The 54651-nt window shown below is 51.9% G+C and carries 70 protein-coding genes, 1 tRNA gene and 1 pseudogene (2 of these 72 only partly in view); 22 read left to right on the forward strand and 50 right to left on the reverse strand.

Annotation, left to right across the window (positions count from 1 at the left end; translation table 11 throughout):
• Together EGM51_10080 and EGM51_10085 are read left to right on the forward strand one after the other, a co-directional pair.
• Window positions 1–178: the 3' end of a hypothetical protein gene (locus EGM51_10080; GenBank protein QBG47722.1), read on the forward strand. 323 nt of this gene lie to the left of the window's left edge; the window shows 178 of its 501 coding nt (coding positions 324–501); its start codon lies beyond the left edge, outside the window; the stop codon is at window positions 176–178.
• A gap of 67 nt (window positions 179–245) precedes the next feature.
• Window positions 246–321: transfer RNA gene (locus EGM51_10085), tRNA-Ala, on the forward strand.
• A 201-nt stretch (window positions 322–522) separates the two neighbouring features.
• On the opposite strand, the gene EGM51_10090 is transcribed toward EGM51_10085, so the two are convergent.
• Window positions 523–1317: a DUF1080 domain-containing protein gene (locus tag EGM51_10090; GenBank protein ID QBG49294.1), complete on the reverse strand. Its 795-nt coding sequence runs from the start codon at window positions 1315–1317 to the stop codon at window positions 523–525.
• A gap of 264 nt (window positions 1318–1581) precedes the next feature.
• On the opposite strand from EGM51_10090, the gene vsr reads away from it, so the two are divergent.
• Window positions 1582–2127, forward strand: a complete 546-nt coding sequence (gene vsr / locus EGM51_10095; GenBank protein QBG47723.1) for a DNA mismatch endonuclease Vsr — start codon at window positions 1582–1584, stop codon at window positions 2125–2127.
• A 704-nt stretch (window positions 2128–2831) separates the two neighbouring features.
• Here the strand turns inward: vsr and EGM51_10100 are convergent.
• The 5 genes from EGM51_10100 to EGM51_10120 all read right to left on the reverse strand — a co-directional run bounded on the left by EGM51_10100 (window position 2832) and on the right by EGM51_10120 (window position 6518).
• Window positions 2832–3332: a TrmH family RNA methyltransferase gene (locus EGM51_10100; protein QBG47724.1), complete on the reverse strand. Its 501-nt coding sequence runs from the start codon at window positions 3330–3332 to the stop codon at window positions 2832–2834.
• A 303-nt stretch (window positions 3333–3635) separates the two neighbouring features.
• Entirely contained in the window at window positions 3636–3863 is a 228-nt protein-coding gene (locus tag EGM51_10105) for a hypothetical protein (GenBank protein ID QBG47725.1), read from the reverse strand.
• 192 nt (window positions 3864–4055) lie between these two features.
• On the reverse strand, window positions 4056–4397 hold the full coding sequence (locus tag EGM51_10110) for an anti-sigma factor antagonist (GenBank protein ID QBG47726.1): 342 nt from the start codon (window positions 4395–4397) through the stop codon (window positions 4056–4058).
• A gap of 371 nt (window positions 4398–4768) precedes the next feature.
• Window positions 4769–5191 (reverse strand): peptidylprolyl isomerase, encoded by a 423-nt coding sequence (locus EGM51_10115; GenBank protein ID QBG47727.1) that lies wholly within the window; start codon window positions 5189–5191, stop codon window positions 4769–4771.
• 199 nt (window positions 5192–5390) lie between these two features.
• On the reverse strand, window positions 5391–6518 hold the full coding sequence (locus EGM51_10120; GenBank protein ID QBG47728.1) for an aminoacetone oxidase family FAD-binding enzyme: 1128 nt from the start codon (window positions 6516–6518) through the stop codon (window positions 5391–5393).
• A gap of 50 nt (window positions 6519–6568) precedes the next feature.
• On the opposite strand from EGM51_10120, the gene EGM51_10125 reads away from it, so the two are divergent.
• From EGM51_10125 to EGM51_10140, 4 genes are all read left to right on the forward strand, one after another.
• A complete protein-coding gene (locus tag EGM51_10125; protein ID QBG47729.1) occupies window positions 6569–7144 on the forward strand; it encodes a DUF4136 domain-containing protein in 576 nt (191 codons plus the stop codon).
• Between the two features lie 120 nt (window positions 7145–7264).
• Window positions 7265–7816, forward strand: coding sequence for an ArsR family transcriptional regulator (locus EGM51_10130; GenBank protein ID QBG47730.1), 552 nt, complete (start codon window positions 7265–7267; stop codon window positions 7814–7816).
• A 3-nt stretch (window positions 7817–7819) separates the two neighbouring features.
• Complete coding sequence (locus tag EGM51_10135) at window positions 7820–8626, forward strand: zinc-dependent peptidase (protein QBG47731.1); 807 nt, start codon at window positions 7820–7822, stop codon at window positions 8624–8626.
• A gap of 121 nt (window positions 8627–8747) precedes the next feature.
• Window positions 8748–9047, forward strand: a complete 300-nt coding sequence (locus EGM51_10140; GenBank protein ID QBG47732.1) for a hypothetical protein — start codon at window positions 8748–8750, stop codon at window positions 9045–9047.
• Between the two features lie 19 nt (window positions 9048–9066).
• On the opposite strand, the gene EGM51_10145 is transcribed toward EGM51_10140, so the two are convergent.
• Complete coding sequence (locus tag EGM51_10145) at window positions 9067–10566, reverse strand: SDR family oxidoreductase (GenBank protein ID QBG47733.1); 1500 nt, start codon at window positions 10564–10566, stop codon at window positions 9067–9069.
• A 149-nt stretch (window positions 10567–10715) separates the two neighbouring features.
• On the opposite strand from EGM51_10145, the gene EGM51_10150 reads away from it, so the two are divergent.
• Both EGM51_10150 and EGM51_10155 read left to right on the forward strand, forming a co-directional pair.
• Entirely contained in the window at window positions 10716–11240 is a 525-nt protein-coding gene (locus EGM51_10150; protein ID QBG47734.1) for a hypothetical protein, read from the forward strand.
• Window positions 11207–12121 carry a DMT family transporter gene (locus EGM51_10155; protein QBG47735.1) on the forward strand — a complete coding sequence of 305 codons (915 nt, stop codon included), beginning with the start codon at window positions 11207–11209 and terminating at the stop codon, window positions 12119–12121. Before EGM51_10150 ends, EGM51_10155 begins: the two co-directional genes overlap by 34 nt.
• A 1-nt stretch (window position 12122) precedes the next feature.
• On the opposite strand, the gene tsaB is transcribed toward EGM51_10155, so the two are convergent.
• Genes tsaB through EGM51_10170 form a run of 3 tightly spaced genes read right to left on the reverse strand, consistent with a single transcriptional unit; the run spans window position 12123 to window position 13776 of the window.
• Window positions 12123–12755: a tRNA (adenosine(37)-N6)-threonylcarbamoyltransferase complex dimerization subunit type 1 TsaB gene (gene tsaB, locus EGM51_10160; protein QBG47736.1), complete on the reverse strand. Its 633-nt coding sequence runs from the start codon at window positions 12753–12755 to the stop codon at window positions 12123–12125.
• On the reverse strand, window positions 12752–13183 hold the full coding sequence (gene tsaE / locus EGM51_10165; protein ID QBG47737.1) for a tRNA (adenosine(37)-N6)-threonylcarbamoyltransferase complex ATPase subunit type 1 TsaE: 432 nt from the start codon (window positions 13181–13183) through the stop codon (window positions 12752–12754). Before tsaE ends, tsaB begins: the two co-directional genes overlap by 4 nt.
• On the reverse strand, window positions 13171–13776 hold the full coding sequence (locus tag EGM51_10170; GenBank protein ID QBG47738.1) for an HAD family hydrolase: 606 nt from the start codon (window positions 13774–13776) through the stop codon (window positions 13171–13173). The genes tsaE and EGM51_10170 overlap by 13 nt, the downstream gene beginning before the upstream one ends.
• Before the next feature lie 236 nt (window positions 13777–14012).
• Here EGM51_10170 and EGM51_10175 point away from each other — a divergent pair, with 236 nt between their 5' ends.
• From EGM51_10175 to EGM51_10210, 8 genes are all read left to right on the forward strand, one after another.
• Window positions 14013–15113: a homocitrate synthase gene (locus EGM51_10175; GenBank protein QBG47739.1), complete on the forward strand. Its 1101-nt coding sequence runs from the start codon at window positions 14013–14015 to the stop codon at window positions 15111–15113.
• Between the two features lie 112 nt (window positions 15114–15225).
• Complete coding sequence (locus EGM51_10180; GenBank protein ID QBG47740.1) at window positions 15226–16821, forward strand: GAF domain-containing protein; 1596 nt, start codon at window positions 15226–15228, stop codon at window positions 16819–16821.
• Complete coding sequence (locus EGM51_10185; protein QBG47741.1) at window positions 16818–17258, forward strand: GNAT family N-acetyltransferase; 441 nt, start codon at window positions 16818–16820, stop codon at window positions 17256–17258. The genes EGM51_10180 and EGM51_10185 overlap by 4 nt, the downstream gene beginning before the upstream one ends.
• A gap of 162 nt (window positions 17259–17420) precedes the next feature.
• Window positions 17421–17804, forward strand: a complete 384-nt coding sequence (locus EGM51_10190) for a DUF4186 family protein (GenBank protein QBG47742.1) — start codon at window positions 17421–17423, stop codon at window positions 17802–17804.
• A 90-nt stretch (window positions 17805–17894) separates the two neighbouring features.
• Window positions 17895–19178, forward strand: coding sequence for a polynucleotide adenylyltransferase PcnB (pcnB, locus tag EGM51_10195; GenBank protein ID QBG47743.1), 1284 nt, complete (start codon window positions 17895–17897; stop codon window positions 19176–19178).
• Window positions 19179–19273: 95 nt separating this feature from the next.
• A complete protein-coding gene (locus EGM51_10200) occupies window positions 19274–20815 on the forward strand; it encodes a GAF domain-containing protein (protein ID QBG47744.1) in 1542 nt (513 codons plus the stop codon).
• Window positions 20816–20876: 61 nt separating this feature from the next.
• Window positions 20877–21740: a peptide chain release factor N(5)-glutamine methyltransferase gene (gene prmC, locus EGM51_10205; GenBank protein QBG47745.1), complete on the forward strand. Its 864-nt coding sequence runs from the start codon at window positions 20877–20879 to the stop codon at window positions 21738–21740.
• Window positions 21740–22366: a transcription elongation protein SprT gene (locus EGM51_10210; protein QBG47746.1), complete on the forward strand. Its 627-nt coding sequence runs from the start codon at window positions 21740–21742 to the stop codon at window positions 22364–22366. Before prmC ends, EGM51_10210 begins: the two co-directional genes overlap by 1 nt.
• Window position 22367: 1 nt before the next feature.
• Here EGM51_10210 and EGM51_10215 read toward each other — a convergent pair whose 3' ends face one another.
• The 4 genes from EGM51_10215 to EGM51_10230 form a co-directional block, all read right to left on the reverse strand.
• The gene (locus EGM51_10215; GenBank protein QBG47747.1) at window positions 22368–24152 is read right to left on the reverse strand and encodes a hypothetical protein; all 1785 of its coding nucleotides are present in this window, start codon (window positions 24150–24152) and stop codon (window positions 22368–22370) included.
• A gap of 15 nt (window positions 24153–24167) precedes the next feature.
• Window positions 24168–25448 (reverse strand): Gfo/Idh/MocA family oxidoreductase, encoded by a 1281-nt coding sequence (locus tag EGM51_10220; protein QBG49295.1) that lies wholly within the window; start codon window positions 25446–25448, stop codon window positions 24168–24170.
• A gap of 89 nt (window positions 25449–25537) precedes the next feature.
• Window positions 25538–26647, reverse strand: coding sequence for a glycerate kinase (locus EGM51_10225; GenBank protein QBG47748.1), 1110 nt, complete (start codon window positions 26645–26647; stop codon window positions 25538–25540).
• Window positions 26644–27588 carry a LacI family transcriptional regulator gene (locus EGM51_10230; GenBank protein QBG47749.1) on the reverse strand — a complete coding sequence of 315 codons (945 nt, stop codon included), beginning with the start codon at window positions 27586–27588 and terminating at the stop codon, window positions 26644–26646. The genes EGM51_10225 and EGM51_10230 overlap by 4 nt, the downstream gene beginning before the upstream one ends.
• A gap of 286 nt (window positions 27589–27874) precedes the next feature.
• Between EGM51_10230 and EGM51_10235 the strand changes: the two genes are divergently transcribed.
• Genes EGM51_10235 through larE form a run of 5 tightly spaced genes read left to right on the forward strand, consistent with a single transcriptional unit; the run spans window position 27875 to window position 32762 of the window.
• Window positions 27875–28720 carry a hypothetical protein gene (locus EGM51_10235; protein QBG47750.1) on the forward strand — a complete coding sequence of 282 codons (846 nt, stop codon included), beginning with the start codon at window positions 27875–27877 and terminating at the stop codon, window positions 28718–28720.
• Window positions 28713–29498 carry an ABC transporter ATP-binding protein gene (locus tag EGM51_10240; protein QBG47751.1) on the forward strand — a complete coding sequence of 262 codons (786 nt, stop codon included), beginning with the start codon at window positions 28713–28715 and terminating at the stop codon, window positions 29496–29498. Before EGM51_10235 ends, EGM51_10240 begins: the two co-directional genes overlap by 8 nt.
• Window positions 29495–30478, forward strand: a complete 984-nt coding sequence (locus EGM51_10245) for an iron ABC transporter permease (protein ID QBG47752.1) — start codon at window positions 29495–29497, stop codon at window positions 30476–30478. Before EGM51_10240 ends, EGM51_10245 begins: the two co-directional genes overlap by 4 nt.
• Window positions 30475–31953: a cobyric acid synthase gene (locus tag EGM51_10250; GenBank protein QBG47753.1), complete on the forward strand. Its 1479-nt coding sequence runs from the start codon at window positions 30475–30477 to the stop codon at window positions 31951–31953. Before EGM51_10245 ends, EGM51_10250 begins: the two co-directional genes overlap by 4 nt.
• A 17-nt stretch (window positions 31954–31970) precedes the next feature.
• Entirely contained in the window at window positions 31971–32762 is a 792-nt protein-coding gene (gene larE, locus EGM51_10255) for an ATP-dependent sacrificial sulfur transferase LarE (protein ID QBG47754.1), read from the forward strand.
• Window positions 32763–32879: 117 nt separating this feature from the next.
• Here the strand turns inward: larE and EGM51_10260 are convergent, their stop codons facing one another.
• The 36 genes and pseudogenes from EGM51_10260 to EGM51_10435 form a co-directional block, all read right to left on the reverse strand.
• Window positions 32880–33491: a hypothetical protein gene (locus EGM51_10260; protein ID QBG47755.1), complete on the reverse strand. Its 612-nt coding sequence runs from the start codon at window positions 33489–33491 to the stop codon at window positions 32880–32882.
• 12 nt (window positions 33492–33503) lie between these two features.
• Window positions 33504–34082 carry a CDP-diacylglycerol--glycerol-3-phosphate 3-phosphatidyltransferase gene (pgsA, locus tag EGM51_10265; GenBank protein ID QBG47756.1) on the reverse strand — a complete coding sequence of 193 codons (579 nt, stop codon included), beginning with the start codon at window positions 34080–34082 and terminating at the stop codon, window positions 33504–33506.
• A gap of 54 nt (window positions 34083–34136) precedes the next feature.
• Window positions 34137–34445, reverse strand: a complete 309-nt coding sequence (locus EGM51_10270; GenBank protein QBG47757.1) for a hypothetical protein — start codon at window positions 34443–34445, stop codon at window positions 34137–34139.
• The gene (locus EGM51_10275) at window positions 34376–34777 is read right to left on the reverse strand and encodes a hypothetical protein (protein QBG47758.1); all 402 of its coding nucleotides are present in this window, start codon (window positions 34775–34777) and stop codon (window positions 34376–34378) included. Before EGM51_10275 ends, EGM51_10270 begins: the two co-directional genes overlap by 70 nt.
• Window positions 34758–37175, reverse strand: coding sequence for a DNA translocase FtsK (locus EGM51_10280; GenBank protein ID QBG47759.1), 2418 nt, complete (start codon window positions 37173–37175; stop codon window positions 34758–34760). The genes EGM51_10275 and EGM51_10280 overlap by 20 nt, the downstream gene beginning before the upstream one ends.
• Window positions 37176–37379: 204 nt before the next feature.
• Window positions 37380–37997, reverse strand: coding sequence for a hypothetical protein (locus EGM51_10285; protein QBG47760.1), 618 nt, complete (start codon window positions 37995–37997; stop codon window positions 37380–37382).
• Between the two features lie 92 nt (window positions 37998–38089).
• Window positions 38090–39285: pseudogene (locus EGM51_10290) on the reverse strand (acetate kinase).
• A 19-nt stretch (window positions 39286–39304) separates the two neighbouring features.
• On the reverse strand, window positions 39305–40306 hold the full coding sequence (locus tag EGM51_10295; protein ID QBG47761.1) for a phosphate acetyltransferase: 1002 nt from the start codon (window positions 40304–40306) through the stop codon (window positions 39305–39307).
• 294 nt (window positions 40307–40600) lie between these two features.
• A complete protein-coding gene (locus tag EGM51_10300) occupies window positions 40601–41023 on the reverse strand; it encodes a 50S ribosomal protein L17 (GenBank protein QBG47762.1) in 423 nt (140 codons plus the stop codon).
• A gap of 27 nt (window positions 41024–41050) precedes the next feature.
• A complete protein-coding gene (locus EGM51_10305; protein ID QBG47763.1) occupies window positions 41051–42055 on the reverse strand; it encodes a DNA-directed RNA polymerase subunit alpha in 1005 nt (334 codons plus the stop codon).
• A 117-nt stretch (window positions 42056–42172) separates the two neighbouring features.
• Entirely contained in the window at window positions 42173–42700 is a 528-nt protein-coding gene (locus EGM51_10310; GenBank protein ID QBG47764.1) for a 30S ribosomal protein S11, read from the reverse strand.
• Between the two features lie 25 nt (window positions 42701–42725).
• Window positions 42726–43127, reverse strand: a complete 402-nt coding sequence (locus EGM51_10315; GenBank protein ID QBG47765.1) for a 30S ribosomal protein S13 — start codon at window positions 43125–43127, stop codon at window positions 42726–42728.
• A 19-nt stretch (window positions 43128–43146) separates the two neighbouring features.
• On the reverse strand, window positions 43147–43260 hold the full coding sequence (locus EGM51_10320) for a 50S ribosomal protein L36 (protein ID QBG47766.1): 114 nt from the start codon (window positions 43258–43260) through the stop codon (window positions 43147–43149).
• Window positions 43226–43480, reverse strand: a complete 255-nt coding sequence (gene infA, locus EGM51_10325; protein QBG47767.1) for a translation initiation factor IF-1 — start codon at window positions 43478–43480, stop codon at window positions 43226–43228. Before infA ends, EGM51_10320 begins: the two co-directional genes overlap by 35 nt.
• Window positions 43480–44238 (reverse strand): type I methionyl aminopeptidase, encoded by a 759-nt coding sequence (gene map, locus EGM51_10330; protein QBG47768.1) that lies wholly within the window; start codon window positions 44236–44238, stop codon window positions 43480–43482. Before map ends, infA begins: the two co-directional genes overlap by 1 nt.
• Window positions 44235–44888 carry an adenylate kinase gene (locus tag EGM51_10335; GenBank protein QBG47769.1) on the reverse strand — a complete coding sequence of 218 codons (654 nt, stop codon included), beginning with the start codon at window positions 44886–44888 and terminating at the stop codon, window positions 44235–44237. Before EGM51_10335 ends, map begins: the two co-directional genes overlap by 4 nt.
• On the reverse strand, window positions 44885–46228 hold the full coding sequence (secY, locus tag EGM51_10340) for a preprotein translocase subunit SecY (GenBank protein ID QBG47770.1): 1344 nt from the start codon (window positions 46226–46228) through the stop codon (window positions 44885–44887). Before secY ends, EGM51_10335 begins: the two co-directional genes overlap by 4 nt.
• Window positions 46229–46249: 21 nt before the next feature.
• Entirely contained in the window at window positions 46250–46690 is a 441-nt protein-coding gene (locus tag EGM51_10345; GenBank protein ID QBG47771.1) for a 50S ribosomal protein L15, read from the reverse strand.
• A gap of 20 nt (window positions 46691–46710) precedes the next feature.
• Window positions 46711–47262 carry a 30S ribosomal protein S5 gene (locus tag EGM51_10350; protein QBG47772.1) on the reverse strand — a complete coding sequence of 184 codons (552 nt, stop codon included), beginning with the start codon at window positions 47260–47262 and terminating at the stop codon, window positions 46711–46713.
• Between the two features lie 10 nt (window positions 47263–47272).
• Window positions 47273–47608, reverse strand: coding sequence for a 50S ribosomal protein L18 (gene rplR / locus EGM51_10355; protein ID QBG47773.1), 336 nt, complete (start codon window positions 47606–47608; stop codon window positions 47273–47275).
• A complete protein-coding gene (locus tag EGM51_10360; protein ID QBG47774.1) occupies window positions 47608–48150 on the reverse strand; it encodes a 50S ribosomal protein L6 in 543 nt (180 codons plus the stop codon). The genes rplR and EGM51_10360 overlap by 1 nt, the downstream gene beginning before the upstream one ends.
• A 12-nt stretch (window positions 48151–48162) precedes the next feature.
• Complete coding sequence (locus tag EGM51_10365) at window positions 48163–48561, reverse strand: 30S ribosomal protein S8 (protein ID QBG47775.1); 399 nt, start codon at window positions 48559–48561, stop codon at window positions 48163–48165.
• A 14-nt stretch (window positions 48562–48575) separates the two neighbouring features.
• On the reverse strand, window positions 48576–49124 hold the full coding sequence (locus tag EGM51_10370) for a 50S ribosomal protein L5 (GenBank protein QBG47776.1): 549 nt from the start codon (window positions 49122–49124) through the stop codon (window positions 48576–48578).
• A gap of 43 nt (window positions 49125–49167) precedes the next feature.
• Complete coding sequence (locus tag EGM51_10375; GenBank protein QBG47777.1) at window positions 49168–49395, reverse strand: 50S ribosomal protein L24; 228 nt, start codon at window positions 49393–49395, stop codon at window positions 49168–49170.
• 19 nt (window positions 49396–49414) lie between these two features.
• On the reverse strand, window positions 49415–49780 hold the full coding sequence (locus tag EGM51_10380; protein ID QBG47778.1) for a 50S ribosomal protein L14: 366 nt from the start codon (window positions 49778–49780) through the stop codon (window positions 49415–49417).
• 14 nt (window positions 49781–49794) lie between these two features.
• Window positions 49795–50061 carry a 30S ribosomal protein S17 gene (locus tag EGM51_10385; GenBank protein QBG47779.1) on the reverse strand — a complete coding sequence of 89 codons (267 nt, stop codon included), beginning with the start codon at window positions 50059–50061 and terminating at the stop codon, window positions 49795–49797.
• A gap of 5 nt (window positions 50062–50066) precedes the next feature.
• Window positions 50067–50261 carry a 50S ribosomal protein L29 gene (locus EGM51_10390; GenBank protein QBG47780.1) on the reverse strand — a complete coding sequence of 65 codons (195 nt, stop codon included), beginning with the start codon at window positions 50259–50261 and terminating at the stop codon, window positions 50067–50069.
• A gap of 15 nt (window positions 50262–50276) precedes the next feature.
• Window positions 50277–50696, reverse strand: a complete 420-nt coding sequence (locus EGM51_10395; protein ID QBG47781.1) for a 50S ribosomal protein L16 — start codon at window positions 50694–50696, stop codon at window positions 50277–50279.
• An 11-nt stretch (window positions 50697–50707) separates the two neighbouring features.
• Window positions 50708–51340, reverse strand: coding sequence for a 30S ribosomal protein S3 (locus EGM51_10400; GenBank protein QBG47782.1), 633 nt, complete (start codon window positions 51338–51340; stop codon window positions 50708–50710).
• 11 nt (window positions 51341–51351) lie between these two features.
• Complete coding sequence (locus tag EGM51_10405; GenBank protein ID QBG47783.1) at window positions 51352–51693, reverse strand: 50S ribosomal protein L22; 342 nt, start codon at window positions 51691–51693, stop codon at window positions 51352–51354.
• 98 nt (window positions 51694–51791) lie between these two features.
• The gene (locus tag EGM51_10410) at window positions 51792–52061 is read right to left on the reverse strand and encodes a 30S ribosomal protein S19 (protein ID QBG47784.1); all 270 of its coding nucleotides are present in this window, start codon (window positions 52059–52061) and stop codon (window positions 51792–51794) included.
• Entirely contained in the window at window positions 52061–52888 is an 828-nt protein-coding gene (locus EGM51_10415) for a 50S ribosomal protein L2 (GenBank protein QBG47785.1), read from the reverse strand. The genes EGM51_10410 and EGM51_10415 overlap by 1 nt, the downstream gene beginning before the upstream one ends.
• A gap of 15 nt (window positions 52889–52903) precedes the next feature.
• Window positions 52904–53188, reverse strand: coding sequence for a 50S ribosomal protein L23 (locus EGM51_10420; GenBank protein ID QBG47786.1), 285 nt, complete (start codon window positions 53186–53188; stop codon window positions 52904–52906).
• 11 nt (window positions 53189–53199) lie between these two features.
• A complete protein-coding gene (locus EGM51_10425; GenBank protein ID QBG47787.1) occupies window positions 53200–53823 on the reverse strand; it encodes a 50S ribosomal protein L4 in 624 nt (207 codons plus the stop codon).
• A gap of 12 nt (window positions 53824–53835) precedes the next feature.
• Window positions 53836–54462, reverse strand: a complete 627-nt coding sequence (locus EGM51_10430; GenBank protein QBG47788.1) for a 50S ribosomal protein L3 — start codon at window positions 54460–54462, stop codon at window positions 53836–53838.
• 13 nt (window positions 54463–54475) lie between these two features.
• A protein-coding gene (locus EGM51_10435; GenBank protein ID QBG47789.1) for a 30S ribosomal protein S10 crosses the window boundary here: on the reverse strand, window positions 54476–54651 show its 3' portion. 133 nt of this gene lie beyond the right edge of the window; 176 of the gene's 309 nt are visible here — the last part of the coding sequence; its start codon lies beyond the right edge, outside the window; the stop codon is at window positions 54476–54478.

The following is a 54651-nucleotide window of genomic DNA, read 5'->3' on the forward strand; positions in this document are numbered from 1 at the left end:
ACGCTATCATGTCGAAGGCATAGCACAAGGCAGTTCCGGGACCATGGTCATGATTAATCAGACCCCTCTGAAAGAAGGGGACACCCTTGGCGAACTCAAAATTGAGAAAATCGGACAAAACCACATCGACGTCATCTTTCAGGGGCAAAGCTATCATCTACGCGCCGAAGTATTCTGATCGAAAAAAATTTAAATAAACCGGATTGACTCTGCCCGCCGGCACACGTATAAAACCCGTCTTTTCCGGGGGATTAGCTCAGCTGGGAGAGCGTTTGAATGGCATTCAAAAGGTCGTCGGTTCGATCCCGATATCCTCCACCACTTCAAAAGGACCTGCAGAAATGCAGGTCCTTTTTTTGACACTCATCTATTCCGCCAATTCACTTACATCGCGTTTTAAGGCAGCTTTATACCCTGCACGAGAGGCAGGAGCGCGTTCTTTTTCCTTCAAGTCCAGACCTCAAAAAAGCCCCCGCCAAAATGACGAGGGCTTTTCTATTTCCCACATTCTGCGCGCCTGAATCAGTCTTCGAGAGGCCGAATCCAGATATTACGAAAGCGAACCGGATTCCCATGATCCTGCAGCTTCAACGGAAGAGCATCGGCATGAGCGGAATAAGGCCAGGCGGCGTGAGGCCCGCGCCAGCCGGTCCCCCCGGACAGAAAGATATGATCCTGCACTAGTACACCGTTATGCAATACGGTAAACGTGGCCTTGCGCTTCACACTCCCGTCCTTATTAAACAGTGGACGATGGAAAATAATATCATAAGTCTGCCACTCACCAGGCGGCAGACAGGCATTCACCAGCGGTTTTTTCCGGCCGTACAGCGCGGCAGCCTGCCCATCGGGATAGGTTTTATTATTGTAACTATCCAGCACCTGCACTTCATACGTTCCCATCAGAAACACCCCACTGTTTCCCCGCCTCTGCCCATCACCTTTAACCGTCACAGGTGCGGCCCATTCCACATGCAGCTGACAGGAACCGAAACTTTGCCGGGTCTGGATATACCCGGCCTTTTTCACGGATTCCAATGCACCGTCCACAAGTTTCCATCGGGTTGGATTGCCTTTGCCATCGGTCCAGTTTTTCAGCGAAGCCTCCGTACCGTCAAACAGTACAATCGCATCAGAAGGTGCTGTACCCACCCGGTCACCGCAACTCGGAGTTCCCGGAGTAACGATCGGCGGCTGAGGCTGAATACGCTCATCTGTTTCATGCACCAGAATACCGTCTATTGTCATGAAATGAACGTCTTTACCTTTCGCATCCTTCTCAACCCAGGTCCTGATTTCCGGTTCATGCAGCGGCATGCCCGGCTCGGCCGGAACCCAAAACCCGCAAACCGCTGAAGCAAATAATACCATTAATATTTTTTTCATCATTTCTCCTGTATCCCCGGTTTAAAACAAACGGAAGCATACGGTTTACTCCACCTCCGCCAAAAGTAACAACAGAATAATGAACGGGAACCGGAAGATACATCTGACACCGGGCCCGGCTCTCCCCTCAGCTCCACTTCATAAACCCCGATTTCTTTTTTGCGATGCTCCGGCCCAGCGCGTTAGATTGCCCTTATGGACCATCTGACACCAGAACATCGCTCATGGAACATGAGCCGGATCAGGGGAAGAGGCACCAAACCTGAACGGCAGGTCCGCTCCTTGCTGCATCAGGCCGGCTACCGGTTTACAGTAAACGGACCAAAAAACAGAAAACTGCCCGGAAAACCAGATATTGTTCTCCCGAAATATAAAACGGTCATTTTCGTCCATGGCTGCTTCTGGCACCGCCACGGCTGCAGAAAATCCACCATGCCGAAAACCCGCACCGCCTGGTGGCAGGCCAAATTCAACCGGAACGTTTCCAATGATCGGAAAAATCAGGCCCGGCTTACCGAACTAGGCTGGAATGTAATCGTTATCTGGGAATGCGAACTGAAAGAAGCCGAAGCAGTCAGCATCCAGCTGCTGGCCGAACTTTCCAGAGCCGCCACCCAAGCCATCCGCTACCCGACTGCCGAAGAGGAAAAATTATGGAAAGCGGCGGAACCCCCGGCTGCATATTCCGCACCGACCTCCGAACAGCATCAGAGTGCCCGACCCACCAAACCGCACCACTAAGCGAGCGTGATATCGACAGCAGTCGGATTTCGAAAATTATCACTGACCGAACAGCGATCCTCCACCGACTTCAGCCATTGTGTTTCATACCATTTACTAAAACATTCCGGTCTTAACGACAGCGTTATTCCGCGCAGAGGCGCAGAGAGCGCGGAGCCGTTTATGACTGAATTTCTCTGCGTCCTCGGCGCCTCTGCGCGGGATCAAATTTATACCGGATAGTTTTAACGTTTGGTATCAGTTGCTTCATCCGCCGGAGTGTCCGGCGAAATTTTTACACCGATCAGTTGATACCCTGCACGCTCTTCGTTACTCATCCCCGGGACTCGGAAACTGAAAAGCAACACCGGGCCCGGACGACACCGATGCAGACAGAACCAAAAGTTCTGCGTTAGAACAGACTTCTACCTGTCCGATTCACATGCCGTTTTTAAAAATCTAAAGAGCCGCCGGCCGCAGACGTGCAATCAGCTTTTCAGGCGGCTCATTTTCCTGATGTGCCATGGAAATGGTTTCGAGTTCGCCGATTTCCGATGCGGAACCGCAGTTTTTCTCAAGGGCGCTGTCGACGGCATTCAGATATTCAACAAAATGCATTTTTGACCAGTTCATAAAACCTTTCTTCCGATTCTGTTTATTCAGTATTCCTGCGTTTTCTCCGGAATCCCGCTGATTCCATCATAAAGCCGCTCATTACACCCCGTTCAGCCGTCCGGAAACTGACGGCAGTATTCATACATCGCCATAGAAGTGGCAGTGGCCACATTATGCGAAAAAGGCATCCCCCAAACCGGAATTTCAACAACCGCGTCAAGCAGCGCCAGACAATCCGTCGAAAGACCTTCGCGCTCGGCCCCGACAACAAGTGCGGTTTTTACCGGAAAGACATAATGGGCAAGCGGCGTGGAATTGGTAGTCTGTTCCAATCCGACCAGCGTATAGCCTTCCTGCTTCAATTTTCGAAGAACCGGCGGCAGACTGCTTTTCACCGTAAGACTGACCTGCCCGGCACCGTCGCGGGCAATACGGTCGACAAGCCGCACATTTCCGGTCGCCAGAACTTCCCGGACACCGCAGCAACCTGCAGTGCGTATGATAGTGGACAGGTTGACATGACTGCGCAATGGACTGCAGGCAATCAGCAACTGACGTTTTGCCGTAAGCTTTTGCGGCGGTTTATGGCGGATATGCTCGAATTCGATCATTATTCAGCCCTTGTGGCGAATCCCTGACGCCTGCGGCACCTTTATTCCGCAGGAAAACAGATGCAACGGCTCAGGCGTTGATTTGATTCCAGGCCGGAACCGGGCCGGTACAACGCACCGAACGCCTTCTCTGCTACGCACCGTGCCTGCCTCCGATAGATGCCGGGAACCTACGCTAACCCTTCGGATACCGCAAGAAAAAGCTTTTTGCCACATGCCCATCGAAACTCTTTACAGCCACTTTCTCCGCCGAGAGTACACCCTCCGGGCGAACGTTGTGCTGTGCTGTCGAAGCCCGAATGATCAACAGACGGGATCACCCCATTCGTGCATACGGCGGGCATAGCATTTCCGATGAGTATCCAGAAACGTTCTGATCTCCTGATCATCCATCTCATCAATAGCCTGGTTGGCTTCCACTTCCGGTTTACCCCGGAGCTGCCGCAGCGGACAGTTCCGAGCCGCTGCTTTATGAGGACATTCCATAACCAGCCCTTTAATCCATATTCTATTATTCAGTTTCTGATTCATAGTTTCTCTCCGCTCTCACCACGAGGATACACCCGATTCCAAAACTGGCGACAAGAAAACAACACTAGCGCTTCTTTGTATTTCATCTTCCTAATCAACAGCATGTACAAACGGGCCCCATCCGGAGCCGTAATGCAAAAAGGCCGGGAGATCTCCCGGCCTGACGCTGAATCAGATAACAACAAAATTGAATCAGTAGCTGTTTATCGCGATCTCAAGATTGTCAAAGATTTCAAAATGGCGGTGAGCGCGGATGATTTCAAACACCCGCTTGGGCCCGGTCTGCAAACAGGAAATTTTGATGTCACCACCTAAATCCCGAATCTTACTGGCGAGTGAAAGCAGTGCTCCGATACCGGAGCTGTCGATCATATCGACATCAGACATATCGATGACATAATTCTGAACCTTAGAGGCGGGCGAGATGAGCGTGGCCAGCTCGCGGCGGAAATCATCGACAGTGGATGCTGAAAGCTCATCGGGAATTTTAACCACTCCCACAACCATTCTTCCGTTTGACTGTACGTCTACCATTTATTTTCTCCCGTAATATAAAAATCAAGGAGCAGAATGTGCATCACAAACTGCATTCCTACAGCTATAGTGGCAGAATCACGCATTGAGCACATGTATTTTTTGCGGATATGATTTAAAATCGAAAAGCCCGGTCGGAAAACCGGGACTTTTCTCTAATTTATTTTTGTTTCGGCCCCTTTGAGAGCCGCCGGTTGTGAAACCAGCGGAAAACAATCGCTCCGCCCAGGAAAACCAGCCCAACAATCAGCATGGGAATCACATCGCCGGGCGGCGGTTCACAATAAGGTATGGCAGTTTCTTCCATGGAATCTCTGAACGGACGTTATCCCAGGTACCCACAGGCAACATGAACCTCAGCTCTCCATCGTTCAATCAACAGAAACCAGTTCAAGCTCAAAATTGAGTGCCTGACCGGCAAGCTGATGATTGGCATCGATTACGATATGAGCATCTTCAACAGCGGTAACCGTGACAGGCACGGGCTGCCCCTGCGGGCCCTGCATCTGAAGCATCATGCCGACTTCCGGTTTAAGGTCCTCCGGAAGCTGGGATTTATCGAAATTCATCACAAGATCTTCACGACGTTCACCATAGGCCTCTTCAGCAGGAATATTGATGGTCTTTTTTTCACCGACCGTCATATCGGCCACGCCTTTTTCAAAACCGGGAATAACCATACCGGCACCCATTTCAAATTCCAGCGGCTCACGACCTGCAGAGGAATCGAACTGCGTTCCGTCGTCGAGCGTTCCGGTGTAGTGGATTTTTACTTTCTGTCCGTTTTCAATCATTGAACGGTCCTTTCATATTTTATTTTCCGGATACTGACTTTCGATTTCATGAACTCATGCGGCGCAGCCCGGTCGGAAAAACTGTCGCAGGCGCAAAAACGGCAACCCGCATTCATCAATCAAAAATCTATGATTCAGGCACCCTACAGGCATTAGGCCGAATATCAACCTTATTAAGGGAAACACGACCGTATTCCGGCTAAAATTTCCGATGGCGACGCATCCCTTTTTTCTTCCCCGGGACTTTTCCGGGCGGAGCCTCCATAGGCCGGAATTCTTTTTTGCCGCAGCGCTTCCCGATATGAGAAACCGCGAGCCGGGCCGTAGAAAAAGCCGCCTGCAGATTGTAGCCGCCGGTGGGACCGTCCACATCCATCACTTCGCCGGCAAAGTAAAGGCCGGAACAGATCCTGGATTCCAGAGTCCGGGAGTTGAGATCACGCAGATCAACTCCGCCGACGGTGATCATCGCCTCCTTAATAGGCCGGGTCCTGAGCGGACGGATTTCTTCGATGGTTCCATCGGGCAGGTTGACCTTCAAAATACAGTCTTTGAGGTTTTTCCGGGCAATAATGCGCGACGCATCGGTGAGCGCTGTACCGCCGACGCCCCATTTTTCGATTTCAAATACTCCGCGCGTTGTACCATGCAGAAGGCCGCTGCTCAGCACATCGACAGTAACGTTTTCAACCATCTGCCCCACCCGCCCTTTTATCTCCGGCGGCGCAACTTCGAAACCGACGAGTCCCGGTCGGTAGGGCACTATTTTATGCCCCAACCTTCCGGCCCATTGCTGACCATCACCGACGGAGCCGGTTTTGGGATAACTGATGCCTCCCGTGGCAATAAGAACATATTTTGATTCGACCACAAAGTTATCGGTGATGACACGAAAGCCGGCATCCGTTTTTTCAAGATTCCGAACCGTTGAGGAACAGGAAAGTGATATATTGCGCTCACGCAGCTGGTCGGTGAAAAAGTTGAGTACATCCATGGCGCGTTCGGAGCGGGGATAAACTTTATTTCCGGATTTAACAGCAGTTTTAAGTCCATTGGCCGAAAACCAACGCTGAAGCATTGAGGGCGTAAACGCCTCAATAGCGGGCCGAAGAAAAGGCCCCACGGGATCGCCGAACATCTGCAGCATGCGGTCCGCCGAAATATTGGTCGTCAGGTTGCAACGCGAATTGCCGCACATCAACAGCTTGCGACCGGGTTTACCTTTCCGCTCGAGCACCAGAGCCCGCAGCCCGAGCTCCCCGGCCGCACTTCCCGCCATAAGACCGGCTGCCCCTCCGCCAATAATGATGAGATCTGTTTTACACATAGACAGCGATCTTTGCAGAATCTATAGTCTCATCCAATAAAGGAGATACCATGAATCGCACCGTTTTTTTCCTCTTCACCCTTTCTGCAGCGGTTATGCTGACCGGATGCTCCAGCCTGAAAGTGCACTCCAGGCAGGCGGTCGACTTTGACTTCGGCAGTGTGAAAACCTATAAATGGGTATCCGCCCCCCAAAACATCCTCAACGAAGATGATACCTATCTCCATGAAAACGTACAGATAGCCCTGAACAACCAGCTCATGCAGCGCGGATGGACCCCGGTTCCGGAATCCGATGACGCTAACGTTCAGATTGTCTACTATATCAAACTCATGGAGCATCAGGAATATGCAGGTACTCCAACACAGGAGGAATCGCGCGTAACCGGCGGATTTACCTATAACGCCGACAAGGGCAGCTGGGGATATAGCGATCAGCCATCCGATCTCAATATCTACAACATTGAAATCGGTACGCTCACCCTTCTGATTTACAGCGCGCAATCCGGCGAAAAAATCTGGGACGGCACACTGGAAACCCGTATTGATCGTTCCTCCCCCGTTGAAAAGCAACAGCGGCTGCTGAACCAGATCGCGTTCCGGATCATTGACGAAATCCCTGAATAGACCTTCAGCGGCTATTCGCAGAATCTCTATCATACCTTCGAAGATCTGAAAGTAATTCAGCTGTTATTCACTTAAATTTTAAACTTAACTTTTACACCTTCGAAGGTTTAAATAAAAACAATGGATTTAAAACCCACATTATGGCGCACCTGTCGCGTTCTGGCCTCAACACCTCGGCTGCAACTGATAAGAGCACTGCTGGAGAAGGGCACCGCGTCGGTATCAACCCTTTCCGCTCGCGCCGGCCTCTCTCCATCCAAAGGGAGCATCCATCTCCGCGCTCTGAATTCCAGGGGTTTGATATCTGCAACTCCAAAAGGCCGTTTTGTCTTCTACACTCCGGTGCCTAACCCTTCTGTCGCAGGAGCTGCACAGATCCTGACCGCTTTAAAAGTTGCCATTTCCGCTGACATGAATGATGACGAAATCATCCATTACACCACCGCCTTCACTCATCAGCGTCGCATTGTCATGGTCAAAGCGCTTGAAGAACGAGGCTGTGAACCTGTCGAATTATCTTCTTTAACCCGGATTCCACTGCCCGCCCTGCTTCGGCACGCAGAAAAATTACGTGCCCGTGATATGATCTCAGACCGTAAACATACCCTGAAACTCAGGATTCCGCAGAATCTCTTCGGACACGCCATGCTCGAATCCGCATTAAAAAGTTAAATTATGATACCAACGGTTTTCATCCTGACGTTTCTATTCATTCCCCTAGCACTCTATAGCAGATCATGGATGAAAAAACACAAGTTCAACCGTATACTCTCCACACCGCCACCGGACCACTGGCGTCCGCTCCTGAAGAAAACACTGCCCATAGTCTCTTGCCTGGACCAGAAACGCTGGCAGGAACTCGCTGGGAAAATGCAGGTTTTTATCGCCACAAAACAATTTGAAGGCTGCGGCGGCCTGCAAGTCACCGAAGAAATGAAAATTGCCGTTTCTGCACAGGCCTGCATGCTGCTTCTTGGCCGAACGATCGGCATTTATCCCCGACTGAAAACCGTCCTGTTATATCCCCACACCTACACTGACGGTGAAACAGCCCGGCTCGGGGAATCATGGTCATCGGGCGTCGTGGTGCTTTCCTGGGACAGCGTTCAGGGCGGAGCCCGAAATTTCCGGGACGGCCACAACGTAACCTTCCACGAATTTGCACACCAGCTGGATCAGGAATCAGGGAATGCTGACGGCGCTCCGATTCTGGGCAGCAACGCCTACCAGACCTGGGCGCGCGTTTTCAGTATGGAATTCAACGATCTGGTAAAAAAAACGGAAAAAGGCCGAAAGGATGTCATGGATGAGTATGGCGCAACCAATCCGGCGGAATTCTTCGCCGTTGCCACCGAAACCTTTTTTGAAAAACCGCTGCAGATGAAAAATAAACATCCCGAACTTTTCGAAAAACTTCTCGGATATTACAAAGTGGATCCGACGGAATGGATAGAGCCCTCAAAAAAGTTCTCCCAAATTTGAAGGCACTCTGCTCGCTTTCTTTGTACCGGAATGGCGCATGTTCTGACCGGGAAACATACAACCGGCATTGCGCTTTTTCCGGCCGTAACATTTCTTCCGATAGCCGGCATGCAGCCGGCCAATGTACCGAACCGAATCGTCATCTATAGCGGCCTATTTCTGCCGGTTGCTGCAACGCCCGCATCCTATCGGAAACTTCGATGTTCTTTATGGAGGCAACTCGTATAAGAATGCCGGCGAACCGGATAGCCGGAAAAAAACGATCACGCCTGGTAAAAATGAATATCTGATGCTGGGCGATAACTCCGCACCAAACAGAAGTTTCGACAGTCGCTTCTTCGGTGCCGTCAACCGAAGCAACATCCTTGGAAAAGTTAAAACCATCTACTGGCCGTTCAACCGCATCGGAGCTGTGGACTGAAAAAATTCAGCTGTTCAGTTCATTCCCCACTTCGTTTTTCAATCTGCCTGATCAGATCATCGAAAATAAAGTGATGAAACGGCAGAAAAATATACCAGTACGTGCGGCCCCATAGACCTTTGGTTTTATAGTAGGCATTCACAGACAACCGGTTTTTATCACCGGAGATTGGATCAACCCGAAACTCGAGCCAGGCATAGCCCGGCATCTTCATTTCCGCCCGCAAAAGCAGCTGACGGTTGTAATGAATTTTTTCCACACGCCAGAAATCAACCACGTCATTCACACGAAGTCCCGATGCACTGCGTCGGCCGCGGGTGGTCCCCACCCCGCGCAGGAGGCGGTCTATCCCGCCCCGAATCCGCCAGAGAAATGTACTGTGAAACCAGCCGTTGTTTCCGCCGATGTGTGTAATGGAGTGAAACAGGGCCTGTGCGCTTTTGCTCGAGACCAGGGAATAGGAACTTGTATAGGTCGGCGGCCCGTTTATTTCGCTGAGTTTAATAGCAAGTTCGTAGTCCGGCGGATAACTGTCGGACCAGCGGGTCGAGACCGTATCCTGCTCCTCACGCGAAAGAGCCAATACAAAAGCCTCTTTGCAGGTTATGCGCCTGAACGGAATCAACTCCCACATATCATGTTCTTCGCACACCACATCATGCGTCACACTCTCCATCAGGCACCAGGTAATGGCCGCAGGAATCGGTGTAAGCAACGAGGTGATATAGGAATAAAATCCGATACTGGAGACAGGAGAAGGAATAAACCACCGTTTTTTACCGAGCACCTCAGCATGCGTCTGAAGTATCTGCTCATAGGTCAGCACATCCGGCCCGCCGATATCATACACCCGGCCCGCAGACTGCGGAAGCTCAAGCACTCCGACGAGAATCTTCAACACATCGCGCAGCCCGATGGGCTGGCATTTGGTTTTCGCCCAGGCCGGAACCAGAAAAAGCGGAATCTTGCGGACAAGATGATTGATCATTTCATACGACGCACTTCCCGAACCGATAATCACGGCAGCCCGCAGCACCGTAACCGGCACATTTCCTTTAAAAAATTCTCCAGCCACCTGTGAACGGCTGGCCAGATGGGACGACAGATTTTTCTGAGTGTCACCCAGACCTCCAAGATAGATAATCCGTTTCACCCCCTGCGCTTCGGCAGCAATACGGAAATTATGCGCGGCCCGTGTGTCAGCATCCGCAAATTTACGCGGCCCCACCAGCATGGAATGAATGAGGTAGTAGGCGACATCAACATCTTTAAGCGCTTCGGTCAGCTCCTCCTCGACGAGCGCATCAGCCACAACCACTTCGGCTTTCGGCCAGCGCTCCATATGTTCAGGCGACTCCGCCCGCACCATCACCCGCACCCTGTAACCTCGAACAATCAGCTCCGGCACAAGACGGCCGCCTATATAGCCGGTCGCCCCGGCCACCAGCACCGTGCCCATATTTTTATCAAAGGACGTTGGCAGATCTCTGCAAATCAGTTCTTCCTGTTTTATCACCATCTTATACCGCCATGTTATCGATATATTAGAAGAAGCCCCCCGAAATTCAAACCTGCAAACCCTTATATTTATGAGTACTTTAATGGCATTTTAAATATTCAAAAGTAGCTAGACACCACCGACCCCGTTTGCCAGCTTGGCAACACCGTATGAATGACGAACAGCTAAACGAACTGATTGAGGAAAGTATTGCGCTCGAGCTTAATGCCGCGGCACTTTACAAAATCTTTTCGGAAGCAATACCCGCCGATGCCGCTTTCTGGTGGCAGCTGCACCTTGAAGAAAAAAGCCATGCCATCCTCATTCGTGCAGCGCGTGATTCGTTTCTCAAAAGCGGTCTGTTTCCCCAGAACCTGATCGCCGGGTCTACCGAAGAACTGAAAACCTCGAATCGCAAACTCCAGGAAAGCATCATTGGTTTCAGCACCGCCCCCCCACCAGAGAAAGCGCCGTTTATGCAGCACTGTCTCTCGAATCGGAAATCGGCGAACTGCATTACAGCCGGTTTATGCAAAAAGATGCTGAGAATTCAATTGAAACGGTTTTCCAAAAACTTAATCGTGATGACGTCGAACACGAAAGACGTATCCGCGAACGCTTCGAAACGATCTGTTGCGAAGCCTGACCGGCCCGTAACCCCATGCTCAGTTCCAGAACCATTCAGTATAACCTGATGGCGGTATTTGCCTGTCTGCTCTGGTCATCCGCCTTCGTCGCGGGTAAACAGGCCCTTGAATATCAGGCCCCGCTGAATCTTGCCGGGAGCCGTTTTCTACTGGCCGGTCTACTCCAGATTCCGTTCTGTGGAAGTGTGACCGCGCCTTTTCTGATGCTGCGCAGGGAATTTATTACGGTGCTTCTCGTCAGCCTCTTCCACACCGTCTACCTCTACTCCACCTTTTTCATCGGCCTGGCCTGGGTGCGCGGAGCGGAAGGGGCCATGGTCATCGGCGCCGGGCCGCTGGCCTCGGCGCTCGTGGCCCATGTAATGATGCACGATGACCGAATTCAGAAGCGTACGCTTTTCAGCATTCTGCTCGGCATGGCCGGAATTGCATTTGTAACCCTGTCCTCCAGTCCCTGGAATCCTGAAGGTTTCAAAGAGTTCTGCGGTCTTCTGCTGCTGCTCAGCGGCGCATTTGTATCGGCAGTCGGTAATGTAGTTGTAGCCAAACGTAAAGGCAGACTCCATCCGGTTGCTCTTAACAGTGCCCAGATGCTGCTTGGCGGAATCATACTGCTTCTGTTAGCCCTCCCCTTCAACGGACCGCCCGAAACGCATCTGCCGATCAGCTACTACAGCAACCTGCTCTGGCTTGCAACGATCTCAGCCACGGCATTCGCCATCTGGTTTTTCCTGCTGAGCCGCATCAAGGTATCCCGGCTCAATCTCTGGAAATTTCTTATTCCATTCAGCGGATCAATTATAGCCTGGCTGTTTATTCCCGGTGAACACCCGACCCTGCCGAGCCTCATCGGCATGCTGCTTATCGTGACCGGTATCATTATCGGCCAGACCGGCAGCAACCGATCCACGGCAGAAGCAAAACCGTGATTTACTCCGGAAAACGCGGAGCAATAAAAACGGGCGGATGCATATAGAGCGGCTCGAACGTCTCCGGTTCGGTACCCTTCATAAAACGGTCATATACCAGCCGCCCCAGCATCCCGGCCGTTGGATAGCAAGGTTCTTCCAATCCGCGGAACCCGGCAAGCAGCTCCGCAAGCCGATCCTGATCGGGGCTGACCACCAGCGCATCGGGCGGCACAAAACCGGCCAGCTCGCCGCGCTCCATCAACCGGAACTCGTTCTCAAGCTCAACCCCGCTGAACAGACCGGCCCAGACCTTATTCCGACGGGCATCACCGACAACCACCGTCTTCTCCGCACCACATTGCGCCGCCAATGCTGCACCGCTGTTCAGTGCATACACCTTTTTTTTCAGCGGTGCCGCCAGCGCATTCACCACCGTGAACCCGATGCGCATACCGGAGAACGCGCCCGGGCCGCGCCCAACGACAAAAAGATCAACGGCATCCCAGTCCGTTCCGAGCTCCGCCATCGCATCGAACAGCTGCTGCCGGTTCTTGAAATTTTCCTCCCAGCACTTTTCGGCAATCACTTCATTTTTTTCCAGGACCGCAATGCTTCCGAATTTTGAACTCAACTCTATGGCAAAAATTTTCATGCGTCTTCACCTTCACGGTAGATACGAAACGTACGTGTTCCCGTCTTTTCGTCGGCCCGGATTTCAATATGCAGCAGATTATCCGGCAGAATACCCTCCGCCCGTTCCGCCCACTCAATGGCCGTTATTCCATGGTCATCAAAGTATTCCTCCAGACCAATACCCAGCGCCTCTTCCGGCCCCGACAGCCGGTACAGATCGATATGATGCAACGGCAAACGGCCCTCGTATTCCCCGATCAGCGTATAGGTCGGGCTTGTGATCGGCTCGTCAATCCCCAGTGCCGCGGCAAAACCCTGGATAAAACAGGTTTTCCCCGCACCCAGATCTCCATGAAGAGCCATCACAGTTCCCGTTTCCAGCTCCCCGGCCAGTTCGGCCGCCAGTTCCCACGTCTCTTCCGGACTGTTGGTCTCTACGGTTCGCACGGTTCCAGCTCCTTTTCCAGCAAGGCCGCCACGTCCTCCATCGTTTCCACATGAAAGTCGGCTTTGGTTTCCAAATCCATCGGGCACACCCGGACCGTTCTGCATCCGGCCGCCTGCCCGGCTTCAACATCCTTTTCGCTGTCGCCGATCATCCATGATCCCGCCAGCTGCAGATCATATTTTTCCACCGCCTGCAAAATCATACCCGGCTTCGGCTTCCGGCAGTCGCATCCCGCATCCGCAAAATGGACACACTGGAAAACATCCAGCACATCCACCCCTGCAGCACGCAGTTCCGCCCGCATATTTTCATGGATCTCCGCAAGTTCCGCCTCCGAATAAAGTCCTTTGGCCACGCCCTGCTGATTCGTCACAATCACTGACGGAAATCCCTTGGCACTCACCGTTTTCAATGCCTCCACAAATCCCGGTTGCAGATGAAAATCCTCCCAGCGCTCGACATACCCCGACCCCGGCGATTCATTCACAATGCCATCCCGATCAAAAAATATACATGGTCTGCTCATAAGACGGCGCAATCTACAATCCCCTTCCAGCCATTGGAAGCCCGTTCCAGCCCTTTTTACTGCCATTTTCCCAAAACCGTAACCCCACGAACGCTTCCGGAAAAAAATGTCGAAATCAGTATATCTCCCCTTAAAAACAGCAGATTACAGTGCTCTTTTCTGCCCACGCGCCCCCGTCTTCGACATTTTTTTCCATATCAATCCGGAAACCGCCCCAAAAGAAATCAGACCTTTAACATTGCACCTCAAACACTTACATCAACAAACACACCACTGGCACAGCTGATGCAATATTGCCGAACATGAAAAAGAACTACCTCATTGATACCACACTGCGCGACGGAGAACAGATGCCCGGAGCCGTTTTCACCCGTCAGGAAAAGCTGGAAATCGCCCAGGCACTTGCTGACACCGGTGTAGGCGAAATCGAAGCCGGAATTCCAATAATGGGCCCGACGGAACAGGAAGATATCCGCGCCATTGCTGAACTCCACCTTCCCTGCCGGATTACCGGCTGGTGCCGTGCCGCGACGGCCGATCTCGAAGCCGCCGCTGCTGCAGGACTTGATGCGGTCCACCTCTCCTTCCCCATTTCACGGCACCACTTTCAGGCACTGGAAAAATCGGAAGGGTGGGTATTCGAAACCCTCGCAAAAGTTCTACCTGCCGCTCTGGCCCGCTTTTCCTATGTATCTGTCGGCGCCCAGGATTCCGCACGGGCCGACCGTGCCACGCTGCTGGCCTTTGCACGCCGCGTGCAGGAACTCGGAGCCGACCGCCTGCGCATTGCCGACACCGTAGGCATACAGAATCCTTTCCAGACCAAAGACCTTTTCGCGGAATTGCAGCGTGCGGTTCCCGGACTGGAGCTGGCCTTTCACGCTCACAACGATCTGGGTATGGCCACGGCGAATACACTCGCAGCATTCGCAGGTGGAGCCGACTGCGCCGATGTAACCGTTACCGGCATGGGCGAACGTGCCGGCAATGCGGCACTCGAACAGGTGGCCATGGCCGTACCCGACCTGGGCATCCAGACCACCCGGTTGTCGGCACTCTGCAACCGGGTGCTCCAGGCTACAGCTCAGGAACCGCCGGCCTGTTCTCCAATCATTGGAAAAAATGTCTTCAGCCACGAATCAGGCATTCATGTGCATGCCGTGCTGAAACATCGGGAAGCCTATGAACCCTTCTCGGCCTCGGATGTCGGACGTATCGATTCCACACGTGTGGTTTTGGGCATACATTCCGGCGAAGCAGCCGTACGGCATGCGCTTGGAGTACTGGGTATCGACCCGCGCAACGAACCGCTCGGATGGTTACTGAAACGTGTGCGTAGCGAAGCCCAGAAAACCAAAAAACCGGTTCCGATTGGCCGCCTGCGCTCTCTCTTCTATGAATGAGCAGAGTCCCCTACGTTTTGGTACGGTTAATGCATTACTACGACTTAAATTGTATTCTAAACGACCGTTTAAAACATTTATGTATTAATGATCCGGAAATGACACATAACAAATGCCAAAATGTAAGTTTGACAATCCCTCCATCTGTGACGAACGTCACATCAAGGAACTTGAAACTCTCGCTGAAATTGCCCGCACCCTCTCTTCGAAATCTCAGCAGGAAGAGGTTCTCTACGAAGTAATCGACGTTCTGGAAAAAAGCCGCAGTGTGCAGCGCGGCACCATTATGCTGCTGACTGCGGACGGACGAGAACTGCGTGTGGAAGCGGTTAAAGACCAGAAAGTGCAGCATGCCGAGGATGCGGCTTATCGCCGCGGAGAAGGTATTACCGGGCTGGTGCTCGACACCGGCGAGCCGAAAGTTGTGCCGCTGGTTTCGGAAGAACCGCGTTTCAAAGGGCGTTTGCACAACCGTGAAAATGAGCCGCTGAGCTTCATCTGTGTGCCGATCAAGGTGGAGCAAGCCACAGTGGGCACCCTCTCTGTCGATTGCGACGCCCAGGCCGAACCCGCTCTTTATGAACTGATGCGTTTTCTCTCCATTGTGGCAACCATGGTGGCGAACGATGTCATGGCCCGCCGAACCGCCCGCATGGAACGCGAAGCACTCGAATCTGAAAACCTTCGTTTGCGTTCGGCCATGCGTGAAAAATTTCAACCGCAGAATATGATCGGCAACTCCGGAGAGATGCAGGAGGTTTACACCCGCATTCACCAGGTGGCACCGACCGATACGACGGTTTTAATCCGCGGTGAATCGGGAACCGGCAAAGAACTGGTGGCATCGGCCATTCATTACAGCAGTCCGCGCGCGGACAAACCCTTCGTCAAAGTGAACTGTGCAGCGCTGAACGAAAATCTTCTGGAGTCGGAACTGTTCGGCCATGAAAAAGGCGCATTCACCGGTGCGTTGCAGATGCGTATCGGCCGGGTACAGGAAGCGGAAGGCGGCACCTTGTTTCTGGACGAAATCGGCGATTTTTCTCCAACCACACAGGTAAAACTGCTACGTGTGCTGCAGGAGCGAACCTATGAACGGGTCGGTAGCAATGAACAACGAAAAGCCAATGTCCGCATCATTGCAGCCACCAATGCCGACCTCGAGGAAAAGATCAGCAACAACTCCTTTCGTCAGGATCTGTTCTACCGCATCAATGTTTTCCCGATCTACCTGCCCGCACTGCGCACACGAAAAGACGACATCCTGCAGCTGACCAACTTTTTCATGCATAAATATTCCGCACAAATGGATGTGGAAATCCGGCGCATCAGCACACCGGCCATCAATATGCTGATGGCCTACCACTGGCCGGGAAATGTGCGCGAACTGGAAAATACTATTGAGTATGCCGTCCTGATGGGAAAAGCGGACGGGGTGATCCACGGACATGACCTTCCGCCGACCCTGCAGACACCGGTGGCGATTGCCGCCACCGGCAGTAATCACCATACCCTCAAAGCGCGTGTGGCCATGCTGGAGCGCGACCTGATTGTTGATTCACTGAAGCGCCACAAAGGAACCATCAGCGCAGCCGCCCGGGAACTGGGCATTACCGAGCGCATGGTCCGCTACAAAATTCAGAAACTTGATATCGATTACGAAACACTCTTCAAAAAACGAAGAAGAAAAAGGACCCCACGACAATGAAAATACGCACGGCAACAGAGGACGATATCCCCGTCATGGCAGAACTGCTCCATGAGCTTTTTGCAATTGAAGTGGATTTTACGCCTGATTTTGCCGTGCAGTCTGAAGGTCTCCGCCTGTTGCTGAACCGCCCTGATGCTGAAATTTTTCTGGCCGAAATCGACGGGAAGGTGGTCGGGATGTGCTCCATTCAAATCCATGTCTCCACCGCGAAAGGCCGCGAGGTGGGCGTTGTGGAGGATGTTGTGATTGATCTCGACTACCGCAATCGCGGCATTGGAGCCGCTCTGCTGCGCAGGCTGGAAGAATGGTCCGTACAGCACGGCCTCGCCCGCCTGCAGCTGCTTGCAGACCGCGATAATAATCCCGCCCTCGGTTTTTACCGGCGCCAGGGCTGGCGTTCCACCAATCTTATCAGCTGGATGAAGCAGCTTTAAACCCTGCAAAACATCCGGATCCTCCGCACCCATGCCCTTTTTCAGCCGCCGTTATTCCGCCGGAATAAAACCCGTAGTATTTTTTACGAGATTTTAAGCCTCCGTAGACTTGCGCTTACGCCACAGCTTTTTTATGCTGTGCGGGTTAGGTGAAGAGTAGAAGTGAGGAATAATAACGTGGCTACGATATCTGATAAGGACTGGAACGCACTCAAAAAAAAGCTAACGGACGATGGGCGCATTGAAAAATTTGTGCTTGGAGAACCGGAACAGGAATATGTTACTTCAAGAGGAATGGAGATTCTACGGTTGCACGCAACGGACTTTGTGAACAAACGCCTTGCCCCCGCCAATCCGAAAAACGACGGACGTCAGACCCCGACCAAAGGCCACCCGGTCTTTATTGCCCAGCACGCCTGCGGCTGTAATGACCGCGATGCAGTTGCAGAATTTTTCGGTTATGAAAAAGGACGCGAGCTCACCCCGAATGAAGTGGATATCATTGTGGATGTCATTCTGAAGTGGATTGAGGAGCATCTCGATTAGAATTCCGCGCTCTTCCGACATCTGGAAAATCCACCCACGGTGGATTTTTTCTTTTTTAGAACGGTGACATTGCATACTCTCAGGCGTTTTATGGAACCGACTATTCTCAAAAGAGCTGATCATAAGGTCAGCCGGAAAAATATCAGCTCAGCAGCTGTGAAAGTACTCTACCGTCTTAAAGACGAAGGGTATACGGCATACCTTGCCGGCGGCGGGGTACGCGATCTGCTGCTGGACCGTAATCCCAAGGATTTTGATGTGGCGACGAATGCCACTCCCGAACAGATCCGTAAAATGTTCCGGAACTGCCGACTGGTTGGCCGGCGGTTCCGGCTTGCACACATTCTATTCCGCGGCGAAATTATCGAAACCTCCACATTCCGTGCGCCGGTTCCGGATGACCCCGATGAAACCATCCATTGCGAGAACGCACTGCGGATCGAAGAAAGCGGCATGGTACTTCGCGACAATATCTGGGGAACGCCCGAAGAAGATGCCATGCGCCGCGATTTCACCATCAACGCTCTCTTCTACAATATTGCCGATTTTTCAGTGATCGACTATGCCGGAGGTCTGAAAGATCTCGAACAGCGAATTATCCGGGTGATCGGCGAACCCGACAAACGCTTCGCAGAAGATCCGGTCCGCATGATCCGTGCCGCGCGTTTTGCCGGCTCGCTGGGTTTTGACATTGAAAAAAATGCATTGGAATCGATCTGCCGCAATAAAGACCTCCTGAAACATGCAGCACCGTCGCGCATGTATGAAGAGGTTCAGAAACTCTTTTTCTGCGGTCATGCCAAAGCCGTATTTCAATGGCTGGAAAAAACCGATCTGCTCCACCCCATGTTCCATGATTTTTCGCATTGGATCGATGAGGATAAAGATCGGCTCAACTGGATTTACCAGACTCTGGAACAAATGGACCGCTGGCGCCAGGCGGGGCTTCGGGTTCACCCGGCCCTGCTGTTTGCCCTGATTTTCGGAGAATACCACGAATTTCTCGTCCAGCGGCTGGTTGAGCGCGGAATGAGTCCGCACGAAGCCGCTCGGAATGCGGTTCACAGCCACCTTAAAGACATATGTCAAAACGTACGGGTTCCGAAAACTGTTATCTATCAGGTCTGCGATATCATGAGCAACCAGGCCCGTTTTCACCGGACTAAAGGACGGAAGCCCCAGCGTTTCATACAGTCGAAAGGCTTTCTCGATGCCTTTCTTTATTTTAAATTTTCCTCCAAAGTACATCTGCGCGATGAAAAACTGCTCGATTTCTGGACTGAGCTGCGAAAAAACGTACCGCAGAATACTCAATCCAGAAAAAGTAAAGACTCCAAAAATCAGCAGGACAAACCCGAAATACCAATCGAGTAGGATAATTAATCTCAAAACACACTTGTGTACACCCCAGACATTCAGATACATTTTTGTATTACGGTTTGGCTGAAAAAGAAGCCACCTGAACAAGGATGCAAAAAATGAATCAGAGCGAAAAAGAACTGAAAGTTCTATACAAAATCTCCCAGACCATTTCCTCGCGTCAACACAATGTTTCCCAGTTGCTGAATGAAGTACTTGGGATTATGGAAACCGATATGGGTGTTTTGCGCGGAACCCTTACATTGAGCAAGCCCGGAACGGACATTCTGAACATTGAGGCCTCCAGCGGCTTGTCGGACAGCGAGATGCGCCGCGGCCAGTATAAACTCGGCGAAGGGGTTACCGGCCATGTGGCCCAGACCGGACGGCCAGAAATAGTGCCGGACATCAGTAAATCAGAAGATTTTCTGAACCGTACAAAAGCACGGGACCATGAAAAAACGGCTTTCCTTTGCGTACCGATTATTCACCATAAGGAAGTCATCGGCACGATGAGTATTGATGTGCCGACAGCTGCCGAAGAAGAGCTGAAAGGCTACTCTCTCTTTCTTGAACATGTTGCTCAGATTCTGGCTTCCGCCGTATCAACCATCCGTGAAGAAATTGAAGAACGTAATGCGCTCGCATCGGAAAACGAAATGCTGCGCCGCCAACTCGGAGACCGCTACAGCATCGACAACATGGTAGGCAACTGCAATTCCATGCGGATGATCTACGAACAGATCGTTCAGGTTGCCGACAGTGCCGCAACGGTTCTGGTGCGCGGAGAATCCGGTACCGGCAAAGAGCTGATTGCCCGCGCCATTCACTTCAACAGTCCGCGAAAAAACAATGCATTCGTAAGCGTCAACTGCGCCGCACTGCCGGAAAATCTGATTGAGTCGGAACTGTTCGGTCATGAAAAAGGAGCATTTACAGGCGCGCAGCAACAGCGTAAAGGCCGCTTCGAGCTCGCCAATGGCGGCACCATATTTCTCGATGAAATAGGCGATATTTCTCCATCAGTACAGGTTCGACTCCTTCGGGTGCTGCAGGAGAAAACATTCGAACGTGTCGGCGGGAATGAAACCATCACGGTAAACGTTCGGATCATTGCAGCAACCAGCCGTAACCTCGAAGAAGGGATGGCCAAAAATACATTCCGGGAAGACCTGTACTACCGCCTCAACGTTTTTCCGATTCTGCTGCCGCCGTTACGGGAGCGCAAATCGGATATCATGCTGCTTGCCGATCACTTTCTCCAGAAATACGGCGAAATGTACGGCAAGGACATGAAGCGCATCTCCACCTCGGCCATCAATATGATGATGGCCTATCACTGGCCGGGTAACGTGCGTGAACTGGAAAACTGCATTGAACGCGCGGTTCTGACTTCATCCGACGGCGTAATCCACGGATTCAACATGCCGCCCTCGCTACAGACCAGCGATGAAACACACACCCACCTGCTGCCGGAAAACGGAGCCAACCTGAAACAGATGGTTGAAGCCTATGAACGCGAAATCCTGATTGATGCCCTCAAAAAACACCGGGGAAATGCCGCCGCCGTTGCCCGCTACCTCCAGACCACACAGCGCATTATCAATTACAGGATAAAAAACCTCGGCATTGATCCGAAAAATTATAAATAACAGGACACATTTTTTGTCCGTCACAAACGCGCCGCCGCCCCGGGCCGAAAACAGGAATCATATGGATATTGACCAACTTATTGAATCGCTGGAATTCCGTTTTAAGGCTTCAGGCGTCGACAACGCCAGACGTGTGACCGAAGAGCTGCTGGCTTCCGTCTTCCAATGCAAACCACTGGAAATTTATACCGGCGCAGCCGCCGGCGTTGTAACCCCTACACAACAGTTTGAAGTAATCCGGAAAGTCGAGCCTCTGGCAAAACGTATCGAAAACGGCGAACCCCTGCAGTATGTGATTGGCTCGACCGAATTCTGGGGACTGGAAATCCAATGCGACTCACGCGCCCTTATCCCCCGCCCGGAGACGGAACTGCTGGTGGAGGAAGTGCTGGGCTGCCGCATCATGACAGACAAGCGGCCGGCCACAGTGGTTGATGTGGGAACCGGAACAGGCTGCATCGCCATCACGCTTGCCAAACAACGCCCCGATGCCGCTTTCAAAGCCGTCGATCTCTCCGCCGATGCCCTGGAACTTGCCCAGAAAAATGCAGCCGTCCACAATATAAATAATATTTTGTGGATGCAGAACAACCTCCTGGATCGTTTTGCACCAGCCAGTGCAGATGTGATTGTCGCCAACCTACCTTATATTTCCTCCCGAGACTGGAGGAGCCTGTCGAAAGCAGTCCGCGAATATGAACCGAAAATAGCCCTGGATGCCGGAGCAAGCGGAATGGAACTGATTGAAGATCTCGCACTTCAGGCACGCAGTGTACTCGTTCCGGACGGCATGCTGTTTCTCGAATTCGGCTACGATCAGGGCAAGGCGGTGTTCGATTGCCTCGATCACCTCGGTTATGTGAACATACAGATCAAACATGACCTTGCGGGCCTCGACCGCATTGCAGTAGCCACTAATCCCTGATGCTCTCACCGACAGACCGACAGCGCGCACGCTTTCAAACCGGGGATACGGTCTCTTTCAGATATCGACGGAGAAACATGAAAGGCACCGTATTGCTCCTGAATCCTGTCACGGCGGTGGTTCAGACTGAATCCGGGCGTTTCCGCATTCCATATGAAAGGCTTATTTCCGAATCAGGTATGTCCGACGAACGGATTCGGCATCTCGAATGTATACAGACCACAGCCGAAGCTCTGATGAAACAGCACGGCCTAAACGCATGGCGCTTTGAATTTGACCGTTGCACCCGGCGGGCCGGATGCTGCAATTACCGCAAGAAACTCATTACTCTGGCATTCGACCTTGCAGCAAACGGCACTCCGGAAGAGGTTAAAGACACCATCCTGCACGAAATCGCTCACGCCCTGGTTGGCCGGGAACACAACCACGATGCAGTCTGGAAAGCAAAAGCAATTGAAATCGGCGGCTCTGGCCGGCGGACCCACCAGTTGCAGTTCTCGACACCGCGCTGGTCGGTTACCTGTGAAAACCGCTGCTGGACCTATACAGCCCAGCAGCGGAATTCAAAACTGATCTGCAGAAAATGCGGTGCAAGGCTGGTCTACACGCCATACACCGCACCCTGACTTATTTGATTTTGTTCAGCGTCGCCTGAAGCGCCTCTTTCTCTTCCTGACGGCGGCAAACTTCAATAGCTTTTTCAATTCCGGCTTTATGTCTCGGAAGCTGCCACGAACTGACCGATGCATAGATTCTGGATACGCCACGCATCAGAATCACATGGTCCGTCAAAGAGATGGATTCGTCGGAAGCCAATTTGAGCATGGTATCAATACCATTCAGCTCCTTCCATCCGCCCAGTGCCTTAACCGCGGTTTTCTGCAGAGCCTCATCCGAGGAACGGCAGGCCTCCACCAGCGGCTGAAGTGCGGCTTTACTTCCACTCTGAGCCAGAGCCTTCAGAATATTAGACTGGCTGCGCGAACTGACACCATTCATCTTGGAGACCAGCATGTTTACCAATCCGTTCTGGTCGGGCGACGTACGCATAATCTTTACGATCCCATTGAGCAGATCACGAGAAACCGGTGCCTTTTCCTTGGAAACCATCAGATCAACCATGGGTTCAACAGTGGAATCATCACCGATACTCGCAATCGATTTAGCTGCGGTAGAAGCAACGCCGCGATCATCTTCAGCCGCATATTTGAAGAACGTAGGAATCAGATCCACACGGCCGCGATTAGCCAAAGCCTCAATCGCTGTCTGACGGCTTTTCGAATCGCCGGAAGCCGCAAGCTTTTCGAGCTGACCATCTACACCGTCCACATTCAGCCGGCCCAACGAACGACGGGCCTCTTTACTGCCGAGAGCAACCAGCGCAGGTACCGAATCCGCCGTACCGATCGCCGCCAGCGCATTCGCTGCCGTCACCTGAACAAACCAGTCGCTCGACTTCAGCAAGGGTTCAACCACCCCCGCATACTTCCGGTTACCGCTTGCCTCAAGCGCAGCAACAGCCTTCAGCTGGTTATAGGGAGGAAGACCCGGCAGAGCATCCGCAACCACATCCAATACGATCGGATTCAGCCCCTGCTTTGCAGCTTCGATCACCCCAGCCTGCTGAGCCGTATCACCGGAAGCCATAGCTGCCGCGGCTCTGGAGCTCTCACCCGAAAGAATGAGCCCTGCCGTAGCCGCTGCCCGCAACTGATCCGGTTCGCCTTCAGCGAGAAATGCCGCATAGACTTCCGGGCGTTCTGTAGAAAGAAGTGCCGCATCAACCTGGGTCTTACGGAATCCCTTTTCCAGCGATCGCCGTTCCAGCAAGGCCTTAACGCCAACCTCTTCATTCAGCATTCCCAGCGCTTTAACCGCAGCAATGAAAACAACTTCATCCTTGCTTCCCAATGCGCCGGTAATGAGGCGGGATGCCCCGGCCTGCCCCCGTTCACCCAACGCATAGATCAGTCCGGCGGTAGTTTTCGGGGAACCCATTTTACGGTTCTTAAGCTGTGCGCCCAGTGCCTGCGCAGCTTCTTTCGAGGGGTTTACAACAAGCGCACGTCGCGCATCATCACGAATATGCGGATTTTCATGACTCATCAGTTTCACCAGCGTGGGAACCGATTCAGCACCGCCAATACGCTCCAGATTATTGAGCACAGGCTGAATGACTTCAACCACCGGATAATTGCCTTCGAGAATGGTGCACATCTCTTTGCAAATCGCCTCGCGGGCTCCTTCAGGAGCATCCGGTGCACCGGCCTTCGAACAGGCCGCCAGCAAATCCAGCCGCGCCTGTGTCTGAACCTTGAAGTCCTCAGATTTCAGATTCGGGATAAGCTCTTTAACCGCCGCCTGCGAAACCGCGGCCATGAGCATAAATGTCAGTAGTGATTTTTTAAACATGGTCAGCCTTTCGCTTTACAGGGTGTAGGGTGCACGACGCGGACGATCCAGCCATTTTGAGGCCTCAGCATCGCCGATAATCTCTTCCGTTTCCGGATTCCATTTAATCGTACGGTTCAACCGCTCCGAAATCGCACTCAGATGGCAGATCGTGGCCGTACGGTGACCGACCTCCACATTAGCGATGGTACTTTTACGCGTTTTGATCGCATTCAGGAAATTCTCCCGATGCCCTTCATACGCACCCAGATGGGCATCCTGCGGTTTCAGCGGAATATTTTTGATATCCCCCGGATCCGACTTCAGATCACCGCCGCGCCCGACACCAATGGCGCCCTTGTCACCGTAAAACTCAATCATCGAGCCGAATTTCTGATTCGGGAAATCGCGATAAACAATAGGCCCGTCCTTGTATTTATAACCCTGGCACCCGGAATCATCGTATCCTTGCGGGAAGAAAAACTCAGGTCCGGAATGATCCATACCGAGCGCCCACTGAATAATATCATAATGATGTGCTCCCCAGTCGCCGTTTTTACGGGCACCGTATTCCCAATAGGAACGCCATCCGCCGCTGTAATTCCCCTCAACACGCTTTCTGTTATAAGGATACCACGGGGTCGGCCCCAGCCAGCGATCATAATCAAATCCGTCCGGAATCGGTTCTTCCGGCAGCACCACACCGTCCGGGAAACGGTTCAAACGAGCGTAGACCGTATGAACTTTGCCGATATAACCGTTACGGACCAGCTCCACCGCTTTACCGAATGAGTATTCCGAACGCTGCTGACTGCCTACCTGTAACACAGCACCGTAGCGCTTTACCGCGTCGGCCAGAATACGCCCTTCCCGAATGGTAAGACTCATCGGTTTTTCCACATACACATCTTTACCGGAACGAACCGCATCCAGCGAAATCGGAACATGCCAGTGATCCGGCGTCGTTACATAAACAGCATCGATATCATCCCGTTCCATGATCTTTTCATGCTCGTTGTAACACTCGCAGTCTTTGTTTCCGTATTTATCGTTCACCCGGTCACGTGCGGTCTCACGCTTCTTGCGGTCAACATCGCACACCGCCAGAACCTGACAATCCTTGCGATCCAGAATGCCTCTGAAATGCCCCTGCACAATGAGGCCGAAACCAACAAAACCGAACGCGAGACGGTTGCTCGGAGCAGTGAAACCTGAAAAACCCATGGCACTCGACGGGATCACCGTCGGGGCGGCTACAGCCGCCGCGCCCATGGCAGAAGTGCGTAAAAAGTTTTTACGCGACATAGTCGTCTTCATACTCATCATCATACCCTTTCTTGAAAACTCGATTTTTCGAGGTTTTCAGTTCTACGCAAATAACGCCCTTAAATCTTGTATTTAATACTCTAAGACTTGGACGAAATCCGCATCAGATTCCGGACAAGAAACCGAAGATCCTCCGGAGCATGTTCGATACAGGCCGCCATCGAAGAGTGGCCCGCCGAGATACTGAATGCATAGTCAAACACCTCAAGAAAAAGATCCATGTCACCGGAAAGCGCACCGGAAATCAGCATACTTTTCGCCCCCCGCTCCCGGGCCATACCCGCAATCACCGGACACAGCTTTCCCGAAAGCGACTGCCCATCCGTCCGCCCTTCTCCGGTAATCAGAAGATCAGCCCCCGCCAAAGCGTCCGACAGTCCCACGGTTTCTGCAATCAGATGCGCTCCGGAAACAATTTCGGCTCCACAGAATACCCGCAGACCATAGCCCAGACCGCCAGCCGCACCATCGCCCGGCGCCTCCGCAACGCCCACAATATTCCTTAGGTTCGCCAGCCCCTCATCCAGTTGCTTCACCATGGAGGGAGAAGCCCCCTTCTGCGGTCCGAATATTGCCGCTGCGCCATCAGCTCCCGTCAACGGATTCGTCACATCACAGGCCACACGAATTCTTGTATGTTCCAATCCCGGAAGAATATTCCGTTTATCTACAGATCCAATCATTGGAAGAATTTTTCCACCCCGTTCGAGAATGACTTCTCCCTCCGCCGTCCGGAACTGAAAACCCAGAGCCTGAGCCATTCCGGCACCTCCATCCACCGTTGCACTCCCGCCAATCCCCATCACAATGGAATCATGACCCTCAGCAATCAGATGCCGCAGCAGCTCACCCGTTCCGTACGTAGTCGCCTCCATCGGATCCAACCTCCCCTCCGGAACAAGCTCAATGCCCGAAGCCGCCGCCATCTCCATGACCGCAGTACCATCCGGGAGAATTCCATAGCGGGCCTCTATCCGATCACCCAGCGGCCCCGAAACCTCCAACACCCGAAAACAGCCGCCCGTCGCCTCAACCACGGCATCAACCGTCCCCTCACCTCCATCAGCCATCGGCAATGTGATCACTTCAGCAACCGGCATTTCTGTCAGAATAGCCTGCTTTACAATCTCACAGACCCGGGCACTGCGCATATTGCCCTTAAATGAATCAGGTGCGACCACAATTTTCATGATGAACTCCGTACAATCAGATTGCCTTTAATGAATTTACGCTGAGGTTCACTCTTCTTCACCACCGCATTGAAAGCCTGCCGGACCATCTCGCTGATCGGCTGATGATACGTTGTGAGCGGCGGAATAAACTGAGCCGCCGCAGGAATATCATCGAACCCGGTCACCGGCATCCTCCGGCCCGAATCATACAGTGCTCGCAACGCCCCCATCGCCACCGGATCATTCGCACAGATCAGTGCCGCCGTATCGTCTCCCAGCGATTTCACCGACTGCTCACCCGCCTCAAACCCATCCATCGTCCAAATATGACGTTTCAGAGAAAAGTCCAGCTCCGCTGCCACTTTTTCAAACGCCTGAAACCGCACGAAATGACCATACAGATTAGCCCCGATAAAAAACCCGCGCGTCCACCCTCTGAAAATCAGATGCTCCAGCAGCTGACGCGCCGCATCCTCTTCATCCACCGAAATACATGTGCCCGGCTCCTCCCCCGAACGATGACCAATCCGGACAACCGGCATTCCACTAAATGCATTCAACCATTCCGACCGCTCCGACGAACCCAGCACAATAAGGCCGTCAATCGCATGCTTGTGAAGCGGAGCCAAATCCGAGGGATCCGGATGACGCCCTTTGAACCCCGCAATTACCAAAGAATAATCCTGCTCATGTGCGCAATCCTGCAGTTTTTCAATAATCGGTCCGAAAAAAGGATCCCGGAAATCATAAACCACCACACCAATCGTACGCGACCCCTTCCCCTTCAACGTCAACGCCGCAGCACTCGGCACATAGCCCATCTCCTCCGCCGCCCGCATCACTTTTTCAATGGTTGCAGCTGCAATTCCGACTTCGCGGGCCTTTCCCGACAACACGCGCGAAACCAGCGCAATCGATACTCCAACCCGTTCAGCAATCTGTTTCTGACTCACCGCCATTTGTGCACCTCAAATATTTGAGATTCTGGTTCCCGGAAAAAATAAAGCAAGACTATTGCCCCAAACCCTATCCTCACCGCAGAATCGCAATCCCTTATTTTTCATACATTCGAATGTATGAAATTAATTTCAATACGGAATAGATTAATTTTTTAAATCTCACACATTCTAATGTGTGAAATATTAACGCATTTCCATTCCACAGGATTTCGCCCATCCCCCTAAGAGGTCACCGCATGACGCTTTTCAAGCTACGAAAAACCATCTATGGTTTATGTTTTGACTCATGATGAAACGATTCCATTTTCTGGCCTGTATGTTCGCCCTTTGCGCGGGGTGCAGCCGGCAGCCCCCTGCCGGGCTCAACAGCGTGCCCAAACGTATTATCTCGCTTGCGCCGGACATCACCGAATCACTCTACCTTCTTGGACTCGGCGACCGCATCGTCGGAGCAACCACCTACTGTCTCTGGCCGGAAGAGGCAAAACAAATCCCCCGGGTCGGCGGATTCGGCCAGTACAATTTCGAGGCGATTGTATCGCTCCGTCCTGACCTTGTGATCCTGCACCACAATTATGAATCCGAGAAAAACCGGCTCACGGACCTCGGAATCCCTTATCTCGAAACCGGCACGGAACATATGGCTGACATCATCCGTTCTATTCAGACTATAGGCGATGCCTGTGGAGTAGCAGCGGCTGCCGAAGCGTTGACCGCACAGATCCGCGAACAGATTGCCGGCATCCGGAAACCGAATAATGCACCGCGCGTGCTGATTACCTTCGGCGGGGATCCGACCCAGATTGAACAGATCTTTGCATTCGGTGCCGACTGTCTGCATCACGAACTGCTCGAACTCGCCGGCGGTATCAATGTCATTTCAAACAAGCTGGCCTTTTCAACGCTTTCTAAAGAAGCGGTAATACGGCTCAATCCGGATATCATCATTCAAATGGCTCCGGGAACCGAAGCGCCGGAAAACCCACCGGAAACATGGAAAGATTATGCCGGCATCTCCGCCGTCCGCCATAACCGTATTTATGTTCTCACCGGAGATTACACCTGCATCCCGGGGCCGCGCTTCACCCGGATTCTCTCCGATTTTAAGGATATTCTGACAAATAATGAATAAAATCCTTCAGATACAGGACCTTTCCGTAGAGCTCTCGGGGAACAGCATACTGAAACACATCTCCTTCGATGCAGCCGAAGGTGAATACGTTTCCATTATAGGCCCCAACGGAGCCGGAAAAACCACTCTGATCAAATGCCTGGCCGGAATTTACAAAGACTGGAAAGGCTCAATTTCCATTGGCGGACAGGACACAAAAAACCTGACTCATCGCGACATTGCGAAACTGCAGAGTTATGTCCCGCAAGCTGAAGGACGTATGAATCCGCTTACCGTCGAGGAACTGGTGGCCACCGGCCGCTATCCGCATATCTCCGCATTCACCACCATGACCAAGGATGATTTTTCTGCGATCGACAATGCGTTGGAACGCACCGGCATCCAGGCTTTCCGCAAGCGAAGACTGAATTCGCTCAGTGGTGGAGAACGGCAGATGGCCTTTATTGCGGCGGCATTGGCTCAAGACACAAAAATCCTTCTACTTGATGAACCGTCGACCTTTCTCGACTACAAACATCAGGCCGATGTCTCCACCATCCTGAAGACAGCCTGTCAGGATCATGGCCGGACCATTATCGCGGTTCACCACGACATTAATATGGCCGCAGCCTGCAGCAGCAAGGTGATTGCCCTCAGAGAGGGAGCCATTGTTTTTATGGGCACCGCAAAGGAAGCAACCGATACAGAGACGCTTCAGAAAATCTACAATACCTCGTTTATCAGTGCCCCCTCCCCCGCACACCCCCTCCCCCTGATCATCACCGGAGGCAAGGCATGAAGCCGTTGATAAAACTGCTGCTGCTGACGCTCATTACACTGGGTATTCTTGTGCTTTCACCGTTGCAGGGCATGGAGTTTATCCCGATCAATGCCAGCGGACAGGAACGGGAAATTCTGATGAACATTCGGCTGCCGCGTGTACTCTGCGCATTCAGCACAGGGGCTATGCTTGCACTCAGCGGCATGGCCTTTCAGGCCCTCTTCCGCAATCCGCTGGCCACGCCGTTCACACTCGGAGTCTCCAGCGGCGCCGCACTGGGGGCCGCCGTTTTCATCCGACTCGGCTTCGCGTTCTCCCTTCTCGGAATCTCCGCCGTATCTCTGGCAGCCTTCATCGGTGCGCTGCTGTCCATTCTGCTGGTTTACGGCCTGACCCGGCTTAAAGGCGGTTTCTCTACGCCGACGCTGCTGCTTTCCGGTATTGCCATCAGTTTTTTCTTTTCCAGTCTGATCCTGTTCATCCAATACCTCAGCGGACTCAGCCACTCTTTCCGCATTGTGCACTGGATGATGGGAACCCTTTCAACCGCCGGCTATAGCCAGCTCATCAATCTCCTGCCGTTTCTTTTCAGCGGCGGCGTAATTCTGACACTGCTCACGCGGGAGATGAACTTGTTCATGGTCGGCGAAGATATCGCCATCAGCCGCGGCGTAAATACCGGTCTGGTAAAAAAACTGATCTTTCTCGCGGCATCGCTCATGGTCGGCGGCGTGGTGGCCGTCTGCGGGCCGATCGGATTTGTCGGGATGATGTCCCCGCACATCTGCCGTTTAATCTTCGGTGCCGACCACCGCATCCTCACTCCCGCCGTTTTTCTGTTCGGCGGCCTGTTTCTGGTCCTGTGCGATACCGCCACCCGCATGCTGTCCGGTCTGACATCCGGTGCGGAGCTGCCCGTCGGCGTACTCACCGCCCTGCTCGGCGGCCCCTTTTTCATTATTCTGCTGCTCAACCGGAAAAGTGGACTGGACCTATGAGTACCATCGCCATTTTCGGTACCGGCTCCGACGTAGGGAAAAGCATTGTCGTCACCGCACTTGGCCGCATTTTCAGAAACCGCGGCTGTTCCGTTGCCCCCTACAAAGCACAGAACATGTCGAACAACTCCTACGTCACCCTCGAAGGCGGCGAAATGGGCCGCGCTCAGGTGGTGCAGGCCGAAGCCTGCGGAATCGAACCCCATACCGACATGAACCCCGTCCTGCTCAAACCCTGCTCCGATACCGGCGCACAGGTTGTCCTTCAGGGCAAAGCCGTTGGAAGCGCTTTGGCGGCCGACTATTTCAAGGACACTTCAAAAATCCGTATACCCGCATTCCAATCTCTGGAAAAGCTGAAAAATGCCTATGAACTGGTGCTCATTGAAGGAGCCGGATCGTGCGCAGAAGTCAATCTGCGCCCACGCGATTTCGTAAACTTTGAAACCGCCCACGTCGCTGACGCTCCGGTATTTCTCGTGGCCGACATTGATCGCGGCGGCGTCTTCGCCCAGATCATCGGTTCACTCGCCGTGATGCCGCCCGAAGACCGGAAACGGGTCGCCGGTTTTATCATCAATAAATTCCGAGGCGATACCGCGCTGTTCGATGACGGCATCCGCTATCTGGAAAAACAGACCGGACTGCCCGTGCTCGGACTGATCCCTTATTTCCGGCATATTGAAATCGACTCCGAAGACGGCCTTCCACTGGAAACCGTGGTTGATCCCCCCAACGGCCCCGTCGCCGGAAAAATCAATATAGCCTGCATCCAACTCCCGCATATTTCAAATTTCACCGACTTCAATCCGCTTATCCGCAACGACGCCATCCGCTTCCACTACCTCTCCCGGCCCCGGAATCTCGACGGCTACGACGCGCTGATTCTGCCCGGAACCAAGAACGTCCGTTTCGATCTTCAATGGCTTTACAGCGAAGAATGGGGAAAACCGATCCGTAATTTTGAAGGAACCGTTCTCGGCATCTGCGGCGGCTTTCAGATGCTCGGCCGCACCATCGCCGACCCGCATGGCGTCGAAGGGAAGCCCGGAACCTCCGGAGGCTTCGGACTGCTCGATATTGAGACCATACTGGAAAAAGAAAAACAGCTGTTCCGTACCCGGGGGAAACTGGCCGACGGAACTGCAATAGACGGGTATGAAATTCACATGGGACAGACTTCCCTGGGCAACACCGAACCGTTTATCCATATTGAAAGCCGTAATCGAAAACAGGCCGGCGGAACCGACGGCGCGGTATCCAATGACGGAAAAATCATGGGTTCCTATTTCCATGGTCTTTTCGACCATCCCGAATTCCGCAACTGGTTTCTGCAAAAACTCGAACCTGATTACTGTCCCGAAGAGATCCAGACCGCCGCCGCATTCAAGCAGCAGCAATATGATCTGCTGGCAGCGCATTTTGAAAAATATCTGAATATGGAAAAGCTGATTGATATCGCCTTTTCACGCTGAACTGTTACCGTATTCCCATGAATCTGATCGACGAAAAAGAGCAGGCACTGCTCAATGAATTAAAATCCTACGGTTCCATCGCCGTCGCCTATTCGGGCGGCGTGGATTCCACCTATCTGGCCGATGTGGCCCACGAAGCGCTTGGCCGGAATGCGATGATGGTCATTGCCGATTCGCCATCGATTCCACGGAAAGAACTGCAGGAAGCCATCCAGATTGCCACGGATCGCGGATGGAACCTTCGCGTAATCAAAACAGAAGAGCATCTCAAGGATGACTATCTGGCCAACAAAGGCGACCGCTGCTTCCACTGCAAAAACGAACTCTTTACCAAAATGGAAATGATTCTTTCCGAGTTCGGCGATATTGTACTGGCTCACGGTGCGATCGAAGATGACAAAGGCGATGTCCGCCCCGGCACACAGGCAGCCGCCAATCATTGTGTCATTGCCCCGCTCCAGAATGCCGGACTTTATAAAAAAGAGATTCGTATTCTCAGTGAACGACGTGGACTGCCTACCGCCGGAAAAGCCTCCTTCGCCTGCCTTGGCTCCCGCTTCCCGACCGGAACGCGTATTGAACTCGAAGCCATGACCCAAGTCGAAAAAGCGGAAGCCATCCTGCGCGCCCGCGGCTATTCACAATATCGGATACGTCATCACGACGATCTATGCCGGATTGAAATTGATCCGGCCGATTTTGACAAAATTATGAATGAACGCATCGAACTTGTGGATGCCATTAAAAAAACCGGCTACCGCTTTGTCACGCTCGACCTCAGCGGTTACACCATGGGATCAAGTGCCTGAAAATACCGGCGGGAATGACTGAAAGGCCGCCAATCAGTTACGGAAAAGTAAAAATCGCTACAATCCCGCCTTACCCTGAAACTGAAAACGGAATTGGTTAAAAAAAAACGGATCGTTTTAAGGCGCACACCAGCGAATGGAGTAGCGGCGGCGTTTCCACAGCCGGGGACGACGGACCGACCGCACTTTCCGGTTTTTAAGCGGAATATCCGCCGCATCATCTTCCGGAATATGACCGCTGAGCAGAGCCACAACCTGTTCCTGTACGGACTCCAGTTCATCAAGTTTCAGTTCCGGATCGAGCACCATGAAACTTTCATTGGTCTTTTTGTGCTCATAAATACGCAGCCGCTGCCCGTCCTCGCCTTTGCGAACATCGCGTTCCACAAGAATTTTCTTTCGTTCGAGCATCACGGTAAGAATGAAAATTGCGGCCAGATCCTCCTCATTCTCCTTCGCCATAAGACGACGCAGAAGGGATTCCGCATTTTCTTTTTTGACCGCCTCCTCTTCCGGTGGCGGCGGGACAATAAACGTGGTTTTCCAGGAACTCAGGCCGGGATCCTTTTTATCCCAGCAAGCGCTGCAAAGATCCTGACGGACATACTGGCCTTCATCGAAAATAAGTTTGGAGAAAAGCTGTTCTTTATCTTCAAATTCCCGCCCGCAAACCGCACAGTTTTTCGCACATTTCTGCACGCGCCAGTTTTCCACATTATTACGTCCCATGGCAGATCATCCTCAGCCTTCCTTCTCCCAGATCGTATGCCGCTGCTGCCAGAAATAAACCACGCCCGACCAGGCTGTAATTACAGCAGCCCCCATACCGAGCCACCAGGCAAAAACTGTTCCCGGCATTGGGAGCCAGGGTGACTCCCAGATCAGACCGAAAAAGTAGAGACTGATCGCCACCATCTGGACGGTGGTTTTGATTTTCCCCCACGGCCCCGCCGGCATCACAATCCCCTTTTCAATCATCAGCAGCCGAAGACCGGTCACCATAAATTCGCGGGCGATGATCAGCACCACCATCCAGGCCGCAATACTGCCCAGTTCAACAAATCCGATAAATGCGGCAGAAACCAGCACCTTATCGGCCAGCGGATCCATCAGCTTACCGAAAGATGTCACCCCGAAAAAGTTCCGGGCCAGATAGCCATCAAGCGCATCGGTCACACTCGCCAGAATAAAAATGGCCAGCGCGGCGATATATGCGATCGTCTGATTGGCAGCATGTTCAAACTCAATGCTCAGACAGACCATCATTACGGCAGTCATCCAGAAGCGGCTTACAGTCAGATGGTTCGGGAGGCTTTTCATAGTTATCCTGAATTTATGGATTTCCGGATCGTCGTTACATCCAATTCCGTACGATTATTTAGTATCCGTTTCAACCACACCAGGTTTGGCCAGAAAAGCATCAGGCACCCCGTCCGTAATCAGTTCATGCTCTATCGAAACGGCACCGCCCGCAGCCGTAGGTTCGGCAGTTTCCTCGTCGGAACACTGCGAGACAGAAAGCACAATAATTCCAACCAGCAACAGGCCACCGATAACGGAGCCGATCAGCTTCAACGGAATCCCGTTTCCTGAAAGATTGGTTATCGCGGCATTCACTTCGCCGAATACCGCACGGGCCCCTCCGCCGGATCTCGAAAGCGAAGGTGACGTTGCTTCCTGCATCCCCCGCCTTCCCCCGGAACTCGGTCCGCTTTAGCCAGATTCTTACGGGCTTCGTCGGTCAGCTTCAACTTGGTTTTCGGGGCATGCTGTTTAATGTATTCTTCCACCAGAGGCGCAGCATCAAGCCCCAGATACTGGGCATACATCCGAATAAAACTTTTTGCATAAACCGGGGCCGACAACGCACCGAAATCATCATGCTCCATCGCCTCGATGAATTTCGACAGGATCTTAGTGGCCTGTCCGGCCTCAGAGACCGTGACGCCCTTGGCCTGGCGGGCGGCTTCCAGCCGCTGCCCGATGGTTCCTATATTAAGACTCGCTTGTTCCATCGTCTTCTATTGCTCCTGTGTTCCGGGGAATTTCCCCGTCTAAATCAATCAGAATTTCGCGCGGCCCGGCGCCGTCCGGCGGTCCGATAATCCCGCGCTCTTCAAGTTGGTCCATCACCCGCGCAGCGCGGGTGTAACCGATGCGCAGCCGGCGCTGCAGCGAAGAGGTCGAGGCCCGTTTCGTCTGGCGGATCACCTCCAGCGCCTGTTCGATAATCTCTTCGTCCCCGCCATCATCCATTTCCGGCAGATCCGTGGTCGGCTTTTCAATTTTTTCATGAATTTCCGTAATAAACTCCGGCTGACTCTGCTCCTTCCAGAAATTCGTTACATTATCAATTTCAGCATCGCTGGTAAATGCGCCCTGCGAACGGATCAGCTTATCGGATCCCGGCGGCAATACGAGCATATCGCCTTTGCCCAACAAAGAGTCGGCCCCCATACGGTCAAGAATCGTGCGGCTATCGACCTTCTGCGAAACCTTAAAGGCAATGCGCACCGGAAAATTGGCTTTAATCGTCCCCGTAATGACTTTCACATCCGGCCGCTGCGTTGCCAGAATCATATGAATACCCGCCGCACGGGACTTCGCAGCCAGGCGGGCAATACCCGCCTCAATTTCAGCCTGCGCCACCGCCATCAGGTCAGCAAGCTCGTCGATCACAATCACAATATAGGGCAGTTTATCCGGAAGATCCGCCTTCTTTTTATCCGGATCGGTCACAACTTCCTCACCGAAAAGCTCTTCCTGTTTGGCCACCGTGCGTGCATTAAATCCCGGCAGATCACGTACTCCGGCCTGACGGAACCATTTAAAACGCCGTTCCATTTCATCAATCGCCCATTTAAGCCCCAGGGCCACTTTTTTAGCATTCGTAATCACCGGAACCACCAGGTGCGGCAGGTTGTTGTACTGATGAAACTCCACGGTTTTCGGGTCAACCAGAATCATCCGCAGATCATCCGGCGAATGCTTCATAAGCAGACCGGTAAGAATGGAATTCATACAGACCGATTTACCGGCCCCCGTCGCACCGGCAATCAGCAGATGCGGCATTTTCGCGAGATCGAACACCATCGTTTCGCCACTGACATCTTTTCCCAGCACCAGCGGCAGAGCACTCTTCCCGTTCTGAAACTCAGCGCTCTCGATCATGTCGCGGAAAAATACCGATGCCCGGGCCGTATTCGGAACCTCGACGCCGCACACTCCTTTTCCAGGAATTGGAGCCTGAATACGAATGCTCTCCGCATGCATTTTCAGAGCAATATTATCGGCCAGATTTTTGATGCGTTCGACACGCACACCCGGTGCCGGCAGAATTTCATAGCAGGTAACCACCGGACCTTGCTGCACGCCGGTCACTTTGGCCTCCACACCGAATTCCTCAAGCGTGTTCTGCAGCACCTGTGCCGTGTCGGCAACTTCAGAAGCCGACATCCCTTTAGCCTGCGGAACGGCAGGATCGAGTAGACTCAAAGGAGGCAGTTTATAATTGTGCGTATCAGCTTCGAGAGTGCTGGAAAACGCACGATCTTCAGCAGCCTTCTCTTTTCCAGCCCTGGATTTCGCTTTCGGTTTCGGTGCTGAAGTTTTTTCCTCCTCAACCTTTGCAACACGTTTCTGATGTTCCTCTACCAAAGCCCGGATATCGATATCCGATTCAGCAGACGCTTTAGCGGCCGGTTCTGCGGCCACAGGCTCGGGCCGGGGTTTGCGCGGTTTACGGACCCGTTTCGGTTTCGCTTCCGGCTTCGGCGAAGCTTTAGGTTTCACCCCTTTTGCAGGTTTCTTCTCAAAGACCTCTTCTTCGCTCGGTTTTTCAAGCTTCAGAGTCTGGATTTTCTCCCAGATCAGTTTGCACAGTTCGACAATCTGAAGGTCAAACATGCGGACAACGGCAATGAACCCAAGCACAAAAAATACGATACCTGCTCCGACATAACCGATCCAGAATCCTACCGAACGCTGCGCCAGCACTTCACCCATCAGGCCGCCCGGCGTTCCGATGTTATGCGCTTCAACCCAGTCCATCCAGAACTGTTCATTCATATCGGCCAGACCGGCCAGACAGAACAATGCCAGAATAAACCAAAGCAGTTTCGGAAAAATTTTCCGAGCCGACCACAATAACGCAGAAATACCGACCCAGATGATGCCAAAAGGAATAAACAGACCGGCCACCCCAAAATACATGAATGAAAAAAACGCCGCTTTTGCACCGAAAATGCCGATCAGGTTATTGCTCCAGTTCGGATTATTCGTAAACTTTGCAATCTGGTCGGGTTTATAGGTCAGAATACCTAAAAGAATCATCAGACCGATCAGTGCAATCAGCACCCCGGAAATCTCACGCCAGACGGAACGCGTCGGCTCTTCTGTCTTTGTCTTTGCCATTGCCGGAATATAGAGAAGCGCCCTGCTCAAATCAAAACTAAGAAATACCTAATTAAAATCCTGCCGTACAACGGCAACGAACCTACCCTGCAACTCCAACTGTGCATTGAAGGAAACTGCTGGAAAAAGCTCAATTCTCCTTTCCGGAAAATTGATGAATCAGACTCCCGGACCGCACACAACTATGATCGGAGGAACCATGATTCAACGAGTAAACAGCTGAGTCCGGTAATACGCCAGCTCAGCGATAGAAGCTTTGATGTCAAACAATGCATCGTGCGCGTTGGCGGCATCAATTCCCGCTTCCGGGAAATACCGACTCAGCAGCTCCACATTGTCCTTATCGAATGCTGCCTGCCCTTTGAGGTCCATCCACTGTATTTTAATGGTCGAGACGTCCAGAAGACGGTAATGAAGCCGGCTTCCGAACATGGGAAGAAATCGCCGCATCAGCACCCAGTCGTTGTGCACGCTGTTGCCGGCAAGCACCGGCCGGTCAGAAATGGCATCAAAAGGGGTTCCGGCATATTCGTCCAGCATTTCCGCAATCCGGCGATCCGCCTCTGCAACGGTCACCGCCTCTTCCGACCGGCACCGGGCCAGCAGCTCCGAAAGATGTTCCTCCACCCACTCACTGACCTGCTCCTCCGCATCAAGCCGGATGCAAAGGTTGAGATCGGCCGATTGAGGATGCAGACGGTTCAACTCGGTATCGGTAATAATCGCAGCAACCTGTAAAAGCCGTGCGTTTTCCAGATCGAGCGAAGTAAATTCGGCATCGAACCAGACATAGGCGGATGTTTTTTTAATCGTTTCACTCATAAAAAACAGTGAAGCACAGATTTACTACGATGAACACTGATAAAAAGAAAAGGACGGCCGAAGCCGCCCTTCACCAAACAGAAAACTGCGAATCACTTAATCAGGTTATAGGTATCCAGCGCAATCACGAGCTCTTCATTCGTATGGATTTTCAGTGCAGTGACTTTTGAACTTTCCGTCGTCAGCACCGTTTCGTTCGCATTGTTTTTAGCGGTATCCACTTCCACCCCGATAAAACTGAAATTCTCCAGAATCTTTTCGCGCAGCATCGCATTGTTTTCACCGACACCAGCGGTAAAGACAATACAGTCCACTCCGTTCATCGCCGCCGCATAGGACCCGATATATTTCTGAATACTATAGCAGAACATTTCTATAGCCAGCATGCAGTCGGCATCGCCCTCCTCCGCACCCTGAACATTATCGCGCATATCGCTCCGACCGGAAATAGCCAGCAGACCGCCCTGTTTGTTCATCATAGTACTGACCTGTGCCGGCGACAGTTCCTGCGATTCCATAATATGCAGCGGCACATACGGATCCAGCGTGCCGGAACGTGTACCCATAATGATACCGTCAAGCGGAGTGAACCCCATAGAGGTATCCACAGAAACCCCGTCCATAAAGGCCGCCAGCGACCCGCCGTTCCCCAGATGACAAGTAATGATCTTCAATTCTTTCAGATCTCTGCCCAGCACCTCCGCCGCCTTCTGAGCCACATAACCGTGAGACGTTCCATGAAATCCGTATTTGCGGATTTTATATTCCTTATACTGCGCACGCGGCAATGCATACATGTAGGCCTTTTTCGGCATCGACTGATGAACGGCGGTATCGAATACTGCAACCTGAGGCATATCCGGCAGCAGCGATGCCATAGCCTTGATCCCCATCAGATTCGGCGGATTGTGCAGGGGTGCCAGCATGGAGTTGCGCTCAATGGCTTTGATCACATCCCGATCAACGACCACAGAACCGGTAAAATCCTCTCCCCGTGCACCACGCGATGACCTACACCACCAAGCTCTTCGAGACCGGACAGTACACCGACTTCGGCATCAGTCAGTTTTTTCAGAATGGCATCAATGGCCACTTTATGGTCAGCCAGATCAATAAAGAATTTTTCCTTCGGTTCATCCCCTTTTGCATAGGACAGAGTTGATCCATCAATGCCGATACGGTCCGCCTGCCCCTCACACAACGCCCGGAACTGCTCATCGGAATCACGGGCGTCATAAAGTTTGAATTTAATGGAAGAGGAACCGGAATTGATTACCAGAATTTTCATTAGTTTAATCCCCGTAAAATTATTCGCCCGCCTGCAGAACGGTAATTGCCGCAACGCCCACAATATCCTCAACAGAGCAACCGCGGGAGAGATCATTCACCGGCTTATTAAGCCCCTGCAGCAACGGCCCAAACGCCTCCGCACCGGCCATACGCTCAACAATCTTATATGCAATATTTCCTGCATTCAGATCCGGGAAAATAAGCACGCGCGCTTCTCCGCCAAGCGGACTTTCCGGAGCTTTCTTCGCCGCCACGGCAGGAACAATGGCCGCATCAAGCTGCAGTTCACCATCGATGACAATGCCTTTATCCGGACATTCATCCTGCACACGCTGCTTAGCCAGCTTCGTTGCCTCCTGCACTTTTTCAACCAGCGGACTTTTTGCCGACCCGTACGTGGAATAGGAAAGCATTGCCGTCATCGGCGGGATACCAAACTGAATCGCAGAATTTGCGCTCTGCACAGCAATCTGCGAAAGCTGATCCGCATCGGGATCTTCCACCAGTCCGCAATCGGAAAATACATATGGCACCCCGTTCACACACTCAAGGAAGAAACTGGAAACTGTGCCGCCCTTTTTAGCGGCTTTAATGACCTGTAGGGCAGGACGTACCGTATCGGCCGTCGAATGTGCCGCACCTGAAACCATGCCGTCTGCATCGCCCGCCTGCATAATCATCGTACCGAAATAAGAAACCTGTTTTACGGTTTCAAGCGCCTGCTCCGGCGTAATCCCCTTTGCCTTGCGCATTTCGTAAAAAGCATCCGCATATTCCTGTAACCGATCCGAAGTTTCGGGATCAATGACCGTGATGCCATCGAGTTTCCACCCTCTGGAAGCAAAACGTTCCTGAATGTCAGAAACTTTTCCGAGCAGAGTAACCGAAGCGATACCCTCCTGACTGATAATATGAGCCGCCTCACAGACTCGTTCATCGCCACCCTCAGGCAACACTATATTTTTATTCTTAAGTTTTGCAGCATCAATAATTTGCTGAATAAATGCGCTTCTGGCCATTATATCTATTCCCCATGTGGTTTAGTTTATGCATCCCCGAATTTTGCAAAAATATCCGCAAAACTATCACTTCGGTTTTTTCAAGCAATTCAATTTTACAGATTTCGAAGCTATATCCGGTTTTAAGCCTCCTTAAAAAACTAAAAAAATATCATTTCAACCGATAAACGAAAAAATATGTTATCCGGAAGATCAAAAATTATCTGTATTCCACCCACCACAGTTTTTCTGAATACAAAAAAAACCCCGCTGCTGAAAAGCAACGAGGTTCTTCAGATTCGCTTCTATCTCATTTTATTCTGCAGCAGCCACTTCTTCTTCCGCAACCGGTACTTCCTCAACCGCCGGAGCAGCCGTTGCAATCGAATCGACCCATTCGATCAGTACCATTTCAGAACTGTCGGAAATACGACGTCCCAGCTTAATAATACGCGTATAGCCACCGTTACGGTTTTCGAAGGTCGGCGCAACTGAATCGAAGAGCTCTTTAACCGCTCCTTCATTTTTCAGAACTGAAATCGCCTGACGGCGTGCCGCAAGCGTGCCCTTCTTACCGAGCGTAACCATTTTTTCTGCCAGGCTACGCGCAGCTTTCGCTTTCGGTGCCGTGGTCTTGATGCGTTTATTATCGATGAGCGCGCAGACCAGGTTTGCGAGCAGCTCATTACGATGCGCGCTGGTGCGTCCCAGTTTTACTGTTTTTTTACGATGTCTCATTGTTCCAACCTCTGGATAGTTTAAAAATTAGTCTTCAGAGTACACACCCTTAAGCAGGTCTGCATCGAAGGTCATTCCCAGCGACAGCCCCATCTCCTGGATCTTCGCCTTGATTTCATTCAGCGATTTCTTACCGAAGTTTCTGTATTTCAGCATCTCTGCTTCCGTCTTCTGCGCAAGTTCGCCAACCGTGGTGATGTTAGCGTTATTCAGGCAGTTGGCCGCACGTACACTGAGTTCAATTTCATTGACGCTGATATTCAGTTTCTTACGGAGTTCTTCCTTCTCCATATCGATCTGTTTTTCGCTTTCCTCAAACTCAATCAGGTCTTTGTCGTACGAAACAAAGACATCGAGATGATGTCGCAGAATCGCGGCAGACATGGTCAACGCATCATCCGGTGTAACCCTTCCGTCGGTCCAGATTTCAATCACAAGTTTATCGTAGTCGGTACGACGGCCAACACGGGTATTTTCCGTTTCATACTTTACGCGACGAACCGGCGAAAACAGACAATCGATCGGAATCACGCCGATTTCCTGATTTTCTTTTTTATTCAATTCAGCCGGGCAGTAGCCACGTCCGATCCGAACTTCCATCTCAGCTTCGAACACGCCGTCTTCCTGAAGCGTGCAGATCACAAAATCGGGATTGAGCACTTCAATCGTTTCCGGGGTCTGGATATCACCGGCCTTAACCTCACCGGGGCCTTCCACCTTGACTTTAACGATCTGCGTGTCTCTGGAATAACTCTTAAAAAGCAACTGTTTGATGTTCAGCACAATGTCGGTCACATCTTCTGTTACGCCTTCAAGACTGCAGAATTCGTGCGGTGCACCTTTGATTTTAACCGATGAAACCGCCGCACCTTCCAATGAAGACAGCAGTACACGGCGCAACGAGTTACCCATAGTACGGCCATAGCCGCCTTCAAACGGTTCCGCGTAGAACTTACCGTAGTTTTCTGTGGAAACAGCGTCGTCTTTGACAACCTGTTTCGGCATTTCGAATCGACCGAGACGAGTAGGCATAATGTTTAATCTCCCAGATCCGGGCATTAACCGGACCGTATGGTGTTAAGTATTACTTTGAGTTACAAAAACAATGCTCCCGAAAAAAACGGAAGCATTACACAACAAATTTCCTGCTTAAACGCGACGGCGTTTCGGAGGACGGCAACCATTGTGCGGAATGGCGGTCGTATCTTTAATACAGGTTACAGAAAGACCGGCCGACGCAAGCGCACGAACGGCTGATTCGCGTCCTGCTCCCGGACCCTGCACACGCACTTCAACTTCAGACATACCGTGGCTAATCGCTGTACGGGCGGCATCCTGTGCAACAGTTGTTGCCGCAAAAGCAGTGGATTTCCGCGAACCTTTGAAGTTGCACCGGCCGGCACTCGACCAGGAAATCACGTTACCGCGCATATCCGTAATGGAAACAATAGTGTTATTGAATGTAGTTTTCACAAACGCGATACCGACCGGAACATTCTTTGATCCTTTTTTACGCTTGATCGGCTCAATGACTTCATCGGCCAGCAGATCTGCTGCAGTCGGCAGGCGGGATTTCTTTTCCTCAGCCTGCTCTTTAGCCGGTGCTGCCGGTTTTTCGTCTGCAACCGGTGCAGATGCAACCACTTCTTTTACTTCTTCAACTTTTTCTTCTGCCATGGGAATATTCCTTCTTTACGCCGCGTTATTTAGCAGCTTTAGCGGCGGAACGGGCTTCCTTACCACGAACAACACCAACGGTACGCTTCGCACCTTTACGGGTACGGGCATTGGTTTTCGTACGCTGTCCACGAACCGGCAACCCGGCACGATGACGCCGACCGCGATATGAACCTACAGAAATCAGACGGCGGATATTCGCCGAAACCTCACGACGAAGGTCACCTTCAATGCGATAATCGCTCTGAAGAACAGCAACAAGGCGCTGAATATCCTCATCCTTCAGATCATCTGCTTTCATATTGCGGTCCAGCTTGGCCTTTTCGCAGATTTCAACTGCAGTGGTCGGGCCAATGCCGTAAATATAACGAAGCGAGTATTCCAGCTTCTTCTTACCGGGGATGTCTATACCGAGTACACGTGGCATGTCTTAAACTCCTGATTCCTTATCCTTGGCGCTGTTTGTGGCGCGGGTTCGTGCAAATGATGCGAACGACGCCCTTGCGGCGGATCACTTTACACTGTTCACACATTCTTTTTACTGAAGCTCGTACTTTCATTATTCTGCTCCTGGTCAATTATAAGACGCCCCTTGCTCATATCATAGGGCGACATCTCAACCATCACTTTGGCACCGACTTGCGGATGCTTTTTTTTAAAATCGTCCCGTCTCAAAAACGCAACAAAACGATGTCCATTAATTAGTTCTGCGTCAAAAGCGTGTTTGTCTATCACAGAGACCACACACGCCTCAAGTAAAATTGTCTCTTTTTTATCCATCACGAATCCAAATCAGGAATCGTCAGAATCTCCGCTTTTTCTTTGCCGATAGCTACCGTGTGCTCAAAGTGAGCCGATGGTTTCCGGTCTTTTGTCACAACAGTCCATCCATCGTCCAATGTCTGAGTATGATGAACCCCCAGGTTAATCATCGGTTCAATAGCAAAAGTCATACCGGCCTTCAGCACGGGACCTCTTCCGGGAGGGCCATAATTCGGAATCTGAGGATCTTCGTGCATTTCCCGACCGATTCCATGACCAACAAAATCCCGAACAACGGAAAAACCGGCATTTTCCGCCACAACCTGGCATGCATTGGAAATATCGCCGAGGCGATTCCCCTCCACGGCTTTAGCAATCGATGCATCAAGGCATTCCTTCGTAACATCCAGCAATCGCTGTACTTCAGGATCAATCTCGCCGGCCGGTACCGTAATCGCGGTATCGCCCACAAAGCCGCCATAGACGAGTCCGAAATCAATACTTACGATATCGCCGTCGCGAATAACCCTTTTTCCCGGCACTCCATGCACAACCTCTTCATTTACCGAAGAACAGATGCGCCCCGAAAAACCATGATACCCGTAAAAAGCACATCGACCCTTCTCTTCCCGGGCAAGTTCAGCAGCATAATCATCGAGTTCTCCGGTCGTAACGCCCGGTGCTACTCTGGCAGCAACCTTATGCAGAATCGTTGCGGTTTTTTTTGCCGCAATCCGCATCGCCGCCAACTCGCTCTGATTTTTAATTTTAATCATGTAGCTTCACCTACGAGCCGGTTTTTCACTTCGTTACGAACCGCCTCTATGCTCTGGTTGGCATCCACGTCCTGCACGAGCCCCATTGCTTCATAATAATTGATTAGCGGAGCGGTCTGCTCTTCATAAACTTTCAAACGCTCCCGCACAGTTTCCTCCCGGTCATCCGGACGCTGTATCAGTTCGCAGCCCTCGACATCGCACTGATCTCCCCGGGAAGGCGGATTAAACTCAATATGATATACCGAACCGCATTTAGCACAGGTACGCCGCCCCGACAAACGTCGCACAATAACATCATCCGGACAGTTGAGAAGGATTACACGCTCAAGCGTTCCCCCAACCTCTTCGAGCAACGAATCCAGACTCCGAGCCTGCGTCAATGTGCGCGGAAAACCGTCAAAGAGAAATTTCTGAGAAGAATCAGCCTCCTCTAACAGACTGCGGATCATCCCGACGACAACCTCATCAGAAACGAAACGCCCCTGTGCCATGACCTTTTCCGCCTCGATACCGAGAGCGGTCTTCCGGGCAATCTGCTCACGAAGAAGCTGTCCTGTTGAAATGTGTTTGTACCCCTGGCCTACAAGAACTTCTGCTACAGTTCCTTTTCCCGCCCCCGGCGGCCCTAGTAATATCAGTGCATTCATCGTCCGCTGCGCATTTTACCTTTTTTAAGGAAACCATCGTAATGACGCATCAGCAGATGCGATTCAATCTGGCGCATCGTATCGAGCATAACCCCGACAATAATCAGCAGACTGGTTCCGCCGAAAAACGATGCAACAATCCAGGGCACCTTGAAGGACGACGTAAGAATACTCGGAAGAATTGAAACGACGGTCAGGAATATTGCACCCGCCAGCGTCAGACGCGTCATCGTACGGTCAAGATATTCAGCCGTCGGCGTTCCTGGACGAATACCCGGAATGTAACCGCCGCGTTTTTTCAGATCATCGGCAATCTGTACCGGATTGAACTGCGTCGCGACCCAGAAATAGGAGAAAAACAGAATCATCAGCCCGAATACGATCATGTAGCTCGCAGAGGTCATCGTAAAACTGGACGCAAATTTCTTTGCCCAGTCATAGGGCAGATAACCCGCAACCGAGGGAAAGATCTGAAGAATAGCTGAAGCGAAGATGATCGGCATTACCCCGGAATAGTTTACACGTAACGGCAGATGCGACGTACCACCATTCATCATTTTCCGTCCAACCATACGCTTGGCAAACTGCACAGGCACTTTCTGCTGCGCCTGCGTAACAGCAACCACACCGAGAATAACTGCAAAAATCAGAATAATCATCAGCGCAACGTGGAAAAAACCGATTTCCGCCACCCCGTCAACAGGAGACAGCTTATCAATCAGCGTTTTCACAGCCATGGGCAACGAACTGATAATATTCACTGTGATGATAATTGAAATACCGTTACCGATACCCCGATCGGTCATCTGTTCCCCGATCCACATCAGGAGTAGCGAACCGGTTACCAGACTCAGCGCCGTCAAAAGGATAAATCCCAACCCCGGAATACGTACCACCTCAGCCGGCAGGCCGAAATAGCCGCCGGACTGAAGGGCAACACCCATTGCAATACCCTGAACAGCACAGATTACAACCGTCAGATAGCGCGTATACTGCGTGATTTTCTGGCGGCCTACATCGCCTTCCCTTGCCAGCTTTTCAAGATGCGGAATCACCGCAGTCATCAGCTGGATGATGATTGACGCGCTGATGTAGGGCATAATTCCCAGCGTACCAATCGAACATTGCAGGAGCGCGCCCCCGCTGAACAGGTTCATGATTCCGAACAAACCACCTTCTGCGCCTCCCTGCGCTTCGATAAACTGACGGATCGCCAGGGCATCGACACCCGGGAGCGGAACGGCTGCGAGCAGCCGGCAAATAAAGATGAGTCCCAGCGTAAACAGAATACGCTGCCTGAGCTCAGGAATCTTGAATGTGTTAGCAAACGCGGAAAGCATGGCAATGAGGCCTTTCTTTAATTAGACAACTTCGCAGCTTCCACCGGCGGCTTCGATCTTTTCCTTAGCCGAGGCGGAGAAAGCATTAACTTTAACAGTCAGTTTCTTTTCTACGTTTCCGTTGCCCAGAATCTTCACACCATCAAAGCGACCGTTAACCAGACCACGCTCCTGAAGAAGCGCGATGGTAACTTCCGTTCCGTCTTCAAATGCATTGAGCGCATCCAGATTGACCGGAAGAATCACCTTGCGATTGATGTTATTGAATCCGCGGATAGGAAGCTTGCGGTAATAGGGCATCTGGCCGCCTTCAAACAGCGGCTTATGCGTTGCGCCCGCACGGGACATCTGCCCCTTATGGCCGCGACCCGCCGTTTTACCTTTGCCCGAAGCACGTCCGCGTCCTACGCGGATCTTCCGATGTTTGGAACCTTCTGCAGGTTTCAGTGAATGTAAATCCATGACTTAATCCCCTACCTTTATCAGCCTTTGCGGATGGCGAGAGCTTCCTGCTTGGAGCGCAGAGAGTCCAGTGCCTTCAGCGTGGCTTTAGTTACATTGAGGTGGTTGTTCGAACCGAGCGATTTGGCCAGTACATCACGAACTCCGGCGAGTTCAAGTACCGCACGGCAAGGTCCGCCTGCGATAATACCGGTACCTTCGGAAGCCGGGCGGATCAGAACCTGAGCACCACTGTACTTTCCGAGCGCATCATGCGGCAGCGTGGTGCCGCGCATGGTTACGGTCTGAAGGTTGCGCTTTGCAGCGTCACCCGCTTTACGAATAGCTTCAGCCACCTCTGCGGCTTTACCAAGACCATAGCCGACACGACCTTTCCGGTCACCTACTACAACCAGAGCCCCGAAGCTGAAGCGACGACCACCTTTTACAACTTTGGAGTTGCGGCTGATGTGTACTACTCGTTCTTCGAATTCCGGTTTTTCGCGGACTTCCTGCTTATCGTCGCGTTTTCCGCGGCGGCCACGGCCGCCGCCGTCACGACGGCCTCTACGTTCATTACGTTCTTCTGCCATTGGGAATCTCCTAGAATTTCAGGCCGGCTTCGCGAGCGCTGTCTGCCAACGTTTTAAGATTACTGCCGAAAGCGAATCCGCCACGGTCGAATACAACAGCCTCAATGCCTTTGCCTTTGGCCGCCTCAGCCGCTTTTGCGCCCAGCGCTTTGGCCGCTTCAGCGTTTTTACCGTTGATGGATACACCGGCCAGAGTCAGACGTGCATCATCATCGATGAACTGAATTTCCATCCGCTTATTCGAGCGATAGAAAGCCATGCGCGGACGATCCGCCGTACCAGCAACTTTATTGCGTACACGGAAATGACGACGTTTTCTGAAATCTTTTTTTGTTTTAATAGCCATTATGCAACCGCCTTACCTTCTTTACGGCGAACCTGCTCATCCGAGTAGCGAACACCCTTGCCCTTATACGGCTCAACCGGTGAATAGTCGCGGATGCGTGCAGCAACCTGACCTACCAGCTGCTTATCAATACCTTCCACCGAGAGCCCGGTTCCCTGACCGTTGACTTCCACTTTGACTCCTTCCGGAATCGTGAAGTCAATGTCATGAGAATAGCCCAGTGAAAGTACGATCTGATTGGCTCCTTTCATGACGACCTTGTAACCGACACCGTCAATAAGAAGTTCCTTTTTATAGCCCTGGCTGACGCCGATGATCATGTTATTGATCAGACTGCGGACCGTTCCGTACATCGCCTTACCGAACTTGGAATCGTCGGTGCGCGAAACGACAACACTATTGTCTTCAACCTTGATCGCGACACAGGATGGAGCCGTGTAGGACGTTTCGCCCTTTGCTCCTTTAACCGATACGGTCTGGCCGCTGACTTCGACGGTCACTCCGTCGGGAATGGATACGGGTTGTTTACCTATACGTGACATAATAAAATCTCCCTACCAGACGTAGCAGAGGACTTCGCCCCCGATTTTCTTTTCTCGCGCATCGGTGTCGGTCATGACACCGGACGAAGTGCTGAGAATCGCAATACCGATTCCGCCCAGAACACGCGGAACCTCTTCAGCACCGACATACTTGCGGCAGCTCGGCTTACTGATACGGCGAAGCCCCTGAATAACCGGCTCGCGCTCGATCGTGTATTTCAGGAAAACATTGAGAACCGGTTTCCCGTTTTCGTTTTCCATTGTGTAATCCTTGATGAACCCTTCGGCTTTCAGGATTCGTGCAATCTCGCTTTTCATTTTGGAATGCGGCATTGCAACCTGCATTTTTTCAGCCATGTTCGCGTTGCGAATACGGGTCAACATATCGGCGATTGGATCTGTAAGTACCATTATTCTAACCTCTCTTATTCGTTGCCCGTTTTGAACGGCATACCCATCAGGGACAACAGCTCTTTGGCTTCGCTGTCTTCTGTAGCGGAAGTCACGAAGGTGATGTCCATACCATGCGTGTGCTTGACTTTATCCGGATCGATTTCCGGAAATACAGTCTGCTCCTGGAGTCCCATGGAATAGTTGCCGGATCCATCAAAGGAATTAGCCGGAATACCACGGAAGTCGCGGATACGCGGAAGCGCAACATTAACGAGACGATCCATAAATTCATACATCCGATCACCACGCAGGGTCACCCGTGCGCCGATCGGCATTCCTTCACGCAGCTTGAAGTTTGAAACGGACTTCTTGGCCTTGGTGATAACGGCCTTCTGACCCGTGATCTTACCGAGATCATCGGCAAGAGCGGTCAGCGTATCGCGATCATAATTCAGCGATACACAGAGGTTCAGTACAATCTTCTTAAGTGCGGGAACCTGCATTTTGCTAGTGTAGCCCTGCGTTTCCATTAACTTAGGTGCTACCGCATCTTGATATTTAGTTTTCAGTGTTGGGGTCATTTCACCCTTCCTCCAAAATTACGGTTCCAATGCTTGGAACGAGTTAAGCGGAAACCTTCACGTTGGAAATCGCGATCGGGGCTTCCCGTTCGACAATCCCGCCCTGCGGGTTTTCCTCGCTCTGCCGCATAGCTTTCTTTACAAGGTTAACTCCCTCAACGAGAACACGACCGGATTCCGGCGAGACCTCCAGGACTTTACCTTCCTTACCCTTATCATCTCCAGCGATCACTTTTACGGTGTCGCCTTTTTTGATTTTGGCTTTGCTCATTTTAAACTCCTCCCGGCGGTTAAAGTACTTCCGGAGCTAGCGATACAACTTTCATGAAATCGTTGTCGCGAAGCTCACGGGCCACCGGTCCGAAGATACGGGTGCCGCGCGGGTTTTTGTTATCATCAATAATCACAGCCGCATTTCCATCAAAACGAAGACAGGAACCGTCCGGACGACGGATCGTGCTTTTTGTACGCACAACCACTGCTTTACAGAGGTCTCCCTTCTTCATGTTACCATTCGGCAGCGCTTCTTTAACACTAACGCGGATCACATCACCCACACGGGCGACTTTACTTTTTGTACCAAGAACACGGATGCACATTACAGAACGCGCACCGGAGTTATCGGCAACTGTTAAACGTGTATTCTCTTGAATCATCGTTCGGCCCTACCTCATTTAGCGGCTACGGAAACAACTTCCACCAGACGCCAGCGCTTCAACTTGCTCAGCGGACGGGTTTCCATCACACGCACTACATCGCCGACACCGGCTTTATTTTCTTCATCGTGTACGTGAACCTTCTTAGACACCCGGATTTCCTTTTCGTAAAGCGGGTGGCGGACACGGCGTTCAATCAGAACAACAACGGTCTTGTCGCCGGACTTGCTGACAACGCGACCTTCGCGTTTTTTACGCAGATTTCTTTCTTTGCTTTCCATGTCCGTTACCCTTCAACTTTCTTCTGGTTCTGGATGGTCTTGATACGGGCAACCGTACGACGCAGCTCTTTCATGCGTGCCGGATTCTCCAGCTGACCGGAAACCTGCTGCAGTTTCAGATTAAACTGCTCCTTTTTGATTTCCTCCAGCTGAGCATCCAGCTCCGCAACCGTCATTTCTTTAATTTCGTTTACCTTCATCGTCTGCTCCATCCTTTAATCGTGAGCATGCCGCTGAACAAAACGCGCACGGACCGGCAGCTTGGTGGCAGCAAGACGCAGACACTCTTTCGCCAGCGATTCCGGAACACCGTCCAGTTCGAAAAGCATGGTTCCCGGTTTGATGACTGCAACCCACTGGTCAACGCCACCTTTACCTTTACCCATACGTACTTCCAACGGCTTTTTGGTAATTGGTTTATCAGGGAAAATGCGGATCCACAGTTTACCCTTACGTTTCATGGCACGCGTTGCGGCAACACGGCACGCTTCGATCTGCGTGGCAGTAATCCAACCGCGTTCCAGCGACTGCAGGCCATACTCGCCATATGCAAGTGCGTTACCCTTCTGCGCAAGGCCCCTACGCGAACCGCGCTGAACCTTACGATATTTAACTCTCTTTGGCATCAAAGGCATGATTCAATCTCCTAGGCTTTCTTTTCGGATTCCTTGCAGATCCAGACCTTGATGCCGATAATACCGGCAACTGTGTTGGCTTCTGCAACGCCGTAGTCGATGTTGGCGCGCAGGGTGTGCAGCGGAATCTTACCTTCTTTATAGCTTTCCGAACGTGCAATTTCCGCTCCGTTCAGGCGACCGGCGGCCAGGATTTTGATGCCCAGGGCACCGTTATCCATCGCCATCTGAATCGCACGTTTCATGGCACGACGATGCGAAACACGACGTTCCAGCTGCATCGCAACATTGGCGGCAACCAGTGTCGCGTCCAGATCCGGCTTCTTCACTTCTGCGATTTCCACATACACCTCTTTCTTGGTGATTTTGGAAAGCACTTCCCGAAGTTTATCGATGTCCTCACCTTTTCGACCGATTACCAGCCCCGGACGGGCGGTTTTAATCGTTACACGAATACGGTTTGCATAACGCTCAACGTAGATGTCGGAAACTGCCGCGTCTTTCAGCCGTTCAGAAACGAGCTTGCGGATTTCCACATCTTCTTTGAGCATGGCACCGAAATCACGCTTGTCGGCATACCAGCGGGAACGCCAGTCTTTCGTCAGCGCGAGTCTCAGTCCGATAGGATTTACTTTCTGTCCCAAAACAAGTCTCCTTATGACTTAGCGTTGTCGCTCAGAATAATGGTTACGTGGCTCGTCTTCTTCTGAATCGGACTGGCCATGCCACGTGCACGCGGACGATAACGTTTCATCATCGGTCCGCCATCCACGATAGCGTTCTTTACATACAGGCTGTCGGCAGAAAGACCTTCGTTGTTTTCGGCATTTGCAATGGCCGATTTCAGGGTTTTTCCGATCTGAACAGCTGCCTTACGGGCATTGAATTCTGTAATCCGCAGTGCATCGGCTACAGAGAGACCTTTAATCTCATTTGCCAGATCACGCGCCTTGGTCGGCGACATGCGGATGTATTTAGTTGTTGCTGACACTTCCATGTGTTTTCAACCTCAATTTTCCACGGGGAATAAAGGGCGGAGAGTCTAGTGATTTTCCAAACTGAATCCAGCGGATTCGTTTGAAAAATCCCATCCGACTATTTTTCCGTCGCCATACCGTGAGTTTTGAAAGCGCGGGTAGGTGAAAATTCACCCAGTTTGTGCCCGACCATATTCTCCGTAACAAACACCGGAACGAAAACTTTACCGTTGTGAACATTGAAAGTATGACCCACCATTTCCGGAACAATCACCGAGGCGCGCGCCCAGGTCTTGATCGGAGTTTTACGGCCGGAATCATCCATTTTACGAACCTTCTTGATCAACTTAAGGTCAACATATGGACCTTTTTTAAGTGAACGACTCATTATTTCTTCCTCCGCTCAAGAATGTATTTATCGGTCTGTTTGTGCTTATTACGAGTACGTTTACCCTTAGCCAGCAGACCCCACGGGGACTTCGGATGACCACCACCGGAAGTACGGCCTTCACCACCACCCATCGGATGGTCAACCGGGTTCATCGCAACACCGCGTACAGTCGGACGAATGCCCAGCCAGCGCTTACGACCGGCTTTACCCATCACAATGTTATCGTGTTCCACATTGCCGACACGACCGATTGTCGCATAACAATTGGTGCGGATCATGCGGATTTCACCGGACGGCATTTTCACATTGGCCCAGTCATCCTCACGGGACATCAGCTGAGCAGACGTTCCGGCAGAACGAACCAGCTGACCGCCCTTACCGGCTACCAGCTCAATATTGTGAACCGCCATACCCACCGGAATTTTTCCCAGCGGCAGTGCGTTTCCGATTGAAGGTTCCGCATCCGGGCCGGACATCACCGTTGAACCGACTTCAAGTTTTGCCGGAGCAATGATATAACGTTTTTCGCCGTCCGCATAATGCAGCAATGCAATACGTGCAGAACGGTTCGGATCGTATTCGATTCCCGCAACTTTAGCCGGAATACCGAACTTGTCGCGTTTGAAGTCGATTACACGATAGCGGCGTTTATGACCGCCTCCGCGGTGACGTACCGAGATACGTCCCGCACTGTTACGGCCGGCTTTCTGTTTTTTCGCTTTGATCAACGAGCGCTCCGGGCTGCTCTTTGTGACCTCGGCAAAATCCGACAACACCATGTGCCGGCGGCTCGGTGTGTACGGTTTGTGTGCTTTTAAAGGCATTGCGACAAACTCCTATTAGATCAGGTTAATGCTGTCGTCAGCATGCAATGTGACCACAGCACGTTTCGATGCTGCAGTCATTCCGTAGCGAGCGGTACGAAGGCGCTTCTTCTTGCCTTTTCGGCGCATCGTATTGACGGCCATAACACGGACATTGAAGAGCTCTTCAACAGCTCGTTTGATTTCCACCTTGTTGGCGTCCATGGCAACACTGAACATATACTTGTTCTGCTCCTCCGAGAGGATCATGCCCTTTTCGCTCAACAAAACTTTTTTAATGATATCGGCTGAATTCTTCATCGATAATCTCCTTATCCGATACGCTCGAGGAGCGCTTCCATACCGGCTTTGGTTGCAATCACGTTCCTGTAACGGAGAATCTGGTAGATATTAACCAGCTTCGCTGTCGTTACTTCAACGTTCTGAATATTACGGGACGCCAGCAGCAGATTTTCGCTGACTTCGTCTACGATGAAGAGTGCACCACGGTCGAGACCGAGGTTTTTCAGGACTGCAGCAAATTCTTTCGTTTTAGGTGCCGAAAGCGTCAGTTCGTCAATCACCGTGATATCACCCTGCTCCACCTTTGCACTGAATGCGCGGGCAAAGGCCAGACGAGCCGTGCTCTTGTTGACCTTTTTCCTGTAGCTACGGGGCTTCGGACCATGCGCAACGTAACCGCCGCGCCAGACATTAGACTGCTTATAGCCGGCACGCGCGCGGCCCAGACCCTTCTGTTTCCACGGTTTTTTGCCGGAACCGTTAACTTCAGATTTGCTTTTCGTAGAGGCCGTGCCGGCACGCTGCGCTGCGTTATATGCAACGACCGATTCGTGAACGGCATGGTCACCCTTGTCGAGAACGAGGAGATCATCCGCAACGTCGAAATCGCCGACGCTTTCTCCCTTGATATTTTTAACAGGTACTTTGCTCATGATAATCCCCGCTTACTTTTTCTTAAGGGCTTCTTTGATCGTAACGATACCGCCTTTAGCGCCCGGTACGGATCCTTTAACCAGAATCAGATTTTCTTCAGGACGAACCTGCACAACCTTCAGATTCTGCGTGGTAACGCGCTTGTCCCCCATCTGGCCAGGCATTTTCTTGCCCTTGAAAACACGCGCCGGGAATTCGCACATCCCGATCGAACCGGTACGACGGATCCAGCCGCCGCCATGCGACGCACGGCCACCACCGAAATCATAACGCTTTACAACACCCTGAAAACCGCGGCCTTTACCGGTGGCTACGATATCGACATAGTTAACTTCTTCAAATGCCGCTGCAGTAACTTCATCACCGACATTGACTTCCACTTCATCAACACGGAATTCACGAAGTACTTTTTTCGGCCCAACACCTGCTTTTTTAAGATGACCGAGCGCAGGTTTGTTCATGCGCTGTTCTTTCTGGTCGCCGAAGCCGAGCTGCACCGCTTTGTAGCCGTCTTTGTCTTCGTCCTTAAGCTGAGTCACAACACACGGACCAGCTTCAATAACGGTAACCGGCACAGCAACACCATCTTCAGTATAGATGGAGGTCATGCCCAGTTTTTTACCAATCAAACCTTTCATGATTGAAACCTCCTTAGATCTTAATGGTGATATCCACACCGGCCGGCAGATTCAGCTTTTTCAGCTCATCCACGGTTTTAATGGTGGGATCAATGATATCGAGCAGACGCTTGTGCGTACGAATCTCGAACTGTTCCATCGACTTTTTATTCACGTGCGGACTTTTGTTCACGGTGAACCGTTCGATAC

Source organism: Verrucomicrobia bacterium S94, assembly GCA_004299845.1.
GTDB lineage: Bacteria > Verrucomicrobiota > Kiritimatiellia > Kiritimatiellales > Pontiellaceae > Pontiella.

Coding starts and splice junctions, on each gene's coding strand:
- EGM51_10090 (QBG49294.1), bottom strand. CDS start 1,317: ATGCCGCTGCATGAACCGGAAATCAGGACCTGGGTTGAGAAGGATGCG.
- vsr (QBG47723.1), top strand. CDS start 1,582: ATGGACCATCTGACACCAGAACATCGCTCATGGAACATGAGCCGGATC.
- EGM51_10100 (QBG47724.1), bottom strand. CDS start 3,332: ATGATCGAATTCGAGCATATCCGCCATAAACCGCCGCAAAAGCTTACG.
- EGM51_10105 (QBG47725.1), bottom strand. CDS start 3,863: ATGAATCAGAAACTGAATAATAGAATATGGATTAAAGGGCTGGTTATG.
- EGM51_10110 (QBG47726.1), bottom strand. CDS start 4,397: ATGGTAGACGTACAGTCAAACGGAAGAATGGTTGTGGGAGTGGTTAAA.
- EGM51_10115 (QBG47727.1), bottom strand. CDS start 5,191: ATGATTGAAAACGGACAGAAAGTAAAAATCCACTACACCGGAACGCTC.
- EGM51_10120 (QBG47728.1), bottom strand. CDS start 6,518: ATGTGTAAAACAGATCTCATCATTATTGGCGGAGGGGCAGCCGGTCTT.
- EGM51_10125 (QBG47729.1), top strand. CDS start 6,569: ATGAATCGCACCGTTTTTTTCCTCTTCACCCTTTCTGCAGCGGTTATG.
- EGM51_10130 (QBG47730.1), top strand. CDS start 7,265: ATGGATTTAAAACCCACATTATGGCGCACCTGTCGCGTTCTGGCCTCA.
- EGM51_10135 (QBG47731.1), top strand. CDS start 7,820: ATGATACCAACGGTTTTCATCCTGACGTTTCTATTCATTCCCCTAGCA.
- EGM51_10140 (QBG47732.1), top strand. CDS start 8,748: ATGTACCGAACCGAATCGTCATCTATAGCGGCCTATTTCTGCCGGTTG.
- EGM51_10145 (QBG47733.1), bottom strand. CDS start 10,566: ATGGTGATAAAACAGGAAGAACTGATTTGCAGAGATCTGCCAACGTCC.
- EGM51_10150 (QBG47734.1), top strand. CDS start 10,716: ATGAATGACGAACAGCTAAACGAACTGATTGAGGAAAGTATTGCGCTC.
- EGM51_10155 (QBG47735.1), top strand. CDS start 11,207: ATGCTCAGTTCCAGAACCATTCAGTATAACCTGATGGCGGTATTTGCC.
- tsaB (QBG47736.1), bottom strand. CDS start 12,755: ATGAAAATTTTTGCCATAGAGTTGAGTTCAAAATTCGGAAGCATTGCG.
- EGM51_10170 (QBG47738.1), bottom strand. CDS start 13,776: ATGGCAGTAAAAAGGGCTGGAACGGGCTTCCAATGGCTGGAAGGGGAT.
- EGM51_10175 (QBG47739.1), top strand. CDS start 14,013: ATGAAAAAGAACTACCTCATTGATACCACACTGCGCGACGGAGAACAG.
- EGM51_10180 (QBG47740.1), top strand. CDS start 15,226: ATGCCAAAATGTAAGTTTGACAATCCCTCCATCTGTGACGAACGTCAC.
- EGM51_10185 (QBG47741.1), top strand. CDS start 16,818: ATGAAAATACGCACGGCAACAGAGGACGATATCCCCGTCATGGCAGAA.
- pcnB (QBG47743.1), top strand. CDS start 17,895: ATGGAACCGACTATTCTCAAAAGAGCTGATCATAAGGTCAGCCGGAAA.
- EGM51_10200 (QBG47744.1), top strand. CDS start 19,274: ATGCAAAAAATGAATCAGAGCGAAAAAGAACTGAAAGTTCTATACAAA.
- prmC (QBG47745.1), top strand. CDS start 20,877: ATGGATATTGACCAACTTATTGAATCGCTGGAATTCCGTTTTAAGGCT.
- EGM51_10210 (QBG47746.1), top strand. CDS start 21,740: ATGCTCTCACCGACAGACCGACAGCGCGCACGCTTTCAAACCGGGGAT.
- EGM51_10215 (QBG47747.1), bottom strand. CDS start 24,152: ATGTTTAAAAAATCACTACTGACATTTATGCTCATGGCCGCGGTTTCG.
- EGM51_10220 (QBG49295.1), bottom strand. CDS start 25,448: ATGAAGACGACTATGTCGCGTAAAAACTTTTTACGCACTTCTGCCATG.
- EGM51_10225 (QBG47748.1), bottom strand. CDS start 26,647: ATGAAAATTGTGGTCGCACCTGATTCATTTAAGGGCAATATGCGCAGT.
- EGM51_10230 (QBG47749.1), bottom strand. CDS start 27,588: ATGGCGGTGAGTCAGAAACAGATTGCTGAACGGGTTGGAGTATCGATT.
- EGM51_10235 (QBG47750.1), top strand. CDS start 27,875: ATGATGAAACGATTCCATTTTCTGGCCTGTATGTTCGCCCTTTGCGCG.
- EGM51_10240 (QBG47751.1), top strand. CDS start 28,713: ATGAATAAAATCCTTCAGATACAGGACCTTTCCGTAGAGCTCTCGGGG.
- EGM51_10245 (QBG47752.1), top strand. CDS start 29,495: ATGAAGCCGTTGATAAAACTGCTGCTGCTGACGCTCATTACACTGGGT.
- EGM51_10250 (QBG47753.1), top strand. CDS start 30,475: ATGAGTACCATCGCCATTTTCGGTACCGGCTCCGACGTAGGGAAAAGC.
- larE (QBG47754.1), top strand. CDS start 31,971: ATGAATCTGATCGACGAAAAAGAGCAGGCACTGCTCAATGAATTAAAA.
- EGM51_10260 (QBG47755.1), bottom strand. CDS start 33,491: ATGGGACGTAATAATGTGGAAAACTGGCGCGTGCAGAAATGTGCGAAA.
- pgsA (QBG47756.1), bottom strand. CDS start 34,082: ATGAAAAGCCTCCCGAACCATCTGACTGTAAGCCGCTTCTGGATGACT.
- EGM51_10270 (QBG47757.1), bottom strand. CDS start 34,445: ATGCAGGAAGCAACGTCACCTTCGCTTTCGAGATCCGGCGGAGGGGCC.
- EGM51_10275 (QBG47758.1), bottom strand. CDS start 34,777: ATGGAACAAGCGAGTCTTAATATAGGAACCATCGGGCAGCGGCTGGAA.
- EGM51_10280 (QBG47759.1), bottom strand. CDS start 37,175: ATGGCAAAGACAAAGACAGAAGAGCCGACGCGTTCCGTCTGGCGTGAG.
- EGM51_10285 (QBG47760.1), bottom strand. CDS start 37,997: ATGAGTGAAACGATTAAAAAAACATCCGCCTATGTCTGGTTCGATGCC.
- EGM51_10295 (QBG47761.1), bottom strand. CDS start 40,306: ATGGCCAGAAGCGCATTTATTCAGCAAATTATTGATGCTGCAAAACTT.
- EGM51_10300 (QBG47762.1), bottom strand. CDS start 41,023: ATGAGACATCGTAAAAAAACAGTAAAACTGGGACGCACCAGCGCGCAT.
- EGM51_10305 (QBG47763.1), bottom strand. CDS start 42,055: ATGCCTACTCGTCTCGGTCGATTCGAAATGCCGAAACAGGTTGTCAAA.
- EGM51_10310 (QBG47764.1), bottom strand. CDS start 42,700: ATGGCAGAAGAAAAAGTTGAAGAAGTAAAAGAAGTGGTTGCATCTGCA.
- EGM51_10315 (QBG47765.1), bottom strand. CDS start 43,127: ATGCCACGTGTACTCGGTATAGACATCCCCGGTAAGAAGAAGCTGGAA.
- EGM51_10320 (QBG47766.1), bottom strand. CDS start 43,260: ATGAAAGTACGAGCTTCAGTAAAAAGAATGTGTGAACAGTGTAAAGTG.
- infA (QBG47767.1), bottom strand. CDS start 43,480: ATGGATAAAAAAGAGACAATTTTACTTGAGGCGTGTGTGGTCTCTGTG.
- map (QBG47768.1), bottom strand. CDS start 44,238: ATGATTAAAATTAAAAATCAGAGCGAGTTGGCGGCGATGCGGATTGCG.
- EGM51_10335 (QBG47769.1), bottom strand. CDS start 44,888: ATGAATGCACTGATATTACTAGGGCCGCCGGGGGCGGGAAAAGGAACT.
- secY (QBG47770.1), bottom strand. CDS start 46,228: ATGCTTTCCGCGTTTGCTAACACATTCAAGATTCCTGAGCTCAGGCAG.
- EGM51_10345 (QBG47771.1), bottom strand. CDS start 46,690: ATGGATTTACATTCACTGAAACCTGCAGAAGGTTCCAAACATCGGAAG.
- EGM51_10350 (QBG47772.1), bottom strand. CDS start 47,262: ATGGCAGAAGAACGTAATGAACGTAGAGGCCGTCGTGACGGCGGCGGC.
- rplR (QBG47773.1), bottom strand. CDS start 47,608: ATGGCTATTAAAACAAAAAAAGATTTCAGAAAACGTCGTCATTTCCGT.
- EGM51_10360 (QBG47774.1), bottom strand. CDS start 48,150: ATGTCACGTATAGGTAAACAACCCGTATCCATTCCCGACGGAGTGACC.
- EGM51_10365 (QBG47775.1), bottom strand. CDS start 48,561: ATGGTACTTACAGATCCAATCGCCGATATGTTGACCCGTATTCGCAAC.
- EGM51_10370 (QBG47776.1), bottom strand. CDS start 49,124: ATGACCCCAACACTGAAAACTAAATATCAAGATGCGGTAGCACCTAAG.
- EGM51_10375 (QBG47777.1), bottom strand. CDS start 49,395: ATGAGCAAAGCCAAAATCAAAAAAGGCGACACCGTAAAAGTGATCGCT.
- EGM51_10380 (QBG47778.1), bottom strand. CDS start 49,780: ATGATTCAAGAGAATACACGTTTAACAGTTGCCGATAACTCCGGTGCG.
- EGM51_10385 (QBG47779.1), bottom strand. CDS start 50,061: ATGGAAAGCAAAGAAAGAAATCTGCGTAAAAAACGCGAAGGTCGCGTT.
- EGM51_10390 (QBG47780.1), bottom strand. CDS start 50,261: ATGAAGGTAAACGAAATTAAAGAAATGACGGTTGCGGAGCTGGATGCT.
- EGM51_10395 (QBG47781.1), bottom strand. CDS start 50,696: ATGCCTTTGATGCCAAAGAGAGTTAAATATCGTAAGGTTCAGCGCGGT.
- EGM51_10405 (QBG47783.1), bottom strand. CDS start 51,693: ATGGAAGTGTCAGCAACAACTAAATACATCCGCATGTCGCCGACCAAG.
- EGM51_10410 (QBG47784.1), bottom strand. CDS start 52,061: ATGAGTCGTTCACTTAAAAAAGGTCCATATGTTGACCTTAAGTTGATC.
- EGM51_10415 (QBG47785.1), bottom strand. CDS start 52,888: ATGCCTTTAAAAGCACACAAACCGTACACACCGAGCCGCCGGCACATG.
- EGM51_10420 (QBG47786.1), bottom strand. CDS start 53,188: ATGAAGAATTCAGCCGATATCATTAAAAAAGTTTTGTTGAGCGAAAAG.
- EGM51_10425 (QBG47787.1), bottom strand. CDS start 53,823: ATGAGCAAAGTACCTGTTAAAAATATCAAGGGAGAAAGCGTCGGCGAT.
- EGM51_10430 (QBG47788.1), bottom strand. CDS start 54,462: ATGAAAGGTTTGATTGGTAAAAAACTGGGCATGACCTCCATCTATACT.